The sequence below is a fragment of the Blautia wexlerae DSM 19850 genome, from assembly GCF_025148125.1.
GTDB lineage: Bacteria > Bacillota > Clostridia > Lachnospirales > Lachnospiraceae > Blautia_A > Blautia_A wexlerae.
In genome coordinates this window covers 2,810,893-2,868,563 of the sequence record NZ_CP102267.1, presented here as the reverse complement: position 1 = coordinate 2,868,563, position 57,671 = coordinate 2,810,893, and the positions used below count along the sequence as shown (strand labels likewise).

Genomic DNA, 57,671 nt, shown 5'->3' with positions numbered 1-57,671 from the left:
CTGAAAGCAGACAGGAATTTGTTCCCATTCCAGCAGAAACTCGCAGATGCGGAGGCAGTGCAGGAATATTTAAAAGCAGCTAAGCAGAGGGAAGTGTTCGAAACCGGGGATGATTACCTGAAGTGTATATACGATAAGGTTTTGACGCTCGTCACGTGTTCATATGAATGGAGCGGTGCCAGGAACATCGTCCTGGCGGTGCCGGTTTCCGGGGCAGTGTGGAGTCAGAAGTGTTCGTAAGTACCCGAAAAGTGCAGAAAATGAGACAAATAATGACCGCACGGGCAGGGATGTGTTCAAAACAGGGGGATTATGAAGGGTGTGCATTGGTAGTATTTAGGTTGAAAAAAGTGTCTGAAAGTACCAGAAAAGTGCAGAATGTGAGACAACTTATAACCCAGATCCGGCAGAAAGTGTTCCAGAAAGGAGCGTTTCCTGCCGTTATTATTTACTTGGAAAGGATGGTAACGATTATGAAACGATTTTATACAGCAGAATCCGTAACAGAAGGACATCCGGATAAGCTCTGCGACCTGATCGCAGACAGCATTCTGGACGCGTGTCTGAAAGAGGACGAAAATTCCAGAGTGGCCTGCGAGGTGCTGGCGACCAAAAGGAACATCATTGTAGCAGGAGAGATCACCAGCCGATTTGAGCCACAGGTGTTTGAAATCATCAAAAAGGTGCTGGAGAGTGCAGGCTATGAAGCAGAGGAAATCCACATGGATGCCCTCATCCACAAACAGAGTCCGGATATCGCCGGGGCAGTGGAGAGATCCAGAGAACGAAGGGCAGGGACTGTTTTTGTTCAGAGCGGACTTGCCAGCGGTACCGGGGATCAGGGCATCATGATTGGCTACGCCTGCGATGAGACACCGCAGCTTATGCCGATGCCAGTGGTTCTGGCGAACCGCATTGTAAGGGAACTGTCTGCAAGCCGTAGAAGCGGATATATCACGGGAATCTTGCCAGATGGAAAGGCGCAGGTGACCGTGGAGTATGAAGATGACAGACCTGCCCGGCTGGATACCGTCATTGTGTCCTGCCAGCATGAAAAGGAAAAATCCCTTCGGAAGCTGGAGCATGAGATCCGGGAGAAAGTGTTACGCCCGGCACTCCGTATGCTGCCACCGGATGAGGATACCAAGATCCTGATTAACCCATCGGGCAGATTTGTGTGCGGAGGTCTGGATGCAGACACCGGACTGACCGGAAGGAAACTAATGGTGGATACCTACGGCAGCCTGGTACCGCATGGCGGCGGTGCATTCTCCGGGAAGGATTGTTCCAAAGTTGACCGTTCCGGGGCATACATGGCCCGTTACATCGCCAAAAACATGGTAGCTGCCGGACTTGCCAGCCGATGCCAGGTGTCCCTTGCCTATGCCATTGGGGTTGCCCAGCCAGTCATGGTGCAGGTGGATACCTTTGGAACGGGAAAGATCTGTGCGGATGACTGCCTCGCCGCAGCGATCCCTCTGGTGTTCGGGCTTACCCCAAGCCAGATCTGTGACACCCTGCACCTGAAGCGGCCAATCTACCGACAGAGTGCGGTGTTCGGGCATTTTGGAAGAAAGGAATTCCCGTGGGAGAAAACGGATAAGGCAGAGCAGCTCCGGGATACCGTGATGTAATGCCGTGGATTCCGGAAGAAGAAATCAAACGTGCAAGGGAGATCACCGCCATTGAATACCTGAAGAAATATCAGCCAAACCGTCTGAAAAAATCTTCAGCCAGAAATGAATGGGAGCTGACAGACCACGACAGCTTTAAGATTAACGAGCAGACCAGCCAGTGGCACTGGAAATCCAGAGATATCGGGGGCACCAGTGCTTTAAATTTCCTGATTCATGTAGACGGGTGTTCTTTTCTGGAGGCAGTGCAAATGCTGAAAGATGAGTATCCCACCTATATCCCTCCTCCAGTGGAAGCAAAGCCAAAGAAGCCATTTGTCCTGCCTACGGCCAGCCCAGACTGCCGCAGGGTGTTCCGCTATCTGAAAGAGCGGGGCATCAGTGGCGAGGTCTTACAGCGGTGTGTTCATTTGGGAATCTTATATGAGAGTCTGCCCTACCACAATGCCGTGTTCATAGGACGGGATGAAAACCAGGTGGCAAGATATGCTTTCCTGCGTGGGATTTACGATGCCAGCGGAAAGTCTTTTAAGATGGAACAGGCCGGAAGTGAAAAGGCATACGCTTTTTGTGTTCCGGCGAAATCGGGATGCAGACGGGTTGCTGTTTATGAAGCCTGTGTGGATGTGCTTGCCCACATGACATTGGAACAGAGACAAGGAAGCCGGGATAAGTACCGTCTGGAGCTTGGCGGGATCAGCGCACCAAAAGAAGGGCAGAGCCAGCGGAGCATGAAAAAGCCGCAGGCATTGGAACATTTTCTGTCCCAGCACCCGGAGATCACCGAGATCGAAGTGTGTACCGACAATGACTTTGCCGGACGGTGGGCGTGTGAACATATCCGAAAAGCCTACGAGGGAAGCTATCGGATTATCGAGAACCTGCCGGAAATCGAAGGGGCAGACTGGGCAGACATGGCAAAAATGGCTGCCCGTACACCGGAGAAACGGCAGAATAGGGAAGCGAGGTGATGCTTTGAAAGATAAAATAGAAGTGGGAATGCTGTCACCTCTGATGGCAGAGTTTATTCCGGACTATTCAGACATTGTGGATCTGGATGATGCGGAGCCATTGGAAGGACCTGACCTGGTGCAGTATCAGACATCCATCGCAGAAAAGGTTGACGAGATCAATCGGCTCGGTATGCCTGACAACCAGCCATGCAACCTGATCGATTATTTTGACCAAAACAAGGACATTAAGGAAAAAGTGGAACGCATTACAATGGCGGTAAAGGAACAGGAGGGCGTTTTATATGGCTGTGCAAACCTGACACTCCGGGAGAATCTGACACCAGAGGAATACCGTGTGGTGGGGCAGTATCTGAGAGGGCAGTACAGCGATGGCTGGGGAGAAAGTCTGGAACAGCGGGAGATCAAGGTAGACGGTGGTGAATTATACTTACATTTCTATGTTGGTGCCGGCTCGGATTTCCAGATACAGGTGAAAGCACCGGAAAACGGTGTGCAGGAAAAGCAGCCGGAACAAAAGCCGTCCCGTCCAGAACTTAAGCTCTTAGGGCATGACGGAAATATTTTCTCAATCCTTGGGGATGCTGCAAGACTGCTTAGACGTGCTGGGATGTCCGAACAGGCCAACGAAATGGCGGATCGTGTCCACAAGAGCAGCAATTACTATGAAGCGCTGGGAATCATCAGCGAATACGTGGAAACCGAGCTGTCGGACCACCGTGAACAGCCCAGAACGCCAAGAAAAGAAACACTGAAAAAAGAGGATACCTGCCGATGAGCAGTTCCATAAAGAAAAGCACTTCCAGAGAAATCTGGAAAATAAGCGACCGAAAGGATGATGCCTATGGGAAATACCCTGAAACTTGAAGATCTTTTAAAACCGGACTGTGTGCCGGATGAGTCTGCCGGAGGGGAGAACTGGCGTATCCTGCATGGAGATACCTTAAAACTGGTCAAAGGATTCCAGCCGGGGATCTTTGATGCAGTTATAACCGATCCGCCCTATGCGTCCGGGGGAACCAAGCAGAACGAACGCAACCGAACTACCAACCAGAAGTACAGCAGCATGAAAGCAGAAAATGCCCTGCCGGATTTTGATGGGGATAATAAAGACCAGCGTTCCTGGACCCACTGGATGGCAGAATGGCTGTACGATGTGCGGAAAGCCTGCAAGAGAGGGGCTCCGATCTGCCTCTTTATTGACTGGAGACAGTACCCGTCCATCACCGATGCCCTCCAGTGGGCAGGGTGGATCTGGAGAGGGACTGCCGTCTGGGACAAGGGGAACTCCCGTCCGCAGAAAGGCAGATTCCGCCAGCAGGCAGAATATATTGTATGGGGAAGCAACGGACCGATGCCGATCAACCGCCCGGTGTCCTGCCTTCCGGGTGTGTTCCGTTATGGGAATCCCCAGAACCGCATCCATGTGACAGAAAAGCCGCTCCAGCTGATGAAGGATGTCATCCAGATCTGTGAGCCGGGCGGCCTGATCTTAGACCCGTTTGCCGGAGCTGGTACTACCATCCTTGCGGCGGCAGAGTCGGGGTTTCAGGCAGTCGGCATTGAAGTGACCGATGCGTATTATAAGCTGGGAAGCGACCGTGTCCGCATTGCACTGGAAGCTGGGGAAGAAGCGGAAAACAAAGAACCACAGTAGCCGGATGTCTGGCAGACATCTGAAAAAGAGAAGAAAAGAATCCAGATGTCCACAAGACATCCACAGAGCGGAATGCTTTGTGGGTGTTTCTTTTTGGAAAAACGCCGGGCAGAGGAAACCTGTCCGGCCAGGAAAGGAGATGGTCGTATTGGAACAGGCACTTGCTTATGTCTGCTGTTCTGCAGAAGAAGGAAAGACCAAAGTACAGCGGTACTGCCGGAAGATCTACGAACTGGGATATGTGCCGATCTGCCCGCAGTACAGCTTTTCCCCATTCCTTGATGACGGGGATGCAGAGGATATGCAGGCCATGCGGAGAATGTCCCACCAGATATTAAGGCGGTGCAGGATGGTGGTTGTCTGCGGAAAAGAGACCACCGGGACGATGAACACGGAGATCAGCATGGCTGACAGACTCCATATCATCTGTACCACACTGGATGGGTTGAGCAAAATCAAGGAAAATGAATGATTCAGAAAAACGACTGGTTCAGAGGGGACGAAACCGGATGCGACTGGTTTTGCAAGCATAGCGTTTGGATATCCAAACGCACTTTGGGGAGAACCCCAATCCCCCATACCGAGCCGTAAACAGACGAAAGGAGAACGAAAAAATGTTGGGATTTATACTTGGCACAATGACCGGAGGAGTAATGGGCGTTTTTGCAATGTGTCTTTTCATAGCTGGAAAACGTGAGGATGAGGCACTGGAGCGGTGCCGGATGAAACCAAAGGAGATCATTGACCACGGCGTGTGCATCTGTTTTGTAAACAGCCAGGGAGAGGAACTGTTCCGTCTGGCAGACGGGGAAAGCCTTGTGCAGAATGCCCCAAATGGAGAGCGGAACGTATCCACCTGCCACTATCTGGATGCCGATTCTGCTATGATTGATGGGAAAAAATGGAACCTCCTGGAATTCGCAAAAGAGATGGAAAAGAGAGGGATCATGTTCGCCCCGATGGAGCTGTGCCAGGTATCGGAAAGGGGGTGAGGCCCATATGAAGAAAAAGATCATTGCTGCAGCGGTAGCCATCGGCGTTCTGGCAGGTTTCCTGATCTGGAAAAATCGTGAAATGTAATGACGCAACCAATAACCCGTTGGAAAGCAGGTGAAGAGATGAGAAAAAGGAACCATGTGATACCAGTCCGCCTCAATGCAAAAGAGCTGCGTTTTCTGGAAGAGCAGGTAGAAAAAAGCGGCCTGTCCCGTGAGGAATACATCCGTTCCATTGTCATGGGTGGCGAAGTCCGGGCAAGACCCTGTGAGCATCATACGGAGCTTTTGCGGAAAATATCCGGTCTGTGCAACAACGCCAATCAGCTTGCCCATGTAGCCAACGGCTGTGGGATGGCCGGGGAAGAGAGTATCCGGGAAATGCTCCGCATGACGAAAGAGACATGGAGGCTGGTCAAAGAGGAATGGTAGCCGATGGCATACACCAGTATCATCCCGGTCAGCCGTCTGGACAATTCCATCACGTACATCCGAAACAAGGATAAGACCACCAAGAAAGGGCAGAGTGCCGGCTCTCTGGAAGAAGCCATCGATTACGCCATGAATCGGGACAAGACGGAGCGTTCCGTTTTTGAGGATGCCATCGGCTGCGTCTGTGAGACTGCCTATCAAGATATGGTAGCTACGAAGAAACGATACCACAAGATGGACGGAGTACAGGGGTACCATCTGGTGCAGAGCTTTGTCAAAGGGGAAGTCACCCCGGAGCTTGCTCACCAGATCGGCATGGAAATGGCAGAAAGGCTCCTTCAGGGAAAATACGAAGCAGTCATCACCACCCATCTGAATACGGAGCATTACCACAACCACATCGTGTTTAATTCCGTGAGCATGGAAGATGGGAAAAAGTACCACAGCAACAGCAGGAGTTACTATGAGGATGTGCGGAAAGCTTCGGATGCCTTATGCCTGAAATACGGCTTATCTGTCATCGAACCGAAAAACGGCAAAGGGAAATCCTATGCACAGTGGATGGCAGAACAGGACGGAAAGCCGACCTGGAGAACCTCGATCCGTCTGGACATCCGGGATGCTGTGGCAGAGAGCTTCACATGGAAACAGTTTCTGGAACAGATGAAGCAGAGGGGATACCAGTGGAAGCTGAACCGGAAGTACATTGCATTAAAAGCACCGGGGATGGAACGGTATATCCGTCTGCGGAGCCTTGGGAAGCATTACTCGGAAGAGAGCATCCGGCAGTGGATCTTGCAGCCCAAGAGCAGGATACCTGCTGGAAAAGAAGGAGATTCCAGATTCCCGAAAAAGAAGTTAAAAGGGATACAGGCCCTGTACTATTCCTATCTGTACCAGATGGGTGCACTAAAGCAGAAGCCGAAAAGGATTTCCCCGGTGCTCCGGGCAGACATCCGAAAACTGGATGCCAGGATCGAGCAGATGGAATTTCTACAGAAGCATCAGATTACTAGCCGTGAAGAGCTACTCGCCTACCGCACATCGTTGGAAGAGAGGGTACAGGCACTCACGAAAGAGCGGAAGCGGCTCTACCGGAGCGAACCGGACAGTGTCAGGATCGGTCAGATCACCGAAGAACTGAAGCCGCTTCGAAAGGATATCCGCATTTGTATCCGGATCGAACAGCAGTCCCAGGAGATGGAAGAAAAGATGCGTCTGGCAGAGCAGATCCAGAGACAGGAAGAAGAACAGACGGAGAAAAACAGAAAACCGAGAACAGAAAGCAGGTGAACAACATGAATTATGGAGGCGATGCGGCGGACCAGATCGTCCGGTATTCCCTAGACGGCGTGGACCACGGGCTCAGGCTTTCGGGTACGCTGGCAAAGCATCTGGCGGTATTTGTTGCCGCCGTATTAAAAGACCAGAAGAAAACGAGGGGCAAGACCAGAATGGTGCGGATGTTAAAGGAGAACAAGCCATTGAAGTTCTTCACTGTGCCATCTGACCGCCTGCGTGAATTCTGCAGTGAGGGCAGGAAACGAGGACTGCTCTATGTGATCATCCGGGATAAAAAGAACCCGGAGATGAGCGAGGTCATGGTCTTTGCCGATGATGCAGCCAAAGTCAACCGTGTCATGGATAAGATGAACCTTGATTTTGTAAGGAGCGAAGTCGGGGAAGCTGTCCATGAGGTAACCGCCGGAATGGAAGCACCGGAAACCGAAGCAGTACAGGAAACTGTGCAGATGCCGGAGGGCGAGGTGCAGTTTGAAATCAGCGATCTGGACGAAGCATTCCAGGTCGGTGACATGGACTTTTCTGAAGAGGAAAAGAACCAGAATCATCCCGAAAAGGAGTTTTCCGAACCGGAAAATTTTATCCCGGTGCAGGAAGAGGGGGAAGAGAATCTGTCCGGCTCTTCCTTGCACAGCAGAAATATTTCTACCGGGCAGGAAAAAGGGACTGATGCAGGGCAGAGGGAACAGGAGCGTCCCAGTGTCCGCCGGGAGCTGGAGAACATCAAACGGGAGAAAGCAGAGGAATCCCAGAAGCGGAGCCGGGAAAAGAACCGTGGACCAAGGAAAACGCAGAAGAAAGCAAGAAAGAAACGAAAGGTGAAAGCGAGGTAGGAGATGGACCTGACAAAATTTTTAGGGCAGGACTCGCAGGAGCAGTCCGCCCAGCGGTTATCGAAAGAAGAATATGCCGCACAGAAAAAGCAGGAGAGGGAAGAAATCTGGGGTATGATCGATGGAAAGGCACAGGAGGTCTTCCAGAATGGGGACTCCTTAAAAGGATTCCTTGATTTTATGGGACAGTGCAAGCCGCAGAGGACAGACAACCTGTTCCTGCTTTATGCACAGAATCCGGAGATCCGGCAGGTCAAGACCTTTGAAAAATGGAAGGAAGAAGGCAAGGTAGTCAAGACCGGAAGCAAGGGATACAACTTCATTGTCGGACAGGAATATGAAAAGGACGGTGTCATCCAGCAGGGGTACTCCATCCAGAAAGCCTATGACATCAGCCAGATCCGTACCAAGCAGCCAGAAGAGGCAGAGCCAAAGCCGATGGACCAGCTGATGGAAGCACTGCTGACCGACAGCGAGGTACGGATTCAGATCGCAGACAATCTGCCGGATAAGGTACAGGCACAGTACATCCCGAATAAGCGGACGATCTATGTCCGAAATGGCATGAGCGAAAATGCAACGTTCCATTCCATCAGCCGGGAGCTGGCCTGTGCATCCCTTGACCATCACGATGGAAGCTACAGCCGGGCAGGGGTATCGGCACAGGCCTATTGTGCGGCGTATGTGACAGCACAGAAATACGGCGTGGATGTCTCCGGTTTTTCCTTTGACAAGGTATGCCAGATGCAGGCATTCGGACAGAAAGATCCGAAAGAACTCCGCTCCTTTATCCAGGATGTAAAGAGTGCAGCCTATTCCATTGGCAAGCAGGTAGACCGCAACCTTGGCAAAAGCGAGCAGGAATTTATGACCGATGAATTTGCCATCCCGGAGGAAAAAACGGAGAAACCTGCCAAGAGTAAAAAGTCTCCGGAACGCTGATAAAAAGGGGCTTTTCCGGCTCTTTTGCAGTAGCTTTCCGGGAGGAAGTGTGGTATGTTGTGGTTGAGAAAAAAGAGGAAAAAAGGAGGCTCGCCTATGACAAGAATGCGATATGTAAAGATGGACCGGATCATGAACCACATGCTGATCCATGCACTCCGGGAAGTGTTCCGGCAGGAAAAAGAACAGGGGCTTCCGGTGGATACCACACGGGATCTGGTTCTGAAGCTGGCAGAGCAGGAAGAGGGAAAGCTCTACCTGACAGAAGCCGAACACAGCAAATCCGTGGAAGCCTTAAACCAGCTCCGGGACACATACCTGAAAAACGGACGCTATTCCGATGGGATCGACAGCGTCCTGTTAAAGATCATGAAATCCAGATACCGCCCATACCGTGGAAGGGGAAGATGAAGAAAGGATGTGGTACAAATATACAGAAATATGACACAAGAAAGAATAGAAGCCATGCGGAGAAGATATCCGCCGGGAACCGAGGTCATGCTTAACAGCATGGAGGGGGAGAGCCACATGCCACCCGGCTTAAAAGGTAAGGTGGATATGGTAGACGATGCAGGGCAGATCCACGTAAACTGGGAGAATGGAAGCAGCCTTGCCCTCGTTCCGGGAGTGGACAGCTTCCACATTACGGACCTGCCAAGAGCAGAGAGGCCCAAACAGCAGCCATCCCGGTAACAAACAGCCGGAAGTCAGACTGGGTGATTTGGCTTGCCGGACTGCCTGTCATCTGGTGGGTAGCAATCCTGCTTGCGGATGCCATCCAGCCGGGCAGGAATCTTTTCGAGCTGATGGAGGTTCTCACAGAAAAGCTGAACCATCCCTTCCAGTTTCATTATACGGAATACACCATCAAGTCGATGCTGGTCTGCACGTTACTTTACGCAGCCGGGATCGGCATTTTTTATTCCAGTCAGAAGAACTACCGCAGAGGGGAAGAACATGGCTCTGCCAGATGGGGCGATGCCCGGCAGATCTGTAAGAAATATAGCAAGAAGCCGTACTCCCAGAACATCCTGCTGACACAGAACTTCCGCATTAGCCTTGACACCCACAAGCACCGCAGATGTCTCAACATTCTCGTAGTGGGAGGCTCCGGTGCAGGAAAATCCAGAGGCTTTGCCCTGCCAAACATCATGCAGTGCTGCTGTTCGATGGTCATCACCGATCCGAAAGCCGAGCTGCTCCGAAAGACAGGCGGTCTGCTGGAAAAGAAAGGATATGAGGTGCGTGTCTTTGACCTCATCAATCCCGACACATCTTTTTGCTACAATCCATTCGAGTATGTCCACGATGACAAAGACGTGCTCCGTCTTATTTCCAATCTGATACAAAACACCACACCCAAAGGTTCCCAGTCCTCCGATCCCTTCTGGGAGAAGAGCGAAACCGCACTGCTTCAGGCACTGATGCTGTATCTGCTCCACGAAGCTCCGCCGGAAGAACAGAACTTCGCCATGATTATGGAGATGTTAGGCTCGGCACAGGTAAAAGAAGAGGACGAGGACTACGAGTCCCCTCTGGACATTTTGTTTGACCGTCTGGAGATGCGGGACCCGGACAGCATTGCCGTCAAGCAGTATCACATTTACAAGCAGGCGGCAGGAAAGACCGCCAAGTCCATCCTGATCAGTGTAGGTGTCCGGCTGGCAGCCTTCAATCTGCCGCAGATTGCCAAGCTGACCAATACTGATGAACTGGATCTTTCCAACATGGGAGAAAGAAAAGTTGCCCTTTTCTGCTGTATCCCGGATGCAGACACCTCTTTGAATTATCTGGTAGGCATGATCTACAGCCAGCTTTTCCAGACGCTTTATTACATGGCAGACCGTGTGCATGGCGGTGCCCTCCCGGTTCCGGTCAACTGCATCATGGATGAGTTTCCAAACGTATCCCTGCCAAATGAGTTTGAGAAGATCCTGGCAACCTGCCGTTCCCGTTCCATTTACTGCAGCATCATCATCCAGAACATGAGCCAGCTAAAGGCTCTGTTCAAGGACTCCTGGGAAAGTCTGGTGGGCAACTGCGATGAGTTTTTGTACCTGGGCGGCAATGAAAAAGAGACACACAAATATGTATCAGAATTACTGGGGAAAGAAACCATAGACACCAACACCTACGGGCAAACCAAAGGAAAATCCGGCAGCTACTCCACCAACTTCCAGCAGAGCGGAAGGGAGCTGTTACAGCCGGATGAAGTCCGTATGCTGGATAACTAGAATGCACTTCTGTTTATCCGCGGGGAGCGGCCCATACTGGATGCCAAGTATGACCTGATGAAGCATCCCAACATCCGGTATACCGAGGACGGAGGTGCCGGCCCGTTCAATTATGCGAAAGCACCGCTGGCGCATGACGATTTTACATTTGACGAAACAAGATATGACGATTACGAACTGCTTCTGGATGAGGACATCATCGGGGAGCTTTTTTGATGGGAGGAATGCCAATGAATTTACTGAAAAATAAGAAACACACAGAAATCAGGAAAGAGACCGCACCGCTAAAGATGAAGAGAGGGCAGAAGAAACTGTTTGCTCTGTATGCAGTCATGGTACTGTCGATCTGCATTGGGGCGACCTGCGTTTATGCCGCAGGCGATCCGCTGACCGTAGTCAATAACCTATCCACGTTTATCTTTTCCCTGATCCGCGCCATTGGCCTGATTCTGCTGGGATTTGGTATCGTGCAGGTCGGTCTGTCCTTAAAGAGCCACGATCCAAGCCAGAGGGCAAACGGATTTTTGACACTGGCAGGCGGTATCATCATTACCTTTGCAAAAGAGATCCTGGACCTAATCATGGGATAGGAGAAGAGTCCAGAAGGGGAGCCATGCGAAATGCCGGCTCCCTGCTCACTTTTGAGGATGGGAGGTGAAACTGTTTGAGTGATAACTGGATCGTACAGAATCTAAATTCTGCCTTGCAGACCTGGAGCGACAAGCTGGCTGAAATCTGGACACTGCTGACGCAAAGCCCGGAGAATTTCAAGGGCGGGGCAATCTGGAGCGTGATGACGAACATCAACGGTGGACTGAAAGCCATCGGGTACGGCCTGCTGGTTCTGTTCTTTGCGGCAGGGCTGGTAAAAACCTGTGGGAGTTTCACGGATATGAAAAAGCCGGAACACGTAGTGAAAGCCTTTATCCGTTTTGCACTGGCACAGGGAGCCGTTATGTCCGGCATGGAGCTTCTGACAGCGATCTTTTCCATTGTGCAGGGCATCGTGACCAACATCATGTCCCACTCCGGGATGGCAGGGGGAACCGTAACGGAACTGCCCTCGGAGATCGTGGACAAGATCGAAGCGGTCGGGATGCTGGAATCTATCCCTTTGTGGATCGTAACTTTATTAGGAAGCCTGCTGATTACGGTATTGTCATTTGTCATGATTCTGACTGTATACGGGAGAATGTTTAAGCTGTATATGTACACAGCCATCGCACCGATTCCATTGGCAACCTTTGCCGGGGAGCCAACCCAGTCTGTAGGAAAGAACTTTATCCGTTCCTACGCCGGGGTATGTCTGGAAGGAGCCATCATCGCACTGGCCTGCATCATCTTTTCGGTGTTTGCATCAAGTCCGCCGGCCATCGGGGACACCAGCCTGTCCGCCGTGACCATTGTCTGGAATTACGTCGGGGAACTGGTATTTAACCTGCTGGTACTGGTCGGGGCAGTCAAGGCATCCGACCGTATCGTAAAAGAAATCATGGGATTATAGGAGGCGAAAAAAATGGAAGAACCAAAGACACTGAGCTACGACTGGCAGTATGGCCGGGAGGAATTATTTCTCAGGGTAGACAGTTACATGAGCGATGACAATCTCTATATCGGGCTTTACCATATGGAAGATGGATACCCGGAAAGCTTTGCAGACCTTACGGTAAACCTGCCTTTTGCTCCGCTGGGCGGTATCAATGAAGCCTATATCGACCACAATTTCAGCAAAGAAAAGCTTCGTTTTATAAAGCAGCATAAGCTGGGAACGATACAGCCGGATACCGCATCCTCCGGTTACTGCATCTTCCAGAGGGTTGCATTCGACCTGAAAAAACTGGCAGAGCTTGATCCGGAAGGAACAAAAAGATTTATGGAAAGAAATGGCATCCGGCAAAGGGATGTACCAAAACAGAAACAAAAGAAAAAACAGAGATTACAAAGAGAAAGGTAGGAAACAACATGGAAGTGAAAATGAATAAAGAAATCCGAGACTATCAGGAGTCAATGTTCTGGGGCTTAAGCTTCCGGCAGTGCTTATTTTCGGTACTGGCGATCCTGGCAGCCCTTGGAATCTATTTTGTCACCCGGAAATATGCCGGGGAACAGGTAACCGGATGGCTGTGCGTGCTTGGGGCGGCTCCCTTTGCAGCCTGCGGCTTTTTCCGTTACCACGGCATGACGGCAGAACAGTTCGCATGGGCAGTCATCAAATCCGAACTGCTGTACCCGAAACGGCTGGTATTCAAATCAGAGAACCTGTACTTTTCCTGCATGGAAGAGAGCCTGCGGCTGGGTGAAAAGATGATGGGAAACGGAGCGGAACTTCTGGAAAAGAAGCGGACGAAACAGAAGAAACCAAAGAAGCGAAGAGGAAGGGGTGATGCCTTTGATTAAAACCCTGAGTCAGACACTGAAACAGGACAAGGAAAAATTTAAAGTACCGAAGTCTGTCCAGCAGGCCATCCCGATTCGCAAGATCTGGCCAGATGGTATTTTTCAGGTGGAGAGCAAGTATTCCAGGACATTCCGGTTTACGGATATCAACTATTCCATTGCCAGTAAAGCGGATAAGACGGAAATGTTCCTGGACTACTCTGAACTTTTAAATGCACTGGATTCTGGCTGTACGGCGAAGATCACCCTGAACAATCGTAAGATCAACAAGGAAGAGTTTGAGCAGTCCCTGCTGATCCCGATGAAAGGGGACGGTCTGGACGAGTACCGGAAAGAGTACAATGACATGCTCCTTTCCAAGATCTCCGGTACCAACAACAGTATCTACCAGGAACGCTATCTGACCATCAGCGTCCACAAGAAAAACATCGATGAAGCCAGAACCTATTTCGCACGTGTGGGAACGGACATCATCACCCATCTGGCCAAGCTGTCCTCTATTGGGGAAGAGCTGGATGCAGAGCAGAGGCTACAGATCTTCCGGGACTTTTTCAAGGCAGACGTTCCACAGAGTTTTCCATTTGACATGAAAGCCTTTGCGAAAAAAGGACACAGCTTCAAAGACTGGATCTGCCCGGACACAATGGAATTCCATAACGACCATTTCAAGCTGGGCGAGCAGTACGGCAGAGTCCTTTTTATGGAAGATTACGCCAGCTATGTAAAGGATGAGATGATCTCCGAACTGTGCAGCCTTGGCAGGAACCTGATGCTGTCCATTGATATCATCCCCGTACCGACAGACGAAGCGGTGCGTGAGATCCAGAACCGACTGCTGGGCGTGGAGACAAACGTCACCAACTGGCAGAGACGCCAGAATGCCAACAATAACTTTTCAGCCGTAGTTCCCTATGACATGGAGCTGCAGAGAAAAGAGACCAAGGAAATGCTGGACGATCTGACCACCAGGGATCAGAGGATGATGTTCGGCATCCTGACAATGGTACATATGGCAGACAGCAAGAAACAACTGGACTCCGATACGGAAACCCTGTATTCCATTGCGAGAAAACACCTCTGCCAGATGGCAACTTTGAAGTGGCAACAGGTCGATGGACTGAATACCGTCCTGCCGTATGGCCTGCGGAAAATCGATGCAGTGCGTACCCTTACTACAGAATCCACCGCCGTCCTGATCCCGTTCCATACGCAGGAAATCATGCAGCCGGGAGGCATCTATTATGGGCAGAATGCCGTCAGCAAAAATATGCTGGTGGCAGACCGAAGGAAGCTGTTAAACGGCAACTCTTTCCGACTGGGTGTCAGCGGCTCCGGCAAGAGCTTCTCGGCAAAAGAGGAGATCGTAGACCTTGCCCTTTCCACGGAAGATGACATCCTCATCCTCGATCCGGAGTCGGAGTTTGCTTCTCTGGTGGAAGCCTTAAACGGAGAGGTCATCCGGATCTCGGCAACCTCGGATACCCATCTGAATGCACTGGATATGGATTCTGCCTATGGCAATGACCGAAATCCTCTGATTGAGAAGTCAGAATTTATCCTTTCCCTGTTTGAGCAGCTCGTAGGAGCCGGAAACCTTTCGGCAAAGGAGAAATCCATCCTTGACCGCTGCACCGCAGATGTGTACCGGGATTATATGAGGGGCGGTTACAAAGGGCAGGTGCCGACCTTAAAGGACCTGTACCGACAACTCATGCTCCAGCCGGAGGAAGAAGCCAGAGGGCTGGCTCTGTCTTCGGAACTGTTTATCAATGGCAGTCTGAACACCTTTGCCCAGGAAACCAATGTCAACACGAAGAGCCGTATCATCGACTATGACATCCGGGAGCTGGGCGAACAGCTGATGCCCCTTGGCATGCTGGTCACATTGGATTCGATTTTTAACCGTGTGATCCAGAACTGGAAGAAGGGAAAAACGACATGGATCTTTGCGGATGAGTTTTATCTGCTGTTCCGCTATGAATACAGTGCGGACTTTTTCTACCGCCTGTACAAGCGTATCCGTAAGTATTCCGGATTTGTAACCGGACTTACCCAGAACGTTGAGGAACTTCTGAAATCCGATACCGCCCGCCTGATGCTGGCGAACAGTGAGTTCCTGATCCTTTTGAATCAGGCTACCACCGACCGGGATGAGCTGGCGGCACTTCTGAATATTTCAGACAATCAGTTATCCTACATCACCAATGTGGGTGCCGGCCATGGTCTGATCCGCTGTTCCGGGAATCTGGTGCCGTTTGAAAATTCGTTTCCAAGAAATACAAAACTGTACCGCCTGATGACAACCAAGCCGGGCGAAGCGTAAGAGCGGGACAAGCCGGGACTGGAGGTGAGAGATGAAGGATATCAAAACCAAAGAAGTTACAACAAAACCAAAGACCAAAAATCCTGCCTCCAGAATCCCCAAGGAGCTGATGCGGACGGCCATACTGGAGAGCAAGGAAAAATCCCAGACCATCGCAAATGCCAGGGACAATGACATGGGAGAACAGTCCCCATCCGAATATGCCAGTGGGAAAGTCACATCCGCAGAGGAATGGGCTGCAAGAAAGACAGGCAGAACTGTAACCAGAGCCGGAAAGACAGCCGCACAGACTTCCTACGAGAAGATCAAACAGAGAGCCGCTGGCAAAAAAGAAGCGGAGAAAGAAACCGCCAGAGGAACAGGGGACACACAGACCGCCAATCCTGCCAGCCGGGAAGCTCAGGAAGCACAGATCCGGGAAGTACAGATCCAGGAAGCCCAGCGGCAAAAGGTGGTTTCAGATGCCGTCAAAACGAAAGAGCAGAAGATCCGGGCTGCCAGGGAGACACCAAGAATCCAGAACAGACAGGAAATAGCAGAAATGAAGCAGCTCTCCATCCGAGAACAGAGCCGGAAGAAGGAAGCAAAAGATACAGTAAGGCAGACCGCCATCCGACAGAAACAGCCGGAAACCATTCGGATTAAAGAAAAACCAAGGAAACAGCCGGAGCCGAAAACCATACAGAAGCGTATCATCAAGACGGCTCCCCAGTCTGCGAAGATCAGCGTCCAGCCAGAGCAGAAGCTCCGTGCGGCCAGCTCCAACGCCCTGACAGCCCGGATGCAGAAGCAGATGGAACGAAGGGCAGCGAAACAGGCGGCGAAGAAAGCAGCCTTGCAGACTTCTGATGGAATCCGTCGGATACAGAAAACGGCAAGGGCAGGGGAGAATACATTCAAGGCAGCTAGGGCCGCCGTGGAAGTGGCAGCGAAAACCGTGCAGTCCATGATGGCTGCACTGGGAGCCGCCGGAGCAGTTATCGTTCTTTTATTGGTTATCATGGTTGGAATCATTGGCGGTGCGGCATTTTCAGGAAGCTCAGAGAGCAACGAAGCATTGAGTCAGGAAGTCCTTTCCTATACAACAGCTATCCAGAAATATGCCAACCAGTACGGAATCCCCGAATACGTTTCCGTGATACAGGCAATCATGATGCAGGAATCCGGCGGCCGGGGAACCGATCCCATGCAGAGCAGTGAGTGCCCATACAACACTAGGTACTCCAACAGTCCCAATGCCATCCAGGACGCAGATTACTCCATACAGGTAGGAATCCAGTATTATGCAGACTGCCTGAAGGAAGCCGGATGCACCAGTCCACAGGATATGGATAAGCTGAAACTGTCCCTGCAAGGATATAACTACGGCAACGGATACATAACGTGGGCGATACGGAAGTATGGCGGTTACAGTGCCGAAAATGCCCTGCAGTTCTCCAACGAGCAGGCGGCTTCGCATGGATGGAGTGCCTATGGCGACCCAGAGTACGTCCCACATGTCCTGCGGTATTATTCCAGCGGCGGATTGTTTGCCGGCCTGTTTGGAGGCAGCGGCCAGATCGTATCGGTGGCACTTACCCAGCTTGGAAATGAGGGAGGCCAGAAGTTCTGGTCGTGGTATGGCTTTGACAGCCATGTGGCATGGTGTGCCTGCTTTGCCAGCTGGTGTGGGGATCAGGCAGGACTCATCGAGAGCGGCAAGATGCCAAAATTCTCCCTGTGCGATGATGGAATCGCATGGTTCCAGAGCAAGGGAAAGTGGAAAAGCCGGGGATATTCCCCAGCACCCGGAACCCTGATCTTTTTTGACTGGAACGGGGACGGAACCTCAGACCATGTGGGAATCGTGGAGAAAACCGAAGGCAGTACCGTATACACCGTAGAAGGAAACTCCAGCAATGCCGTGAACCAGAGAAGCTATAATATTAATAACGGAACAATCATGGGATATGGTATACTTTGAAAATAAAAATATAAGTTATAACCTATGAAGAGAAATTTGATATGTACAAGTTGACTTTTTTATTTGATTGAAATTTTAATTTTATATGAAATGAAAAGAACCAGTGAGAGAATCGTTAAATTTCACTCACTGGCTCAATTCGTTTCAAATTTTTCGGACAACTCTGTCAGTTCTTTCACCGTTTCCTGGGTGTGATGCAGCAGGGTGTCACGCATTTCTGGCGGACAGCTGGAATAAAGCATTTTCATCTGATTGACACCCGCATCCTCCAGAGAAACATCTGGATTTATAAGTGTATCTAAAGAGATGTGCAGGACCTTTGCCAATGCTCTCAAAATCAAATAGGAAGGATTCATTTTCCCTTTTTCGATATTGGCGATTTGCTTTACAGAAACATGGCTCAGATCAGAAAGTTCCTGTTGTGTCAGTTCTTTATTCTTTCGGGCTTCCCGCATTTTTTGCCCTAAAGCAGTTAAATCATCAATCGGCATAATCGTTCACCTCAATAATATCGTATCGTTCCGGTTTATGTGATGGAATGACCTTATTATGCCGGTTAATGGGCTTGATTATACCGATTATAAAACTGAGAATACAAATTCCATTAAAGAGTAATGAAGGATGCAAACTTACCTGTATCCGTGACAGCATCCGGCGTGGTCTGAAGCAGCTGGCAAAGTATTTTTAGGGTAGAATAACAGAGGGCGCAAGGTCTCAAAGTGCTTCTGCATAAGACCTTGCGCCCTACCTATTGTAGTAGCCTTAGAGGTGTATTTTGTAAAGCTATCTTTGAGTGAAGAAACATGATCTTTATCAAGAAAATTTGTTTCTTTCGGATATGTTTATATAGTTCCACTTGATAGCCAAAATAATTCATAACTATTACCTTGAAGCGGGCAAGCACATCGGATAGAATAAATATAAAGAAAAGCAGCGGCGATCTGGCACAAACGTCACATCGCCGCCCTTTAGCATTTAGCATAGAAACCTTACATCAACTGTAAGTGGTTTATCTTCCTGCCATGCAGTAAAATATAATCAACAACTAATCAAAAAGCGAAAAGGCAAAAGGTGATAATATGAATTGCAAAGAAAAACTTTTGGAAGTCCGAGATATACACAAGGTATATACGAAAGAGGGTGTTCCTACAAAAGCTCTTAATGGCATTACCTTTGATGTTCTTGATGGCGAATTTTTGGGGATCATGGGCGCAAGCGGATCAGGAAAAACGACCCTGCTAAATTGCATTGCTACGGTTATTAAACCGACCTCCGGGCAAGTCCTGCTTTCCGGCGCAAATGTGAGTTCCTTTGATAGCGAAAAACTGGCTGAGTATCGGGGCAATAAAATAGGCTATCTGTTTCAGGATTTTGCTTTGCTTGACAACTTGACTGGCAGAGAAAATATCCTGCTGCCGCTTTCTATCCATAATGTAGATATATCTGCTGCGGAGAAGAAGTTGAATGACATTGCAGGACTTTTTGGAATCACGGATGTGCTCTCCAAATTTCCGGCGCAGATGTCAGGTGGTCAAAAACAGCGCGTCGCTGCCGCCCGCAGTTTGATTTCCGACCCCGATATTATTTTGGCAGATGAGCCAACTGGGGCATTGGATACAAAGGCAGCGCGGTTGCTTATGGAAAAACTGTGCGAGATCAATCACGGTCGCGGACGCACAATTTTGATGGTAACACACGACCCGAACGCTGCAAGTTTTTGTTCCAGAATCCTATTCATACAGGACGGTGTGATTTTCCATGAGCTGCGCCGGAAAATTCCGACTGAAACACGGGAGGAATTTTATGCGCGTATCTTACAGGTAATGGCACAGATGGGAGGAGGGAGTGCAAATGTTCTTTAACCTTGCGTGGCGAAACTCCAAACGAAACCGTAGTGAGAACCTGATTTATTTTCTTACTATGGTTACAGCTGTAGCCACATTTTATATCGTCCTCTCCCTTGGAAGCCAGGACGTGATGCGCTTCTTGGAGGAAATCGAAAGTGACGCTGTTAATCGACTTCTGACAATGCTAATGCCGACGGTTTATCTTTTTTCGCTGCTGTTTGTATTTTTCCTTGTCATTTTTGCGAACAAATATCAGCTTGAATGTAGGAGCCGGGAATTAGGGCTTTACCTGATGTTTGGAATGACAAAGCGACACTTGTTTATTCAAATCATGGCAGAGGGGCTAATCACATCACTGCTGGCTCTTTTGGGCGGACTGATCTGCGGCGGCTTTTTATCAGAGGTAATCAGCCTTGCTACGGCACGGCTTGTAGGTCGCGGCATAATTGCACATCAGTCAAGTTTTTCTGTGAGCGCTGTTCTCTTGACAACGCTTGGATTTCTAATGATTCAAGTTGTCGCGTTGTTCATCCTTTGTGGAAAACTATTCAACAAAGAAATCCACCAACTCCTTTATGGAGAAATGGCGAAGAAACAGCAAGTTGGAAAAATGAGTGGGAACTTATTTTCCCTCATTCTCGGAGCGGTAGTTTTGACGCTTGCATATTGGGTAATCCTAAAGTATTTCATGGTTGCTGGCGGTATGATGATAATTGTTGCCGTGATATTAGGTATTGTGGGAACAATGCTTTTTATCCGTGGGCTTGCAGGCTTGCTGAGCGCAGCGGCGGCTTCTGTGAAACGCAACACAACACACGGTCTATATATTTTCACTCTGCGGCAGTTACACGAAAATATAGTCCACAAGTATATTTCAATCGGTGTTGCATCTATTTTGATTATGCTCACTATCATGCTCATTGCGGACGGATCAACCCGCATTATGTCGTATGGGAACCAAATGACGCGGGGATCTTCTGTTTACGATTTTACCGTCACGGGCAATGAAGCGACTGTTGAAAAATACCTTTCGGGTAAGCAAATGCAGCCCTATGTGGCTGATTTGAGCCGCATGGAAACAGGAACAATGAAACGCCCAGCTTCCGTGAAAGCGAACTCTTTTATAGATTGGTCCGGGCTGCGTGAACAGGTTGTTTTGAATCTGCCGCCAGAAGTAGAAGATCCCGTCACACAAGGAGCTACAAGCTATGAGTTCAGTCCCAATCAACCAGCCGCGCTTAACCTTTTAGGGTGTATTGATACTACGGGAGCTTCGCCATTTTTAATTCCCGTATCTTCATATAACGAATTGCTGGAAGCAGCTGGAGAAAAAACTATCGTTCTTGGAATCGACGAAGCTGTATTCTATCTTAACCCGGATTTTCAGGGGAGTACAAAAGAAGAAACCACCACCATGTTGAACCAGATTGCGGAGGACGCACGGGCTAATGGTAAAGTCTTGATTTCTATTGACGGACTGCCAATTACGCTTATCCCGTTTGTGCCGATGAAAGGCTTGACTGCGGATGAAAACGTAAAAATCATAACCGCATTGATTGTTTCCGATGAAGTATATTCTGAATATGTAAATCCAGACACCGTTACCGTTTATCACAATTTCTGTATTCCGAGCGAAACTGTGGAAGCTGATGGCCTGATGGTGTCGATTATGGAAGCCCGTGACCTGTTAAAGCCCTCTGGCCTGTACTGCGAAAGCTATTTGGACAATTTCGGACGGCAACTATTTTATGTCATTTCCGGCAGCTACACGACCTTATACATGGGTTTTATGCTTCTAATTATCGCTTGCGCCCTACTTGCCCTGCAATTCCTAACCCAAATGCGAGAAACAAAGGCAAGGTATGCGACACTTTCTATTCTGGGCGCACGACGCGAACAAATGAAGCGTTCCATAAACCAACAGGTGCTATGGTATTTTCTGCTCCCGCTGTTTCCTGCGTGTATCAGCGGTACAGTCGGAATTTGCGCAATGCAGCATTACCTATACTCTAATATGGCAAAACTGCAACAGTCTTATCCTATGCTGCTCGTTATGGCGCTTGTCGTTGTTTGTATGCTTGCATTGTACGGTGTGGCTATTGCGCGGACAGCAAACCGTGAAATCAGCAAATTAAATTGGAAGCCAAATGCTTAATGGGCTTATTCGGGAAGGAGGTGTTCATATTGGCGCAAATTATTGTGGTTGAAGATGATGTATATATGCGGGAAGAATTGATTGATGTGTTGGAAAAAGCGGGATATGACGCTGTTCCTTTGCTTGACTTTGAAAATGCCGTATCACAGATAATGTCTCTTTCCCCGGACTTGATTTTGCTCGACATCAATCTTCCTTTTCACTCCGGCTTTGAAATCTGCAAAGAGGTAAAGGCCAAACAGCTTGGGACTGTGCTGATATTAACTGCAAGAGATAAATTACAGGACGAGCTTCACGCTTTGGGATTAGGGGCGGACGATTACCTAACAAAGCCATGCAACACGGAACGGCTTCTTGCCCGCATTAAAAACCTCTTGCGCCGCAAAGAAGAACAGATGCAGCAGGGATTGCTTAACGGGGGCGGCTTCCTGCTTGATCCAAACACTTTTACGCTCTATGCAGGAAAGAAATCTTATGTTCTTCCGCAGAATGAGGGGAAAATACTTCTCACCCTTTTGAAAAGCAGCCCGAACCTTGTATCAAAGAGCGACCTGTTTCATGTGCTTTGGGGAACAGCGGAGTTTATAGACGAAAATGCGCTGCAAGTCAATTTTACACGACTGCGGAAAACGCTGCGTGAAGTTGGACTTGATGATCGCATTGAAACGGTGCGCGGGCAAGGCTACCGTTTGAAAGAGCAGGTGGAAGTATGAAGAAATTTAATACTCTCTTGACCTATGTATCGTCCAATCGTATTTGGTTGATTACTCTTGGCTGCTTGGATTTGTTCTTTGCGTTTCTGGCATGGGTGGCTTATCCGGGGGATTTTTTGAGCCTTGTGGGGCTAATGATATTTGTATCACTTGCCGCGTTTGTCATCCCCTTTGTCATCTCAATTCATAAACGCAGTAAAATTGATGCCGCTTTTCGGCGCTTTCTGTTAGAGCCGGACGACACAAACGAATACCTGTTGTGTGAAAGTGCCCCCGCGTCAATGCGCCCATATATCCATGAATTAGCCCATCATCTGAGAATGCAAGAGGGGTATGTGAACGAACAGCAGTTAAAGGTTGCCAACTACGAAAGTTATATTGAAAATTGGGTGCATGAAATCAAGAAACCTCTGTCCCTTATGACGCTTCTTTTAGATAATCGAAAGGTTGAGATGTCACCGTTGGTGCATACTCGTATGCTATATGTACGCGACCATGTGCGGCAGAACGTAGAACAGATTTTGTACTTTTCACGTCTTGGGGCGGCTCACAAAGATTGCTATTTTGAACCAATTCTGATCTTAGAGACTTGTCGGGAAGCGGTTGAGGACAATTTATCCTTGCTTGAAGAAGCCCAATTTTCTGTCACATATTCCGGGAACGACTGTAACGTAATTTCTAACAAAAAAGGCTTTATGTTCATTTTGGGACAGATTATTAGCAACAGTGTAAAGTATGCTGTGAAGGACACCGCCCCCGCTATTCAATTTTCAGTAACGGATAATCCAGAAAGCGGGCAGATTACTCTATCCGTCAGCGATAACGGAACAGGTATACCCGCGTCTGATCTGCCGTTTGTTTTTGATAAGGGCTTCACTGGGGACGCAGGAAGCTTTTTAAGCCGCTCCACAGGTATGGGATTATATTTAGTGCAGAAAATGGCAAAAGATTTAGCGATAGATTTACAAATCACATCACAGTTGTCATGCGGAACAACCATTATTCTGATGTTCCCCAAGGTGCAATATCCAGTCAGGAGGTTTGATGATGCAACAGCAGATTCGTACGCAAACACCAAAGAAAAATAAGCCTGCGGCTTCTCTGATTATAAGTTGGCTGATTATCTTGGGCGTATATTTACTTTTGCGCCTTGTCTTTGTTATCTTCGGATTTCATTTGGCACCAGTTGTTTTAGGTGGATGTTTAGCTGTTCTACCTTACATTGCGGGAGCGTTTTATCTTTTTAAGACACCAGCGGCACATCGGGTGGGAGGTTGTGTGTTAGGAATTTTACTGCCGTCCATTGTAGAAAAACTCGTTCTTTATTTTTTGGGTGCGTCCCTTTACGGAATACCTCTGGCAGATGTCAGCGGAGTAATGAGCAGAATTGCAGCGAATGAGCCGTTCACACACATTTTTTCTAATCCGGCAGCACGCTATATTCTTAATCTATCATTTTTTGGATGGCAGTACATTGTCGGCAGTATTGTCGTATGTGCAATTCTGATTTTAGGCATGATGGGTATTCAAAAAAGAAAATCATGTTCTCGAACGTAAGGAAAACTGAGGGGATTTGTAAATGAGCAGAAAAATAGTGATGACACTCGTGTGCATCCTTGTATTGGGTCTATCTGGGTGTGGAGATACACTCACTCTTAATCAATACAATACGAGTGAAATTTGGTATATAGCATATACAGACATTGATACAGTTTGTGAGAGCAATGAATTAACCGCAGATGGCTCCAGCATTTTACATTCTGAGGAAGATTATCTTCTGCTTTCATATGTAGTTGACAGCAATATTGAAATTACAAAAGAGCTAAAGGATGGGGGATGGGACCATTTGATCCTGACAAACCCTCAATGGATAGATCGCTTTGGTGATCCCAGCAAGTTAAAACCTGTGGAATATGGCAGTTTGGCAAATAGCATGCAGGAATTTTTAGATGTTCAAATGCCTATATTGACTGCTGATGGAAATGTATTGCCTGATGGAGTGGGACTATATCAATATGATGGAGAGACATTATTGGCATTTCCGGTGCATGTGGCGTTGGGCGCAGCAGAGCCGATAGAAGCAAAAAATCCATTGATTATCCTTGTGGATAAACCGGCACAAAGTCTTAAAGCGAGTAGCTGTATGTTGCCGCTGACTTCAAGCGGAAATGTCCTGTTTGCAGAAGGAGAGAAACTTCAAGAGTCATTTGACGAGAGCAAACTAATTGACTATGGATCGATTGAAGAGTTTCAGATGAATCATTAAAGTGAATCTGAAATGTGGAAAACAGTAGCTTAGTATAACAGAAATAGCTGCCGCACGACGGCAAAAGAAAAAAAGCCGTCGTACAGCAGCTAGAATCCGTGCTTATACTTCAAAAGAAACTCGGTATGGTGCGTTCCGTGGATGTTGCCCGGTACATGGAAGTTTCAAAACCCAGCGTATGTTACGCAGTAGGAACTTTACGAGAGGGCGGTTTTTTGACAACAGACGAAAACCATTATATACACCTGACCGACCTTGGCCGGGATGTGGCCGAAAAAATTTACGAACGCCATTGCTTTTTTACTTATCAACTTATAGCCGTTGGAGTTAATCCACAAACTGCAGAAGTGGATGCTTGTCGCATGGAACATGCAGTCAGTGATGAAAGTTTTCAAAAACTGAAAGAGCATGCGATGAGAGGGATTGCTGCACAAAAAATTGACAATACATTTGATAATTTTCCTGTGAAGAAATAGAAAATGTTGCTTTGCTAAAATAGATTAAATATGAAAGACACAAAATACAAGATATTAGCATATTTTGACAATCAATCATATCGAAAACTATTCAATGAGGTAAACTCAGATTATGCAGAAAATCTACAAATTTTACTGCATAATTTGAGTTTATTTTCTTATGATGTGCTTATAATAGGAGTGATCCTTTATAAAGAGAACATAAGTAATATTATATCTGCTATTAGAAAAATAACGCAGATACCAATTATTATTTTGACGGATGCTTCCTCTTTATTGTGTATGTCATGGAAAAAAGAATTAATATACGCTGGTGCAGATTGTGTAATGGATATAAATAGCACTATAGAAGAAGTAGATCTGCAGATTTTTTCATTGGCACGACGAAATAATAAACAAAAAATAACTCAAAAGCAATCCGAAACGATGATTGATAAGGGAAAACTTGTAATGGATCATAAGAAACATAAAGTATTTTGGAATAATGTAGCGTTACATTTAACACGACAAGAATATAATTTTTTATACTTATTAGCGGTGACACCGATGAGAGTATACACATTTGAACAGATTTACCAGCTCGTATGGAAAGATTATTCTGTTGGTGATATTAAAAATATCATCTGGTGTCTGGTAAAGCGATTGAGAAAAAAGTTGAATGTCGTTGAAGACGGTGCCGGGAATTGCATTGTCAGTGTCAGGGATATAGGTTACAAATTTGAATTGAATAATGAAAACGAACAGCAGTAAGGCGAATAATCCGTAAAAAGATTGTTCGTCTTATTTTATTTGTGCTGGAAAGAAGGTGATAAAAATTGACCGTCAATTGACAGGTTTCTGACCGTTAACTGACAGGTGCATCCGATACACTGTGCCTTTGTAAAGATATGATTACAAAGGAGATCCGTGTTTGCAGGGAAACAGCAGAGATGCCGGACATTCCTGTGGACAGGAAGAACGAGCCAGATCACCGCCACACTCCGATTTGATTTCACAAAAATTCAGATCGGAGGAAAAGATAAGTGGCTTATAACAAAGCAAAAGAAGAATATAGATGGAACCAGTGGAAAGCAGAGGAAGAGAAGATCCTGCGTGAACAGGGCGTGGATGAAGAGACGATCCAGAAGCTTCGGGAGTATGACTGGGACGATTTCAATGCAGAGCGGAGATTCCGGGAACACCAGACCTCGCTTCTGGACTGTATGGAACTGCTCCTGGAAGAAAAAGAAACCAAAGAGTCCCAGCCGGAGAGCGTAGAAGCCCTGCTGGATACCGTGGAGAACGAAGAACTGCTTCAGATCCTGTTATCAACTGATAAGAAAACTCTTCAGATGATTGTCCTGAAGATGATGGGATATGCACCAAAAGAGATCAGTCATCACATGGAACTGCCGGAGCAGACTGTTTATACAAGACTGCGGAGGTTACGGGAGAAAATCAAAAAGTCCATGAAATTTGAATAAAACAAAAGGCTCTCATCGGCTGATTATCAGAACGAATAGACAGGAGGATTGATACGATGGATGAGAAAGAAGTGTCCGAAATGCAGGAAGAAATGATGACGGTACTGGTAGTCGAGCCGATGAAAGCACCCTATGTCAAAAGCATCCCCAATGAGCTGGAAGATCTGCAGCAGGCAGTAGGCGGTGACATTGAGATGACTTATCCGTTTGAGGATGAGGTTGGAATTCTTTTAAACGGCAATGGAAAATTTGAGGGGTTGCCGTTAAATCGGGCATTGTACGATGACCGAGGACAGGTCTATGATGCCATTGCCGGAACATTCCTTGTGGTAGGACTGACAGAAGATGATTTTACTTCGCTGACACCGGAGCAGATTGAAAAGTTTAAAGAAAAATATCAGTCACCGGAAGTTTTCACCCTGTTTAACGGGGAACTTCATGTGATGAAGATGCCACCGCAGGAACAAAAAGAGCAGAAGGAAAGTCGGAAGAAGGATGCACAGCAGAAGAATCCGGCAAAAGGAAAAAAGAAAAACAGATCCGGGGAAGCACGATAAAAAATTTTTCTGTGAAGTGAATAAAAAAATACACTGCCATCGGCTAGTAAGCAGAGGGACATCCCTCGGCTGTTCTTTGGCAAGTGAATATCGGCACTACAGGTACGTTCCCAACCGTAGAAGCGTGACAGTATGAGCGCCATGATTAAGTATAGGGTAAAGATTCTTAGACTTGGAGCGAGAAAGCATAGCTGTGAATAAGGCGGTGGCAGCCTTTCGCCAGGATCACGGACGGGGGATAATGATACACGTTACCAGCCAGAGAGCGGAAGATGGACTCCGGGTTGTAATCAGAAAGACCCCTAGGACATCTGTGAGCGGCGGCAGGCCAGCCGCCCGCCTGTAGTGTCCCCTTTCCCAGAAGAAATACAGGGATAGTTCCGGGGGTGCGAGGTCAAATGCGGAACAGCAAGATAAAAAAGAAATCAATGAAGAAGTGTGTCGTTGATATCAGATACCATGCGGCTGTGGGAGACTACAGCCGTATTCTTGTGGTATTAACGTCACATCAAGGGGAGAGAACAGATGGAAGAAACAAAAAGAAGTGGAATGAGCAAGGATCAATTCTGGAATCTGATTGAAAAAGCAAAGGAAGTGTGCGGCACCGATCTGGATGCTTCGGCAGTGTGGATCAAGCAGCAGCTCTTCTATATGACACCGGAGGATGTCCTCCAATTCCACAATCTTGTTTACAGTTACCGGGATGCGGCTTATAAGTACGGCTTATGGACAGCGGCAGGTATTATGATGGAAGCAGGGTGCAGTGATGACAGTTTTTCCGATTTTCGGATGTGGCTGATCGCCCAGGGAAAAGAAGTTTATCTGAATGCCTTAAAAGATCCGGATTCCCTTTCCGGCGTGACTCCGTATGGGTACTGTAGTTTTGAAGCGTTGGGATACATCTCATCGCAGGTCTACAGTGCCATGAAAGGGAAAAATATCTATCAGGACAGTACGGCAAGAATGCAGATGGAATGTTATGAGCAGGTGATCCGGGATGTTGTGTACCATCCCATGATCGAGTATCCGCTGGAATTACCGGAAGCAATGGTGGTATATCCGAAACTCTGTGAATGCCATTTGTCCGAGCAGGTAAGGAAAGCTCCTCAGAAAGTAAGGACATGGAATGTTTCCCGGACGGATATCCGAAGGATGATGGCAAGAGGGAATGCTGCCATAAAGAAAATGCAGGAACAGGGACAGAATACACCGGAAGCGACCAGACCCGTCCGTAAGGGTACGGTAAGATAAGCTTTCTGGCAAGGAGAAGTAATGTGTTATAAAAATGAATATCAGAAAAGGGCACATGGCGAAGTGGAACAGATCTTTCGGGAGCTTCTCCCGAAAGCCGGGCTTCATGTAAGGGAAGAACAGATCCGTCTCTGCCATGAAATGCTGGATGCCCTTATGAAAAATGAAATCACGCTCTGTGATGCAGGAGTCGGCATCGGAAAGACCTATGCCTATCTGACAGCCTGCATCCTGATGCGGAAATATAGTGTACTGCATTCCGGTTATTCGGGATGTGACAGGCGGTCTGTAGTGGTATCCACTTCCAGTATCGCCTTACAGAAAGCCATCATAGAGGAATATGTTCCTTTCTTATCGGACGTACTGTTAAAAGCAGATCTGCTTCAGGGAGAGTTAAAAGCGGTCGTCCGCAAGGGAAAGGAACATTTTGTATGCGATTACAGGCTGGCCCAGAGATTAGAGGCAGTCCGGGACAAGAATAAAAATCAGGCACAGATGGAGGCATTGAAGTCCCTCCGGCATAACTTTGATTTAGATTCCGTACATAACCTGAGCGGTTTTGACCGCAGGCTGGTGTGCGTACCGAAATTCTGCCCCAGGGAATGTCCGGGGAAAGCAGGATGCCGTTATCAGAAGCATCTGGATATTTCCAGGAAAGAGGATATTTTTTTACAGATTTGCAATCACAATTATCTTCTGGCAGATGCCATGCACCGGGCAAATGGGTACCGTCCGCTTCTGGCAGATTACAGGGCTCTGGTCGTGGATGAGGCCCATAAACTCCCGGAAGCCGCCAGCCAGATGTATGGAAGAAGCATTGGAAGGGAAGATGTGCAGGAGATTGCTTACTTTTTAGTCAGAGAGCATAAAGGCACGGATGGAAAACGGCTGCTGGAAGGGGTTTCCGCTCTTCAGATGGAGATTCGAAAGCACCGGAAAGATGGCATCGAGGACATGGCTGGAAAAGAAAGTTTTTATTTTCCGCCGGGAGCTGGCACAGCCTTAGCCCAGATGCAGGAAAGACTTCAGCTTATGATCAAAAGGCTCGCCGGGAATATTCCTTACTGGACTTTCCGGCGGCTGGAAGAGATGGAAGAGCTGTTCGGCTGGTTTTTAAAGAACGACAAACGGTATATTTTGTTTTTACAGCAGGACAGCCGGGGACATTTAACCTTTATGGCAGTCAACCGGGAGATCCCGAAGTATCTGGACGCCACCTTATGGAGCCGGGGATTTCCGGCAATCTTAACCAGCGGCACCTTAAAAGCCGGGAACGGTTTTGCAAGGACCAGACAGATGACCGGGCTGGAAAAAGAAACAGGTGTCCGGGAGTGTGTGGCAGAATCCCCATTCTGCTACCAGGAGAACTGTCTGCTTTACATCCCGGAGCATTTAAAACCAAGAAAAAAGGGGAGCCGGGAAGAGGCCGAGCAGCTTGCCGGGCAGATCCGTGATCTGGTGTGTTCCACTTACGGGCATACGCTGGTACTGTTCACATCTTATACCCTGATGGGAAATGTGCAGCAGCTTTTGCGGGATCAGATCCCGTTTCCGATGGTGCAGGTATGGAGAAACTCCCAGGAAGAGATCGCCCGGTTTAAGAAGATGGAGAATGCCGTGTTGTTCGCAGCCGGCTCCTGCTGGGAGGGTGTGGACTTTCCGGGTGACATGGTATCGTCCCTGATTATCGTAAAACTACCGTTTTCTGTTCCGGACCCTATCCATGAAGCCCAGAGGGAGCAGTACCGATCGCTAAAATCCTACATCCAGACCATCGTGGTGCCAGATATGCAGAAGAAGTTGCGTCAGGGATTTGGCCGGGCAATTCGCACGGAGCAGGACACCTGCGTTGTGTCTATTTTAGATCACCGTGCCACGAAAAAAGGCAGGTATCGGAGTGATGTTCTGGAAGCACTGCCAAAGTGCCAGATGGCAGAACGGATCGAAGAAGTAGAAGATTTTATCCGAAGCCGGAAAGTGGAGCGTTACTACAGCTGAGAGCATCCGTGGCGTTGTTGGTTCTGCCCAGATCCGGGTAGCAGACAGGACAAAAAGTTTAGTGGTATTTCAGGGGCGGTTTGGAGCGAATTGGTAGTATTGGTGATAGCTTTATCGGCATGAGTTGGGTATACTGTGTATAGCGTTAGAGGAAAGGAAGTGAGCAGAAATGAGAAGATATGAGCTGGAAACAGAAAGAGAGGGTTCCACCGTTTATTTCTTTATCAGAGATGTGGAAACACTGGATATCGTCCTGCTTCCAACCAAATATCTGATGCACAAGATACGGAGGAAATGTTCACCGAATACGGTGCGGCGCTCCGCACTTGCAATCCTGTACTATCTGGAATACATCCATGAAAAGAAAAAGGAATTGACAGACGTATATCAAATGCCTTATGTTGAACAGACAAATCACTTTGTGGAATTTTTATACTGGCTGAAAGCCGGGAAGCATACCAGAGATAAAAATCACAGATCTCCAAACAATGGAACCTGCAACGCATACTTAAGAGATGTGTTCAGGTTCTATCTTTTTATAGAAGAAGAGTACCAGCAGTTCGGGGAGCTGAAAGTCCTGTCCTATAATTATTTTGTAGCCGTGGATGCAGTAGGCGTAAAGAAAAGCATACGATCAAAGAGTTTCAAAGGCTATTTAAAAGAGGAAGAGCATAAGGCGAGAGCAGCAAAGAAAGATGAAATTGTGGAAATCTTGAAAGCGTGTACCAATATAAGAGATCGGCTTCTCATGCTGCTTCTGGCAGAGACAGGCTACCGAATCGGTGAGATCTTAGGAATTGATTACAGTAAGGACATTGATTATCAGAACCACATAATCCGGGTATATTTCCGTGAGGACAATGAAAATGGAGCGAGAGCAAAGAATGCAGAATACCGAAGTGCGAAGATCAGCAAAGATACCTTCGGCTTTTTAAATCTGTATATCGCAGAGTACCGAAAACTACTTCAGCACCAGACAAGCCTGTTTGTGAATATTTCCGGGGATAATATCGGAAAACCAATGAACGTGGAAGCAGTATACTCCATGCTAAAAAGAATGGATAAGAAAACAGGGATTAAGATCACGCCTCATATGCTCCGGCATTACTTTGGAAATGAGCGGAGAAAAGCAGGATGGTCGCTGGAACTGATACAGCTGGCCTATGGACACCGCCACATCCAGACAACCATCAATTATCTGGACATTGTGGATGATGAACTGCTGGATGCCAGCCAGGAATTCTACGAGAAACACTCCTCCCTGTATGGGATTGAGGAATTGCTATAGGAGGTGGTTTTTATGCCTGCGTTTTTACAGTCTTTTATAGAGGCAGAACAAGAACGGAGCAGGCGGATTGAGCAGCTACGAAAAGAAATCCGGGAGTTTGCAAAAGAGGAAGCAGGAAGTTCCATTACAGAACAGATTCTGCTGTTTCTGGCAGATGAGATGGTAGAACATCTTTCGGAAATAGATTATGAACTGCGAATGAAATTTGAATTATACATAACACCGCTGATAAAGCGAAATTACATTTACCGATATACCGGAACGTTCGACCGGATACGGCAGGCGTACATCCGGGAACGGATGAAAACTCCGGCTGGACAGAGGGAATGTGAATGGAAATATAAAAATGAAATACTTTTTGTTCCATACCACTCAGATCCTGTAATCGTAAAGAGTGTGGAAACGGTACGGTGTCGGAGCAACATGGTCTGGAATTTTAAAGCGGCAGCCAGTGAGAAACTGAAACGTCAGATTTTTACCGTGCTGGAATATATTCTGGAGAATTATGAAATTTCCAGACTGAGGGAATATAAACTGACCGGGCTACAGCTTTTTTACGAATTTTGCATCCGGGAGCAGATTACAGATATCCAGCTTCTGGAGCTGGAACAGGAAACAGCATTTCAGGACTACCTGAAGCAGAAAGTCGAGAAAGAGCAACGGCGAAAACGACTGAAGAGCATTGTGGAAACTGCCCGTAAAGTGATTTTTATAGAAACTGATGAAACAAGATGGGATGCTACCATCTGGTATTTAGAGCGGTTTCGTATTGCCAAAGAAAGAATAAACCAGAGTGACAGTATAGAAAAAATATCATTTCAGGAAGTTCTACAGCCCAAGAATCGATTGCTGCTTCAGGAATATATGAAGTACGAAATTGGAATCGGAGAACTGGCGCTCAGTACAGTGTACGAAAGATTCCGAACCATTCGAAATTTTTTGCAGGAGATCAGCGAACTGGAAGTTACCAAGTGTAATGCCAGCCTGATTGATGTATATTTAAAGAATTTGCAGAATGGTGCTATGGGAGCAAAGACATTTAATACCAATGTTTCGGGAATACAGTTTTTTATGAAATTTCTGGAAGTAAAGGGGTATATAAAAAAGGTTCCGTTTTATGCATCGTATTACTTGGAAAAACAGATCCCAGTCCACCATGACAGAAGTGTGGAAGAGGATGTGTATATGGAAATTATCCAAAACCTCTCACAGTTTCCTGAACACCTGAGAATGATGTTTTTACATCTCTGGTGTGTGGGACTCCGGATCAGTGAGGTCTGCACCTTAAAAGGGGATGCGTATTATATCCAGAATGGTGACTGCTGGATGAAGGTCTACCAGGTGAAAATGAAAAATTATAAAAGGGTTCCCATTCCGGTAACATTGTATCGTCTGATGCAGGTTTATCTGAAAAAGCACCCTACCGAAAAAGAAGCATACATTTTTCGGAATCGGAAAGGTGGAGCATTTTCCAAAAGCACCTTCATGGGGCAGATGAAAAAATACTGCTCCCAGATAGGCATACAGAATGGAGAATATATTTTTAAGTCTCATGATTACCGACATACCGTAGCAACCAATTTTTATGAGCATGGCGTATCAATCCAAAGCATCCGGGACTATCTGGGACATACGTTTGAGGAAATGACCATGCAGTATATAGATTATATGCCAAGAAAAATTGCTAAAGAAAATGACGCATACTTTGAGGAAGAGGAAAACAGCCTGCTTGCCTGTATGCAGAAAGGAGAGAAGCATGGATAATAAACTGAAATTCCAACAACTGGAATGTTATAAGCTGGCTACCGATGAGCAAAAGGAAAAGCTGAATAAGGAACAATATTTTGATCTGGATAAACTGCCGGGAAACCAGCTTCAGACAGAATTTGTCGAATACATTTACTACCGTGGAACGCAGGTATCCATCCTGACCATAAAAAGGGAAAGGCATTATTTTAACAGCTTATGTGAATTTTTTCAGAAGTCATCCCATCAGGAAAACAGCCTGCTTGACAGAGAAAAAGACTTCTGGATAAAGCAGTTGAAAATGTGGATGATACAAAACGGTAGGGCTTTGACGAAGCATAAAGTGACGAACATTCAGACTGAATCGGTGGAAAAAGCTGCCCTGATCCGGTATTTTGAAAGCCTTCTGGAATTTACACTGGACCGATCAGAAACCAATGAGCTGGCAAAGGATATCTGGCATCTGGAAAGGCTTCCGCTTATCCTGCGGACAAATCCGATTGTCAACCATAAGACACTAAATTTCAGAGGAATCCGGCAACCAGATATTCGGGAAGAAGTAAAAAAAGCAATTTACCATCATCTGAAAACCGAAGCCCTTGGCAGTATAAAACGTGAACTGTCCGCAATGAATAAATTTTCAAAGTATTTGGATGAAAAGCATTCCAAGATCAGCACCTGCGAAGAGCTTGACCGGGAGATCATAGAGCAGTTTTTGATAAACATCAAAGTAGAAGCAAGCGGAGGAAAGGGTATCCGGGATGACCTGCTAAAGATCCGAAATGTGTTGGAAACAATTGGAAAGATTTATAATTTTCCACACCTGACAAAACTTTTCCTGAAATCTGATTTTCCACCAGAACGAAAAGCGGAATTCAAATCTTATTCAGACAGTGAGCTGAAAAGGCTGAATGCCCATCTGGTGAAAATGGAAGTGCAGATAGCAAGGGCGATGATTATACACCAGATGTTAGGAACCAGAATTTCCGACACGCTGACCTTGCGGAAAGACTGCCTTTATAAACATGACCGTCAGGATATGATTATCATATACCAGCCGAAAACAAGAAGATATGAAAAACCGATCAGCCGGGAGCTGGCACAGCTGATTGGAAAGGCAGTCAGTTATGCAAATGAGCATTATCCTGAAAGCATTTATATTTTTGCAGCCGAGAACAAACCGGAGAAACCAATCAGCTACCGAACCTTGCAGGATAAAGTGCTTCGGATGATCTATGAAAAAGATATCCGGGATGACAATGGGAACTTATTCGGATTTGGAACACATATGTTCCGGCACTGCTATGGGGTAAAGCTGACAGAACTCCATGTGGATGACTGGACCATAGCAAAGCTCCTCGGACATAAAGGAGTGAGAAGTGTCCAGTATTACCGGAAAATGAGTAATCAGAGGCTTGCAGATGAAACACGGGAAGTAAGAAATCTTATGTCACAGATTATCCTGGCGAATCTGGACGGATGGGGAGAAGAATATGAACAAATACGACAAGATGTTGGAATTGAATAAAAGAAAAAGCGAAGAGAAAGTGGAACGTGCAACCCTGGCAATCCGGACAATGGTATTGGAAAAAGAAAAAGTATCCGTGCCAGCACTGATGCAAAAGACAGGGCTGTCCAGAGGATTCTTTTATAAGAATCCGATTGTACGAAGTGAGATTGATGCAGCAATGGAACAGCAGGCTGGCATGGTAGATCCAAGGAGAAACATCATCAGCCAGGCAATGGAAACAGAAATGGATCTGCTCCAACAACAGATACAGAATCTGAAGAGCGAGAATGAGAATCTGAAAAAAGAGAATCAAAAGCTGAAAAAGGCACTGTCCAAAAGGGAATTAAATCTTATCAAACAGCTTTAAACTATACCACAATGCAAAGCGGATCTGCCAGGATGCGGCAGATCTGTTTTGCATTGTGGTATAGAAACAGATTATGCTTAAAAGGCATTAAGCAACCTACAATAATGGGTATTGGACATAGGAAGCAATATGGGTGTATGATAAAAACCGATAAGAAATAAAGTGAATCTGAAATGTAAACTGTCACAGGAAAAATGCGAACTTTATGTAAAAAGTTGCAAAATCTATTGACCTACAGCTTGCTTCAGGTTGTACCATAAAATAAAAACGCAAGGAGGAGATTTTCATGGATATCGAACAGATGAAAAAAGACTTAGGCGGTGGCAACGTATTTCCAATCGGTGAGGAAAATGTAGCATTTGCAAAGTATTTTACAGGTGAATGTTATCTGAATATGCTTACAACAGAGCGAGTACCTGTTGGTCTGGTTACTTTCGCTCCAAAAACAATCAATGCATACCACGTTCATCACAAGGGTGGCCAGATCCTTATGGTTACTGGTGGAAGAGGATGGTATCAGGAAGAAGGAAAACCGGCTCGTGAACTGAAAGCTGGAGATGTGGTAAACATTCCACCGGAAGTAAAACACTGGCATGGAGCAGCGAAAGACAGCTGGTTCCAGCATCTGGCAGTTGAGGTTCCGGCAGAAGGAGCTTCCAATGAGTGGCTGGAGTTCTTACCAGAAGAAGAGTACAACAAATTACCATAAATAAAAAGACGGAGGTTTGATGTCATGGCAAAGATTACACAGACAGCAGGAAGAAATGCTCTGGGAACATTTGCACCGGAGTTTGCACATTTCAACGATGATGTTCTGTTCGGAGAGAACTGGAACAATGAAGATATTGATTTGAAGACAAGAAGCATTATCACAGTCGTAGCACTGATGGCACAGGGAATTACAGATTCTTCTTTAAAATTCCATTTACAGAATGCAAAGGATCATGGGGTAACACAAAAAGAAATCGCAGCGATTATTACTCACGTAGCATTCTATGCAGGATGGCCAAAGGGCTGGGCAGTATTCAACCTTGCAAAAGAGGTTTGGAACGAGGAAGAAACAGAAAAATAACCTGGCAGAAACTGCTCGTCAGGACAGATTCGCACAAAGCACAGATGTGTATGCCGTTAAAGCCAGCAACTACAAGGGATTGCGGAGAGGTAGTCCAGTTTAATGCAGAAATAACTGGCATATCCATCATGCAAAAAGTGGGGGAGGACAGATCCTGGTATGTGTTGCCGGAAGAGGATATTATCAGGAAGAAGGGAAAGATGCTGTAGAAATGAAGCCAGGCGACTGCATCAATATTCCGGCAGAAGTGAAACACTGGCATGGCGCTGCACCGGATGAATGGTTTTCACATCTGGCAATAGAAGTTCCGGGCGAAAATAGTTCCAATGAATGGCTTGAACCGGTAAGTGATGAAGAATATAGAAAACTAAAATAGGAAGGTTGAAAAAACTATATTTATAAGACAATTTGAAAGTTGTAAAGTGGTGTAAAGATTAATGATCTTTGTATTGGCACCGAAAATATATTTATTTCTCCGCGGCTTTTCTTCCAGGATGGGAGAGTGCCGCGGAGAATTTTTTGCGAAGAAAGAATTGCTATAGCTTTTGTAATTCCGGGAAAACCTTTATCTAAGAAAAAAATACAATATTAACATGAATATCATGAATATAATATTGGAGGCTGTGAATATTCCCAAATACTTCCCTCTCAGATTCCTGTTTTCTTTTGCAATATATTTGAAACTTATCAGGCTTGCCATGGATGCAATCAGAGTGCCGAGACCTCCAATATTGGTTCCGACAATTAAAGCCCGGTAATTATCTGTAAAGCCGGATAAAAGAAGCGCAGCGGGAACATTGCTCATAATCTGACTGGCAAGAACAGCAGTAAGTGTTTCCCTTCCTGCCATGATTCTTTCCAGAAAACTGCTGAATTGCGAAATCCTTCCAAGGTTGCCGATAAAAATAAATAATGCGATAAAGGTGGCAAGCAGGGAGTAATCCACCCTGCTTATATTTTCCCTGTTTCTTAGCAGCATATATATAAGAACCAATACAAGAGGAATCTGGTATGGAATGATACGTGCAACAGTGAGCAGGCAGATTGTAAATAAGATCAGGTAAGTGGCCAGGTATTCCATGTTAAGTTCTTTTCTGTCAGAGAATCCCAAAAGAGTTTTATTTTTTTCGGAACCGCATACGTGAGGTGCTTTGGCAGCGGCTACCTGTATCCATATCAGAAGAAGGATAAGTGCTGTGGCGGAATAGGGAAGCATCAGGGTTATTAATTCTGCCGCGGACATCCCTGCTCTGGCATATAGATAAAGGTTCTGCGGATTTCCGATTGGTGTGAGCATGCTTCCGAGATTAGCAGCGATTGTCTGCATGGCTACTATTTTAAGAAGCCAGTAATTGCCCAGTTCCTTTGGCAGTTTATGCACAATGATCAGTGCAAGAGGAACAAAAGTAATCAATGCCACATCATTGGTGATCACCATTGACAGGAAGAAACATAAGAGTACCAACAGCCTGATCACACCCACAGTTCCCGATGTTCCCATCAGCAATTTTTTGGCAAGTATATCAAAAACACCAACAGCCTTCAAACCAGCTACAATTGCCATCAAACAGAAGAGGAGCCCGAGAGTCCTGAAATCGATATAAGTAAAATAAGCCTTATCCGGTCTGACCCAGAACATAGAAAGAAGCGCCAGGATCACTGCAATTGACAAAACGGTTTCTTTCCTGAAAAAAACATATAATTTTTGTAACATAATATTTCCTTTCCGGTCTGATACGACCGCGTAAAAGTATATCACAGAAACATCCAGAAAAAAAGAACATCATTTTGTATTGTGGATTGTGTTTGCGATTACCGCCTCATTCTTGTATAATGAAAGGAGAACTGAAAAAATCTGTATTGCAGTCGTTGAAAGAGTTTCAGGCAAGGGCAAAAGCACAGGAGCAGGAAAATAAAGAAGTAGAAAAATCTAAAGCACATAAGAAGGGGGATGTAGAATTATGATGAATCTGGCAATGAACTTTGATACAGACGAATGTTCAGTAACGGCAATGTTTGATAAAGGAAACAGAAATGACACAATGGAAGCAATCGACCATATCATTCCATTTCTAAAAGGGGATGCGGATATGATCGTGCTTGTCTGCAATACCCTAAGAAAGCTGTTCTGCATGAGTGATGAAGGCTATGAGACTTTTCTTATGGACTTGGAAGATTATAAATCGGAACTGGAAGAGGGGGAATGAATTCAAGCCAGAGTGCAGTATAGCAGGTGAAAGATGAGAAGCGAAGGAAAAAGTGTCAGCATTGAGAAGTGTTAACAGGTATATATTGGAAGAATTCAGCCAGGGAAACTCTGGCTGATATAAAAACACATCTGCAGAAACAGTGACTGAAGAAATTTTGAGTAGTGGAATTGGGAAGAAGTATTTAGATACTATAATAAAGAGATTAGCTGGCTTGTATACTGACAGAGAGGACATAGTAAACAGATTTGCGTTATTATCAGGGATTGTAGGAGATTCCGAAGAGCTTTTGTTCAGATGATGAAACAATAGGATTGGTACAGGAATTATATAGAACAAAAGTTAATAAAGGGATTTGTTGCGTTTTCCGCTATAATAATCTGCCAGCAAAGAATGTGTTGCCTGAATATGTTTGTGATTATAAGAAACGAGCAGGGTTATTTCAAAGATCAGCAGATTTAGAGTAGTTCTTTTTTTCTGAGAGAAAAATTAAAAATCGTTTTTGGTTCTTCTGGAGAGTGATTATAGCGTTTGGGAAACATCCGGAGAAACCATTACCTCAGGGTGTCGGTAAAGTTCTTTATCAAAGAGAGCTTTGAGATGCCCTTTCTTTTTTTATCCAAATCTTTCCTCTTGTTTACATATATAAACCTAAGAAAAAACTTGACGTTTAAATATTACAAGTGTAATATTTAAGAAAATACGAAAAAAGGAGAAATAAAACTATATGAGAAAAACGAAAAGAAAAAAACACACGAAGACTATCACAAAAATAGTTTTATTTAGCGGTATATTGATTGGTGGTGGAATCGGTATTGTAACAATAATGAATCGTAATGTTCCTGAAAAAAGACTAATGGAATATATGAAATATATTGAAAAAGGGGAATATGAGCAAATGTATGCCATGCTGGATCAGAAAAAAAGCAGCATGAACAGTAAGGAAGAATTTATAGAACGAAATTCTAAAATATATGAAGGCATTGAGATGTCTGATCTGTCCATAACCGATATTACAGCAAAAAGAAAAGAAAACGGAAATGCGGCAGTTTCCTATACAACAAATATGCAGACTGCTGCAGGAAATGTAGAATTTACCAACAATGCGGTATTTTCACATAACTGGACAGGATATCATTTAATCTGGCAGGATCAGTTGATTTTTCCAGAGTTATCTGCAACGGATAAAGTTCAGGTAACGTTAGAAGAGGCAAAAAGAGGAAATATTTTAGACAGAAATGGTCGCCAGCTGGCTGGAGAGGGAACTGCATCTTCGGTAGGAATTGTTCCGGGCAGAATGGAGAACAGGGAAGATACAATAAAAAAACTGGCAGAGTATCTTGGAATTGGAGCAGACGAAATTGAGGATAAGTTAAAAGCCGATTGGGTAAAAGCAGATTCTTTTGTACCAGTAGCAACAATTCCTAAAATACAAGAGGTCGATCTTCTGACAGTGAATCCGGATGAAACTGTTCTGGAAGAAAAAGAAAAGCAGGACACATTATTGAAGATTCCAGGTATTATGTTATCTGATGTAAAAGTACGAACTTATTATCTAAAAGAAGCTGCCTCTCATCTGGTAGGGTATGTACAGGCGGTTACAGCCGAGGATTTGCAGGAACATAAAGGGGAAGGGTATCGTACAAACAGTGTGATTGGAAAGACGGGACTGGAAACGCTTTATGAAAAAGAACTAAAAGGGACAGATGGGTGTGAGATCTGTATTGTAGATGCAAATGGAAATAAAAAAAGTGTCATTGCATATGAGCCTAAAAAAGATGGAGAAGATATCCATACTACGATTGATGGCGATCTTCAAAGTACTCTTTATGAACAATTTAAAGAAGACAGAGGATGTTCTGTAGCCTTGAATCCTTATACAGGGGAAGTACTGGCGTTGGTAAGTACGCCATCTTATGATAATAATGATTTTGTACGTGGAATGGACAATAGCCAGTGGAGTGCATTAAATGAAAATGAAGACAGGCCTTTATACAACCGCTTTCGCCAGACATGGTGTCCAGGCTCAACTTTTAAACCTGTAATTGCTGCAATTGGATTAAAAGTGGGGGCATTTACTGCAAATGACGATTTTGGAAATGAGGGTCTGGCATGGCAGAAAGATTCCTCGTGGGGAGATTATACAGTGACTACACTTCATGATTATGCACCTGTGATCTTGAAAAATGCGCTTATTTATTCAGATAATATTTATTTTGCAAAAGCAGCATTAAAAATCGGTGCGGATCAACTGATGCAATCTCTAAATCAAATAGGATTTAATCAGGAACTTCCATTTGATATTAAAATGTCAGAGTCTCAGTATTCTAATACGGACAAGATAGAAACAGAAATCCAGCTTGCTGACAGTGGGTATGGACAGGGACAGATTCTGGTAAATCCTTTGCATCTTGCAAGCATTTATACGGCTTTTCTAAATGATGGAAATATGATAAAGCCATATCTTCACGCGGATGGAAGCACTTCCAGTGAAATCTGGATAAAAGATGCTTTTTCACCACAGATTGTTTTGGAGGTTATGGCGGGGCTAGAGGGTGTAGTGAATAACCCGGAAGGAACTGGTTATGGAGCATGCCGGGAAGACATTAGATTAGCAGGAAAAACCGGAACAGCGGAACTGAAAGCTACAAAAGAAGATACATCTGGAACAGAAATTGGCTGGTTTACAGTTTTTACTACAGATAGAGATACAGAGAATCCTATTTTGCTCATCAGTATGGTAGAGAATGTGAAAGATATTGGAGGAAGCGGTTATGTGGTGGAAAAGGATAAGGCGATACTGGATGAATATCTCGGTAATGAATAATTTTTACCTTTAAATATTACAAATGTAAGAGGAAAATGATATGAAAAAAATTTGGAAAATATTTTGGGGAGTTATTTTTCTTGCTGTCTGTAGTGGATGTGGCATAAAGAAAGAGCAGAAAAAGACAATTGAAGATACGAAAGAAAAAATTTACAGAGAGTGTGAAATGCTGGCAGAAGACTATCAGAGCATATATGAGAATGCTGCGAAAGAAAATGCACTATATGAGCTGAGTACAATACAAAAAAGTATGGATTATTTTGGAAAATATGGATATGCAGTAATTGATTCCTACAATCAGCTGGATATGGTTCAAAGTATTAAAGTAGATGATTTTTTGAAAAAAGCAGAAAAAGAGAAAAATGGAAAAACTACTATATTTCAAGTTATAGCAGGAGATCATTTTATTCGGTATGATCTGAAAACCAAACAGGGGAAAATAGACGTTGAAGTAAGCTCTTTTAAATGGAAAGAGGATACTTGGCAGGAAACATATTATCATGAGTTTAGAGCTAATTCATGGAAATATACAGAAAACGGGTATTTCTTTATGGAAGAATATCATCCGGCTGGATATGATGGACCGTCTGGATATCGGGCCTTTCGGGTAGTGCCGTTAAATAAAAAATGCAGGGAGCTGAATCGAAAATATATACTTCCTTTTGGATATACACTTAATAAATTGTTTACTTCTAATTGGAGTGAAAAAAATTATGATGGAATAAATTTTTATGATGTTTTTGACCGTTTACTTTCAATGGAAGAAAAAACCGATGAATTTAAGGAAGGAAAGACTTATGAAATCCCAAAAGAATCATTTGAAGCGATATTTCAAAAATATTTTAATATAAGCGCAGAGATACTGCAGACAGGAACGGTATTTCACACGGAAACACAGACATATCGGTATCGAACCAGAGGAATCGTATATGATTTTGCTCCCACACCATATATTCCATATCCGGAAGTTGTTTCCTACATAGAAAATCAAGATGGAACAATAACACTGGAAGTAAATGCGGTATGGCCACAAAAAGAATTAGATCAGGCGTTTTGTCATAGCGTAACCATTCGGCTGTTAGATAAAGATAGATTTCAATATGTATCCAATTATGTATCAAGGTCAGAAATAGAGGTTACCTGGTATACGGAAAGATTATTAGACGAAAAGTGGGAGGAATGTTATGGAGATAATTGATATGAGTACAAAAAGAAAACTGAAAAAGATGGTGAGTGTTTTATTTATTTTGGGATGCTTTTTCATAGGAAATACAAAATGTAAAGGGGCTGATTTAGAATATATTTCACAGGAAACTGCGAATTATGCTGTACAAGAAAGAGGATATGATTTGCCAGTAGATGAAGTCGTGAAAGAAGAAGCTATTGAAGATTGTAAGAATGTTATGAATCAGATGAAAGCCATTTATCAAAAGGCGGATAAAGGAACTTCATCGAATGTAGTAGTTTCTGAGACAGTAATGGAAAAAATGCAGGAAGTATTAAAGGAAAAAAATGTCCCTGTTATTACATCAGCGCCGTATTCAAATATGGCTAATTATTCTAAAATGGAAGAATTTCTTTTCAGGGCAGAACAGGATCTGCCAGGAGATATCGTCTTATATAGGATTAACAGGGATGGTGGGATAGAAAGACTCAAATTCAATTATGATGGGACAGATATGTATTTGTTGGCTGCGAAAGTTGTTTGGGGTATGAACGACAATCCATCTATTGTATATGTTTCGTATACAAGGATAGAAGAATGGAAATATACAGAAAAAGGCTGGTTTGGTTATACGCTATGTGTTCCAAAATATCCGGAAGTATCAGAAGCGGTTGATGGCAGTTCTATGATAAGAATTAAACCTTTAAGTGATGAATGCAGGGAAGTTTCAAAGAGGTGTGTGTATTTGCTTGGATATCAGGGGAATAATCTTTTATGTTCTGATTGGGATAGATCTGATATGGAAGGGTTAGATTATAATGGTTTATATGAATATTTATATCGAATGAAATACGGGGAGAGATATGAGTTTTCAGGTAACTCAAGTGGAATTCCGGCAGAAGAGTTTGAAAATCTGATAATGGAGTTTTTGCCGATAACAGCGGAGCAAATTAAAAAATGGGCAGTATTTGATTCGGAACATCAAACTTATGACTGGGAACGATTAGGTTGTTTAAATTATAGCCCTACTACTGCATCCGGTTAGTTTCTAAACTATAACCGGATACAACCTGGCCAATTTAATTCGTGCATCCTGCGTCTTAAACTGCCAGTTGATTTTTGCACATTCTGCATTACGCCTGATAGTCCATGTACGAACCTGTTGTTTAAAGCTTTCCAAATCTGGCAGTGGCTTCCCCAGGGCCTGGCGGCTCATGATGCCGATTTCTATCTCTGCCATGTCCAGCCAGCTACCATGTTTTGGCGTGTAATGCCATTCAAAGCGTTCTGCAAGCCTGCGTGCTTCTTCCGGTGGGAAAGCCTTATATAATGAAGCTGGAGAATGGGTATTTAGATTGTCGGTAACAAGAACTATTTTTTCCGTCCGTGGGTACAGGGTGTCGGAAGTATACCGGAGAATTTCTGCAAAATCCAATGCTGTGCGGGTCTGTGTTACAACCGTTTCCCTCCTGCCTGCCAGGGGTTCAGAAATCATGAAGACATCTGCAACACCGTTGCGGACATACACGGAATCTACTTTTTCAGGTCAGCCTGGTTCACAGGGAATACGTGTTTTCTTTATGAGCTGTTTGTTCGTTTCATCTATGCAAACGACAGGACGGAGAGGGTCATACGGGCGCTGATATACCTCCAAAGACGTCCTCCATCTTCGCTACGAACTCGGCGTCTGCTTCCGGAATGCACCATTCCTTTACGAGCCACGGCTTGATTTCATTTTTTTCATAACCTCGCAGACGGTACTGTCCGTAATGTAATCGACCACTTCCAGGCGGATCAGTTCATCCGCGATTGCCTGCATAGTCCGGCGTGAGGCTCCTTCCGGCGGTTCCGAACAGGCTATGGCACATATCCGGGCCTCCACATCGCCCGTCACCTTGCGACGGCGGTTTTCTTGTACCTTCCGCCCAAGGGCTGCCTCCATCCCTCCCATGACAAACCGTTGCGCAATACCTGCAATGGTGGAACGGGCGGCTCCATACGCATCTTTGATGCGGTCATATGTCCATGCCTTGTTTTCAGGCTTTTGGTCCAACTTTAGCAGTATCTGTGCATGCTTTATGCGGTAGCCCTTTCCGCCTTTTTGTATTATTGCTTTCAGCTCCTGTATTTCATCGTTTGTCAGCGTGACAATGTAGCGTGGCATATCTGCGTCCTCCAATACCGTTTTTGATGGAGTATAGCAAATTTTTTCAGTACTGTAAAGTATTGTTACTAACCGGATACAGCACTACTTATTTTGGAACATCTTTACCGGAGGTCGTTGAAATAAGAGATATCGGAGAGGGAAACAATGTGCTGGTTGTTGATGCTGTATGTGATACATTTATATGTAATGATACCGTTATTACAAGTGAGCTGACTGTTAAGTTCAACGATGATAAGAGTTTTAAATATATGGGGAATAAAATTCTGAATAATGGTACGAAAGAAGTTCCCAAATATCAATATAGAATAAAAAGAAAGAACTGATAACAACTATCAGCCCTTTCATATTTGTTAATTCCATATATGTAATTTTTTTAAGATATCAGAAGTGATTTCAAATGCTTTTTTGCCAGTTGCATTAGAATCACTTTGGATATTGGTTGCAAAATAATAGCTGTTATCGGAAGTTTCTACATATCCGATAAACCAGCCGTTGATATCCTGTCCGTTGACACGACCGGTTCCAGTTTTTCCGTAGAAATTACCATTAGGTGTACTGGCAATTTTTATAGCATTTTTAACAGAAAATACATTTTGGGAATTTAGATGGAATTCATTTGTGTTAAATTTTTTCAATAATGTTACTTGCTCTAAAGGCGAGATTTTTAATGAAAAATCGGACCAGTATAAATCCAGATTTGAACTGGTTGTCTGGTTTCCATATTCTATTTTATTCAAAAATTCCTGGACTCTGTTAATTCCGAGCTGCGAATCAATTGCCTGGAAATACCAGTTAACGGAATTTTGCATAGCAGAGTTTAAATCCTGATCAGCTTCCCAGGATGGAAAAGGAAAGGCATCACCATTCCATGTCATGGAAGAGTGTTCTGGTGTGATGATTCCGGATTCCAACCCTAATAATGCATCGTATATTTTGTAGGTAGACTCTGGCGGAATACGTTTGGTGGCTTCTTCAAGATCGTATATTTTCCAGGAATCCAAATTATTGTCATACAAAACAAATGATCCATCATATGTTCCAAATGTTTCGGATATATCTAACAGGGAGATATTTTTGTCTGTATTACTAAAATGATATACGCTTTGAGTAGAGGCATCAATGGATAAAATGGGTGTACATCCAATAAAAACAGCACTAATGACCAGATAAATTATCAATGCTCTCATTTTTTGATAAAGAGTTTCTTTCCTAAAAACGGCGATGTTGAGAATACGTCGTTTCATCTGCCTGAAATTTCCGGACATTCCAACTGACAGTGGAGAGGAAAAAGAGGATATTTTTTCTGCAAAATTAATCAGTGTAGTTCCATAAGCTTGGTATTCATCAGCAGAAATCATCTGCAATACAGCAGAATCACAGGCTATTTCACGGTCACAGAGAATTTCTTTTAAAGTGTACCAAACAAAAGGGTTAAACCAGTAGAGTATATTACTTATGACCATGAGGAAGCCAATAAATGTATCTTTGTGACGGTAATGCTGTAATTCGTGTAGCAGCATAAAACGCATATCATCAGGATTCAGTTCGGAAATTAAATGGATGGGAATGTAAATTCTGGGATGTATTATTCCGATTAAAACTGGTGATTTTAAAAATGCAGTACTGTAGACTGATACTGGGTGAGAGATTTTAAGTTCCTTTAAACAATTGTAATAAATAGTTTTTACCTGCTGATTTTGAAGCGGGAGAGCAGATCTTTTTATGGAACGTACATAGTTTAATGAATGAAGGGTGAGGACTGACATAATCATAACACCCGTTATCCATATTAGAAAGAGTATGGTATTCAAGCCTCCAGAAAATTGACTACTGATGGAAACTGAAAAATCATTCACCTGGTTTAACAAAATATTTTGTGTATTACTGGTAAGTTCGGATAGCGTGTCGGTACCAGAGTTAAGTCCTGAGTCAGTTTGAAAAAAATGTAACCATGAAAAAAGTTGTGAGCCATGAATCTGTACAGGAAAAAATGGCACGGCAAGTAGTAAAAATAAAAGAAAACAGAGATGGTACTGTGTAGCCGCAGATAAATATTTTTTCAGAAGTTTTTTTGTTCCGATTATTACAAGTGTAAAAATACATATGAAGATATTACTGATTAAAAAGTGGATAATCCAGTTGCTCATTCAAAACCTCCTATTTCTGATGTTTTGATAATAAATGGCGTAAGTTATCAATTTCTGTTGAAGAGAGCTTATCGTCTTCAAGGTAAGAAGCCAGCATAGAAGAAAGATTTCCATTATAATATCGCTTAAAAAAAGAATTGCTTTCCTGGCGTATATATTCATCTTCTTGGACTAATGGAGTATAGACAAATACCCGGCTTTGTTTTTCGTAGGAAAGAGCTTTTTTGGAAACAAGTCTCTTGATAAGAGTTTGAATTGTTTTTGGACTCCAGCTGGTAGTTAGAGTAAGTTTTTCTGTAATTTCATTTGTATTGATGGGAGCATATTTCCATACAATTTTCATAACTTCAAATTCGGCTTCTGAAATTTGGGGTAGTGACATAATAAAATCCTCCTGCTAAATCCTACATATGTAATAAATATATTATATTACTTGTAGAAGAAAAAAGTCAAATGGCAGATGATATATAGAATATAAAATTAATAATGTAGAGGCAATAAAGGTGAAAAAGATAGAAATTATTGAGAGAATCACAGATGCTAATGGAAGCATAAGTGAAAACATATTGACTAGTCGGGAACATAAAAACCAATTCATACCGGAAATTATAAGGTTTGGAGAATTAAAAATATATCTACAGGAACGAATTGTTAAAAAGAATGATAGTGATGTTCATCTTTCAAAATATGAATATGATATTTTACTTCTTTTAGCGAAAAGTCCAGGTAGAATATTTGGAAAAGAAATGGTTTATGATCTGGTATGGAATGAACCTTATTCCGGTGATTATAATGTGGTTATGCGACATATCTGCAATATCAGAGAAAAAATAGAAGATGATCCTGGACAACCATTATATATACAAACAGTACGAGGTGTAGGATATCGGTTTAACGGGAATTTAGGCAGCGAGTGAAATCGCTGCCTATTATTATGGTTTTACAAAGAAGGGAGTTGGTTATGAGAAGATCTTTGTATTTCAGGAGCATCCTGTTTGAGATATTTGGACAGGTTTTGATGTATCAATTCCAACTCTTTTATTTCTTGCTTAAAAGAAACGTATTGAGTATTTAGTGATTCCTTTCTGGAAATAAGATCTGCAATTTGCTCTTGTAACTTATTGGAATTAAGATGCTTCAGATCCATGCCATTTTCCTGTAAAATATGTTCAGCACCCGCGAAAAGAATAATTTGAGATTCATATTTACGGAAATAACGATCTGGATCTTTGGAGCTTTTATAATGGTCGTCGTAAATTTTATTTTTCTGATATTGTTCGGCATATTTTAGCATTTCTCGAAGATGGCGTATCTGAGACTCGAGAGAAACAACAGAGGTATTTACCTCTTTTTGCTGCATATGTAACAAGGCTATGCGGTCTTCAAGTCCTGAAAAATTATGTAGATTATGTGTGAACATCTTGTTATATTCAGCAGAGACAATTTTTAAATTTTCCTTATTTGCCCATTTCTGAAGTCCAATGTTTCCTGCTATATTGGGAGTGTTGGTGTCTATTAACTTATTACGAACAGAAGGAACAGTATCTCTTTAGTGATTTTGGGATTTTTATACACATTTGCCTTAATTGCTTATGCAGGCGGTGAAGTGGACGCTATCGAATTTTCAACATATGAAAATATTTGGACTTTAATAAATGCTTTGCAAACCGTAGCTTACGCTGTTTTAATTTCTGTTATGTTTTCAACATTTATCATCAAAGAGTATGCTGGAAAACTTAATTTACTTTTGTTTACTTATCCTGTTGATAAATCTACCCTTTTGAAAGCGAAAGTATTATTAGTAGCTTTTAGTGGAATTGGTGGTATGCTTCTCGGAAGTGCTTTGATTTTTTTAATTTTCTTTATTACTGAACGCATATTCCCTCTAGTTCCCGATACTTTTTCTTTTGGAAATATCATTAAAATATGGAGTGAGTTATTATTATGTTCTGTGTACGCTTTATGCGTTGGCATAGTAGCTACAAAAATAGGATTTATAAAAATGTCTGTGCAGACAACGATTGTCAGTGCAATTATTATAGCTAGTTGTTCAGCAAATGTTATTTCTACTATGAGTTATACTAATTTTCCTTTTCTCTTTTTGTGGGGGATTATGGCTATAATTTCCATAATAAGTTATTGTAATATTGTACACAAAACAATTCGTATGGATATTTAATAAAAACAAAGTTTATTATGTCTTGAATAATGATTTTAGTAGCGTATTTGAATTTCAGTTTTAATACTGATGAATTTATAAATTTGCAATTATGATAAGAAAGGTTAAATATGATAAGTCTAAGAAAACGAGATATAAAAAAGGCATTAAAAGCTGGTGCAAAGGCTGGCGGTGTATCATTGGCTGATGTTCGGGCTGATATTGAAGCAACGATTGATGAAGCTATGGATAGTGCCGACCCAGAGGTGCAGACAAATTTCAAAAAGTATTTTGGAAATAAACGCCCTACACCAGAAGAATATATTTACAAGACAATGAGCGACGAAGTGTATCAAGCCTTTCAAAACATACTGAAACACCGCAGGAAACAGAAGAACCTTGTGATTGACGGATATAGTGTTTTTTTATTCATCAACCGCAATGGCAATCCACAAGTGGCAGTAAATTATGAAGCTGTATTCCGAAAACTTGTAGACAAGTACAACAGCAAGCATGAAGAACCGTTACCGAAGATTACACCTCATGGTCGAGTTATAATAAGGACAAGTTAGAAAACTCCAGTAAATACAAGGGGTTGCACTAATTTAGTCCTTATTTTTAATTTCCTGAAAAGGGAAAAATAAAGCAGCGCTGTCATTCCAGAATATGAATTATTACAGATTCAGACTGGAAATGGATTTGTGTAAGACAAGAGTAAAAACAACAGAATTATTGTAATTATAGGACTGAATTAGCTCGCACGGAATATAGATTCCGGATGTCTAATTCAGTCCTCTTTTTGATTGATGACGATGAAAGGTGATGAAAAATGGCTAGAATTATTTCTATTGTAAACCAAAAAGGGGGAACGGGAAAATCCGCATGTACAGCTAATTTAGCAGTAGGATTAGCACAAAAGAATATGAAAGTGTTGATTGTAGATGCCGATCCACAGTCTGATGTATCCGCAGGATTTGGATATCGTGATTGTGATGACAGTAATGAAACACTTACTGCTCTTATGGATGCTGTAATGAAAGATGAAGATATTCCTTCCGAATGTTTTATCAGACATCAGGCAGAGGGGATAGACATTATCTGTTCTAACATTGGACTGGCAGGTACGGAAGTACAGTTGGTAAATGCAATGAGTAGAGAATATGTATTGAAACAGATTTTATATGGTATCAAAGATCAATATGATGTAGTCATCATTGATTGTATGCCATCATTGGGAATGATTACGATTAATGCGCTGGCTGCATCAGATGAAGTCCTCATTCCAGTTGAAGCATCCTACCTGCCAATCAAAGGATTGCAGCAGTTGTTAAAAACAATCGGTAAGGTCCGTAAGCAGATTAATCCGAAGCTGCAAGTCGGAGGTATTTTGTTTACGATGGTCGATGCTCATACGAATGATGCCAGAAATAACATGGAACTTCTCAGAAATGTATATGGAAGTCAAATTCATATCTTTGATAATTATATTCCATTTTCTGTAAGAATGAAGGAAGCAGTCAGAGAAGGACAGAGTATTTTCTCTTATGATCCGAAAGGCAAAGCTACAGAAGCTTATCGGAGAGTGACGGAGGAGGTGCTGAAAGATGCCATCTAAAAAAAGAGCAACTCCCATTTCCTTACAGCCACTTGATGGTATGCAGATAAAAAAAGAAGATTATAAGCTGGTCTATGTTGGGGAATTATCGGGAAATATGTCACTGGATGATATTTTTGAAAGGTTCAACATTGATAGACCGGAAGATTTCCGTGGGCATTCCCTGTCTGTCAGTGATATCATAGTTCTGAATGACGGGGAAAAAGTAACCGCTCATTTTGTAGACAGTATCAGTTTTGAACAGCTGGATTCTTTCCTGAATCTGGAAGAACAGGTTCTTAGTGAACTGGCATATGAGGTAGGAGAACGTTACTTTGCTATTCAGAGAACAGAAGAAGGATATGATTATTCGTTTTACGATGAAGATTTTCGTCTGATGGATGGTGGCGTCTATGAAAATGATCAAATTTCTATTGAAGAAGCGGCAGAGGAACTTCTGGAAGACGAAGGCTGGACTGGAGAACGCATCCGTGGAGATTATGATCAGTTGATGGAAAAAGTAGAAGAAATGGATGAAGTTGTAATGGCAGAGATTCAGAAAAGCCAGGGCGAATATAAGCCTTTGGCAAAGGTGGAGGAACTGGAAGAGGCGAATTATAACATGATTGATAACGTCCTTAATAATATGCCACCGAAGAAAGAGCCTTATCTGGAATATTTCGCCACAGAATGTGATGAGTTCCATGATATGGGAGCTTATGAAAAAAGTACCGATGTTAATCAGATTGCTGCGGTCTATGAAAAATATAGGGAGAATCCTAAAACTGCGTATCTGGGATGCTCAATGGGAATTATTTATCGTGATCCGGAAGACAGTTACTATGATGAAGCCGAATTTGCGATCGTTAAAGGGAATACCGTATTCGGAAATCTGATGGATGATGTTCGATTTTATGGAGAACTTGCACTGGTACGGGAAGGGATCGAGAAAATTCATGAAGCATTGCCGGACTACAAGTATGTACCGATGAGGGATGTTCGAGAAGCAATGTATCCTGAGAAAATGACCACAGAACAGCTGGCAGAGGCACTGGATGAGATTGCAGAAGCTTTTGATCCGTATGAGTATCGAGATAATGTGGAGAGGGGAGAAAATACGGTGCAGGAAGTAATGCTGGATTTGAGAAGTGGAAATATTCATTCCTATATTTCATATCTGAAGGATATTGTAGACGAAGAATGCGATCTGTCTGTTCGTGCAGGAGTATTGATTGAAAGACTGAAAGCCTATGAACCTGAACTTCTAAAGGATATGGAACCAATGGTGTATGTAAACTATTGTGAAGAAAGTGATCTCATGAATCCAAGATGTCAGAAGCTGTCTGAGCTGGATGCAAAAACAGCAGAAATGGATAAAGAATGGTATGCAAAACGTGATCCGAAGACAGAGGAACCTACAAAAATTGCAAAGATATATGTGACTGTATATTATGCGGAAAAAGGTGAACAGATGCTGCATCATTTTAAGAAGTCAATGGATATTGGAAATGGACATGGCGGTATTGTGAGTCAGTTGAAGTATGATAATGAAATGAAGCTTACAGATGAGTATTGGATCAATTACCAGAAAGGCAAAGGAAGTGAAGAGTTCCAAAAGTATATGGAAGATCTGACAGACATGCAGAATCATGTGCTTCCGTATCTGCAGAGTTTTTGCAATCTGGAGGAAAAAGGTGTGAAGGAGAGATGAGAACAGCAGATAGCAGAAAGATATGAAGGAAGAGCAGATGAGAGGGTAACAAGTACCGAAGCGAATGAAGTTGTTAAGGATGTAGGAAAAACAGATAGAAAACCGGCACAGCAGAAGCAGGCGGTAGATGGAAAAGATAAGAAATTATCCATTCATGAACGGCTTGAGATCAATAAGAGGATTATTCAAGAAAAGCAGGGAAAAGATAAAACGGAGAGAGGAGTTGATTTGGGTGTAAGGACAGTGTAGAATAAGCAGAACGAGTCGGAGGTCGTGGATGATAACGTGGCTTCCGGCTTTATTGCGTATTGTCGGAAGAATTATAAATGGTATAATGAATGTAAATGCGATAAAAGAATGTCGCCTGTTATGCGACTTCCAAATGAGAAAAGTGTGTTATTCTGAGATCAAACAAGAGGCTAATAGAGTCAGGAGGGTGACATTATGAGTAAAAAAGGATATAGCAGACCAGGATTCTTTGGATCCATAAACCATTATGATGCAAACGGAAAAAAGTAGGCGAGAGCAGACCAGGATTCTTTGGTGGTATGAACGACTATGATGCAAATGGAAAGAAAATCGGACATAGTTCGCCTTCCTTTTTTGGTGGTATGAATCATTATGACAATAACGGGCATAAAGTAGGTGAGAGTCGACCAGGATTCTTTGGCGGTTTAAACCATTATGATGACAAGGGGCATAAGCGGGGGCATAGCAATCCAGGATTTTTAGGTGGATTCAATCATTACGGTTAAAACTGCACAGAGAGCAGCACAAGCGGCAAGGGCTGCGGCAAAAGCCGCCGTGGTTACGGTAAAGGCGATTGCCAAAGCGACCGCACTTGCCATTAAAGCGATTATTGCCGGAACGAAAGCCTTGATTGCCGCTATCGCCGCAGGCGGCTGGGTGGCGGTTTTGGTTATTATCGTGATTTGCCTGATTGGTATGATCCTCGGCTCAGTATTTGGCATTTTCTTCTCAGACGAAGATTCCGGCACTGGAATGAGTATGCAGACCGTTGTGCAGGAAATCAATACCGAATACGATACCAAGCTGCAAGAGGAAAAGAACTCGGTATCCTATGATGTTCTTGAAATGAGTGGCAGCAGAGCCGTTTGGAAAGAGGTGCTTGCCGTTTACTCTGTAAAAACGAATACGGATCAAGATAACCCCCAAGAGGTTGCCACAATGGACGATGGCAAAAAGCAACTCTTAAAAGACATCTTTTGGGAGATGAATCAAATATCTTCCCGAACAGAGAGCAAGACCGAAACAGTTATTACCGAAACCGATGACGGACACGGTAATATCGTGGAAACTGAAAGCACGGTCACACAAACCTATCTGTATATTACCGTCAGCCACAAGACTGCCGAGGAAATGGCGGCGCAATATGGTTTTAACGAAGAACAGAAAGGCTACCTCGCTGAACTGCTTGCAGATGAAAACAATTACCTTTGGTCACAGGTGCTTTACGGCATTACAGGCGGCGACGGACAGATCGTGACCGTTGCACTCTCTCTGGTTGGCAATGTGGGCGGTCAGCCGTATTGGTCGTGGTACGGTTTTAACTCCCGTGTAGAATGGTGTGCTTGCTTTGTATCTTGGTGTGCCAACGAGTGCGGCTATATCGACGCTGGAGTTATCCCAAAATATGCAGGCTGTGTCAACGGAGTACAATGGTTTAAGGATCGTGGACAATGGCTGGATGGCAGCGCCGAGCCTGCCCCCGGAATGATTATTTTCTTCGATTGGGCAGACGAAAGTGGTCAGGATGGATTATCCGACCATACGGGTATTGTTCAAAAGGTCGAAGACGGCAAGGTTTATACGGTCGAGGGCAACTCCGGCGACAGTTGCCGAGTCAATGAGTATTCTATCGGTTATTACGAGATTCTTGGCTACGGCGCACCTGCCTATTAAAATACACAAGCCGCCTGCATTTTGCAGGCGGTTGGATTACATATCAGAAAGATATTGTGCCGGTTTGAAAACTAAAAGTCTCAAAATACAGACTTAATAATTGCGATTTCACTCTCAAAGTGCTATAATACAAACTATATTTGGGTGGAGGTGCGGAAATGAAAGTACGGTACAACAAACTTTGGAAACTTCTGATTGACAAGGGAATGAAAAAGAGTCAATTACGAGAAGCGGTCGGGGCAAGCAAAAGTACATTTGCGAAACTCGGAAAAAATGAAAATGTTACCCTTCCCGTGCTGTTGAATATATGCGAATACTTAGAGTGTGATTTTGGCGACATAATGGAAGCCGTACCCGAAAATGAGGTGTAGGATCAATGAACAAGAAGATTTTAATTGTGGATGACGAAAAAGAAATCGTTGATCTGCTTGAAGTGTATTTGAGTAACGATGGTTATTCAGTATATAAATGTTATAATGGGTTAGAGGCGATGAAATGTATCAAACAGTCGCAGATTGATTTAGCGATACTTGATATTATGCTGCCGGATATTGATGGTTTTCGACTTTGCCAAAAAATTCGGGAAAAGTTTTACTTCCCTATTATTATGCTTACCGCCAAAATTGAGGATAGCGACAAGATTATGGGGCTTACGATTGGTGCGGATGATTATATAACGAAACCGTTTAATCCTTTAGAGGTTGTGGCAAGAGTAAAGACGCAATTAAGGCGTTATCAGAGCTATAACAGTCCTAATTTGAGCCAATCCGAAGAAAAAGACGAGTATGACATCAGAGGTCTACTGATAAACAGAGTCAGCCACAAGTGCTACTTGTATGGCAAAGAAATAGCCTTGACTCCGTTGGAGTTTTCTATTCTGTGGTATCTGTGCGAACATCAGGGTAAAGTTGTCGCCTCGGAGGAATTATTTGAAGCCGTGTGGAAAGAAAAGTATCTTCGCAACAGTAACAATACGGTAATGGCGCACATTGGGCGGCTTCGGGAAAAATTGAATGAACCTTCAAAAAATCCGAAGTTCATTAAAACTGTTTGGGGGGTAGGGTATGAAATTGAATAAAAAAGAAAAAAACTATCTGCTCTCTACCTTGTTCAAAGGGTATGTAATTCAATGTGCGATTTGCTCTGTGCTTATTTTTGGCGGTACTTTTCTTTTAGGAATTATGGCAGAGGAAATTCTCCGCAAGTATGTTTTGTATTATTACTTATATTACAGAACAGTATATCTTTATATAGTGGCTGTAATCGTGTGGGGTGGCTGTATTATATACTTGACATACCTACTTTTGAAAAAAGTAGTCGCCTATGTGTACGAGGTACAGGCTGCGACAGGAAAAATGTTCGATCAGAATGTCAGTTACATTGAAATGTCCCCGGAGTTGAGTGAAATCGCCGCTAACATCAATCAGTTAAAACAAGAGGCTGAAAGTAATGCAAGGCTTGCAAAAGAAAATGAGCAGCGAAAAAATGACCTGATTATGTATCTTGCACACGATTTGAAAACACCGCTTTCTTCTGTAATCGGGTATCTTACTTTACTGCGTGATGAGTCGCAAATCTCAAAGGAACTTCGAGAAAAGTACCTTTCAATCACTCTTGGTAAGGCAGAACGGTTAGAGGATCTGATTAACGAGTTTTTCGAGATAACACGATTCAATATATACGATATTACATTACAATACACGAAAATCAATTTAACTCGCCTGCTGGAGCAACTTGTATATGAATTTAAGCCTATGCTCAAATCAAAGAATTTGCAATGTAATCTTTGTGTTGATGATGATATAATGCTTCGATGTGACGCAGACAAAATTCAGCGTGTTTTTGATAACCTTTTGAGAAATGCGGTTATCTACAGTTTTGAAAATACGGATATCACGATCAGCGCACAATGTCAGGAAGATACGGTCAGCATTATTTTTTGTAACCACGGCGATACTCTGCCGGAAGAAAAGTTAAACAGGATTTTCGAGCAGTTTTATCGGCTTGACGCAGCGAGAAGTACAAGCAGTGGAGGAGCTGGATTAGGTTTGGCGATTGCAAAGCAGATTGTTGAACTACACAATGGTACAATCGTTGCAGAGAGCCAAGAGGATCAAAACAAGTTTTCAATTACTTTGCCGTTGGCGTAGGAAAATTGTAAGAATTTGCATAGAAAAAAAGAGGAATATCTTACGAGCAATCAAGAAAATACGGGCTTTTGTTTTGGTACAATAAAAGTATCAAGATAGAGGCTCGTATTTTTTGTGATACAGCATAAGGAGGAATGATGAAGTTGCTAAGAAAACAAATGCTGCTATGTTCTATTTTGTTTCTTGTATTTACGCTATCTGCCTGCTCTGCAATTGGGCAGACAGACGAAAACAATCTTACAGATAGCGCAACATCCGCAGAAAAAACGGTATCAGTTGTACGAGGGACAATTACTCCAACCGTTTCAACGCAAACGACTATTGTTCCGGCAGTACCGTTTATTATTTCCTCACCCGAAAATGGCATATTTAATACAGCGGTAGAATTAGAAGAAAAAATCACTGCCGGGCAAATTATTGGAACTGTGAACGGCAAAGAATTGAAATCTCCGGTGGATGGTACAATTACCTCTATTGCCCCATCCAATGAAAGCGTACCGAGTAATTATCCCGTAGCGATAGTGCATTATACAGGATTTGCCCTCAATGTAGAGGCAGATAATTTTTTGAGTACCTTACCGGAGTATGCAGAGTTGAAAGCAAAATTTCAAGTATATGATGGTGTAGGACCAACCGATATGATTGCCGTGGTGTCGCCTGCCGCAGATGAAAATGCGTTTACGGGAATCGTGCCGCAAGAGGGCATTCTGCAATGCTTGATCAGTCAAACAGTCGATGTGAAATCGGGGCAAAGTGCAACGGTAGTCATAACGGCGACAACGAGAAATGATGTCCTTATATTGCCGCTGTCGGTAATAGCGGGTAGACAAGGGACGGGATTGGTTACTGTAATTACTCCGAATGGAGAAAGAGTGGAAACAAAAGTGACATTGGGTGTGACAGACGGAGCCAATATAGAAATACTGTCCGGCTTAGAGGAGGGCGATGTAGTTTCTGCTACTCCGCCAAACCTTGATCCGAGGGGGATTTGATAAAATGAAAGGAATTTCCGAAAAGACTTTAATCAAAATAAAGGATTTGAAAGCAAGCGTCAAATTGAATAATGGCGATATGCTGACAACAGTAACCAACGCTAATATGGAATTGCAACGAGGGCGCAGTTATGCCATTGTCGGAAAGTCCGGCTCAGGCAAAACAAGCCTTATATCCATTATTGGCTTGTTAAATCGGGAATATGAGGGCGAGTACCTTTATGATGGTATATCTATT

61 protein-coding genes and 5 pseudogenes (2 of these 66 only partly in view) are annotated in these 57,671 nt (G+C 44.0%); 59 read left to right on the top strand and 7 right to left on the bottom strand.

Annotated elements, in window-relative coordinates; translation table 11 throughout:
- The 20 genes and pseudogenes from NQ550_RS13350 to NQ550_RS13255 all read left to right on the top strand — a co-directional run.
- Positions 1 to 240 carry the 3' portion of a class B sortase gene (locus NQ550_RS13350; protein WP_008400054.1) on the top strand. It extends 576 nt beyond the left edge of the window, so 240 of the gene's 816 nt are visible here — the last part of the coding sequence; the start codon falls outside the window, past its left edge; it ends in the stop codon at positions 238 to 240.
- Positions 241 to 473: 233 nt separating this feature from the next.
- On the top strand, positions 474 to 1,634 hold the full coding sequence (gene metK / locus NQ550_RS13345) for a methionine adenosyltransferase (RefSeq protein ID WP_025577044.1): 1,161 nt from the start codon (positions 474 to 476) through the stop codon (positions 1,632 to 1,634).
- Entirely contained in the window at positions 1,634 to 2,605 is a 972-nt protein-coding gene (locus NQ550_RS13340) for a DUF3991 domain-containing protein (RefSeq protein WP_008400051.1), read from the top strand. Before metK ends, NQ550_RS13340 begins: the two co-directional genes overlap by 1 nt.
- A 4-nt stretch (positions 2,606 to 2,609) precedes the next feature.
- A complete protein-coding gene (locus NQ550_RS13335; RefSeq protein WP_008400050.1) occupies positions 2,610 to 3,383 on the top strand; it encodes a hypothetical protein in 774 nt (257 codons plus the stop codon).
- Between the two features lie 66 nt (positions 3,384 to 3,449).
- Positions 3,450 to 4,262 (top strand): DNA-methyltransferase, encoded by an 813-nt coding sequence (locus NQ550_RS13330; RefSeq protein ID WP_015513369.1) that lies wholly within the window; start codon positions 3,450 to 3,452, stop codon positions 4,260 to 4,262.
- Between the two features lie 4 nt (positions 4,263 to 4,266).
- Positions 4,267 to 4,734 (top strand): DUF7768 domain-containing protein, encoded by a 468-nt coding sequence (locus tag NQ550_RS13325; RefSeq protein ID WP_006428286.1) that lies wholly within the window; start codon positions 4,267 to 4,269, stop codon positions 4,732 to 4,734.
- A gap of 142 nt (positions 4,735 to 4,876) precedes the next feature.
- Positions 4,877 to 5,254: a DUF3789 domain-containing protein gene (locus tag NQ550_RS13320; RefSeq protein ID WP_025577043.1), complete on the top strand. Its 378-nt coding sequence runs from the start codon at positions 4,877 to 4,879 to the stop codon at positions 5,252 to 5,254.
- Between the two features lie 126 nt (positions 5,255 to 5,380).
- Complete coding sequence (locus NQ550_RS13315) at positions 5,381 to 5,689, top strand: plasmid mobilization protein (protein ID WP_019162193.1); 309 nt, start codon at positions 5,381 to 5,383, stop codon at positions 5,687 to 5,689.
- A 3-nt stretch (positions 5,690 to 5,692) separates the two neighbouring features.
- Positions 5,693 to 6,982 (top strand): relaxase/mobilization nuclease domain-containing protein, encoded by a 1,290-nt coding sequence (locus NQ550_RS13310; protein ID WP_008400045.1) that lies wholly within the window; start codon positions 5,693 to 5,695, stop codon positions 6,980 to 6,982.
- Between the two features lie 5 nt (positions 6,983 to 6,987).
- On the top strand, positions 6,988 to 7,824 hold the full coding sequence (locus tag NQ550_RS13305; protein WP_008400044.1) for a PcfB family protein: 837 nt from the start codon (positions 6,988 to 6,990) through the stop codon (positions 7,822 to 7,824).
- Between the two features lie 3 nt (positions 7,825 to 7,827).
- Positions 7,828 to 8,766 carry an ArdC-like ssDNA-binding domain-containing protein gene (locus tag NQ550_RS13300; protein WP_008400043.1) on the top strand — a complete coding sequence of 313 codons (939 nt, stop codon included), beginning with the start codon at positions 7,828 to 7,830 and terminating at the stop codon, positions 8,764 to 8,766.
- A 96-nt stretch (positions 8,767 to 8,862) separates the two neighbouring features.
- Positions 8,863 to 9,177: a hypothetical protein gene (locus tag NQ550_RS13295; protein ID WP_015513376.1), complete on the top strand. Its 315-nt coding sequence runs from the start codon at positions 8,863 to 8,865 to the stop codon at positions 9,175 to 9,177.
- Positions 9,178 to 9,207: 30 nt separating this feature from the next.
- Complete coding sequence (locus NQ550_RS13290; RefSeq protein WP_008400041.1) at positions 9,208 to 9,459, top strand: DUF4314 domain-containing protein; 252 nt, start codon at positions 9,208 to 9,210, stop codon at positions 9,457 to 9,459.
- A pseudogene (locus NQ550_RS13285) lies at positions 9,450 to 11,216 on the top strand (VirD4-like conjugal transfer protein, CD1115 family). The gene NQ550_RS13290 and the pseudogene NQ550_RS13285 overlap by 10 nt, the downstream one beginning before the upstream one ends.
- Positions 11,216 to 11,590 (top strand): hypothetical protein, encoded by a 375-nt coding sequence (locus tag NQ550_RS13280; protein WP_008400039.1) that lies wholly within the window; start codon positions 11,216 to 11,218, stop codon positions 11,588 to 11,590. Before NQ550_RS13285 ends, NQ550_RS13280 begins: the two are co-directional and overlap by 1 nt.
- A 74-nt stretch (positions 11,591 to 11,664) precedes the next feature.
- Positions 11,665 to 12,504, top strand: coding sequence for a VirB6/TrbL-like conjugal transfer protein, CD1112 family (locus tag NQ550_RS13275; protein ID WP_008400038.1), 840 nt, complete (start codon positions 11,665 to 11,667; stop codon positions 12,502 to 12,504).
- 12 nt (positions 12,505 to 12,516) lie between these two features.
- Positions 12,517 to 12,954, top strand: coding sequence for a DUF4313 domain-containing protein (locus NQ550_RS13270; RefSeq protein ID WP_015513380.1), 438 nt, complete (start codon positions 12,517 to 12,519; stop codon positions 12,952 to 12,954).
- 8 nt (positions 12,955 to 12,962) lie between these two features.
- Positions 12,963 to 13,397 (top strand): PrgI family protein, encoded by a 435-nt coding sequence (locus NQ550_RS13265; RefSeq protein WP_008400036.1) that lies wholly within the window; start codon positions 12,963 to 12,965, stop codon positions 13,395 to 13,397.
- Positions 13,390 to 15,720: a VirB4-like conjugal transfer ATPase, CD1110 family gene (locus NQ550_RS13260; protein WP_330366308.1), complete on the top strand. Its 2,331-nt coding sequence runs from the start codon at positions 13,390 to 13,392 to the stop codon at positions 15,718 to 15,720. Before NQ550_RS13265 ends, NQ550_RS13260 begins: the two co-directional genes overlap by 8 nt.
- 31 nt (positions 15,721 to 15,751) lie before the next feature.
- The gene (locus NQ550_RS13255) at positions 15,752 to 17,683 is read left to right on the top strand and encodes a lysozyme family protein (RefSeq protein ID WP_008400034.1); all 1,932 of its coding nucleotides are present in this window, start codon (positions 15,752 to 15,754) and stop codon (positions 17,681 to 17,683) included.
- A gap of 134 nt (positions 17,684 to 17,817) precedes the next feature.
- Here the strand turns inward: NQ550_RS13255 and NQ550_RS13250 are convergent, their stop codons facing one another.
- Positions 17,818 to 18,174, bottom strand: coding sequence for a helix-turn-helix domain-containing protein (locus NQ550_RS13250; RefSeq protein WP_008400033.1), 357 nt, complete (start codon positions 18,172 to 18,174; stop codon positions 17,818 to 17,820).
- A gap of 588 nt (positions 18,175 to 18,762) precedes the next feature.
- Here NQ550_RS13250 and NQ550_RS13245 point away from each other — a divergent pair.
- The 20 genes and pseudogenes from NQ550_RS13245 to NQ550_RS13150 form a co-directional block, all read left to right on the top strand.
- Positions 18,763 to 19,545, top strand: a complete 783-nt coding sequence (locus tag NQ550_RS13245; RefSeq protein ID WP_008400030.1) for an ABC transporter ATP-binding protein — start codon at positions 18,763 to 18,765, stop codon at positions 19,543 to 19,545.
- Complete coding sequence (locus NQ550_RS13240) at positions 19,535 to 21,685, top strand: ABC transporter permease (RefSeq protein WP_008400029.1); 2,151 nt, start codon at positions 19,535 to 19,537, stop codon at positions 21,683 to 21,685. The genes NQ550_RS13245 and NQ550_RS13240 overlap by 11 nt, the downstream gene beginning before the upstream one ends.
- Positions 21,686 to 21,714: 29 nt before the next feature.
- On the top strand, positions 21,715 to 22,398 hold the full coding sequence (locus tag NQ550_RS13235; protein ID WP_025577041.1) for a response regulator transcription factor: 684 nt from the start codon (positions 21,715 to 21,717) through the stop codon (positions 22,396 to 22,398).
- Positions 22,395 to 23,486 (top strand): sensor histidine kinase, encoded by a 1,092-nt coding sequence (locus NQ550_RS13230; RefSeq protein WP_008400027.1) that lies wholly within the window; start codon positions 22,395 to 22,397, stop codon positions 23,484 to 23,486. Before NQ550_RS13235 ends, NQ550_RS13230 begins: the two co-directional genes overlap by 4 nt.
- A complete protein-coding gene (locus NQ550_RS13225; protein ID WP_008400026.1) occupies positions 23,443 to 23,955 on the top strand; it encodes a hypothetical protein in 513 nt (170 codons plus the stop codon). The genes NQ550_RS13230 and NQ550_RS13225 overlap by 44 nt, the downstream gene beginning before the upstream one ends.
- Positions 23,956 to 23,977: 22 nt before the next feature.
- On the top strand, positions 23,978 to 24,664 hold the full coding sequence (locus NQ550_RS13220; protein WP_015533393.1) for a DUF6619 domain-containing protein: 687 nt from the start codon (positions 23,978 to 23,980) through the stop codon (positions 24,662 to 24,664).
- A 47-nt stretch (positions 24,665 to 24,711) separates the two neighbouring features.
- Complete coding sequence (locus NQ550_RS13215) at positions 24,712 to 25,140, top strand: metal-dependent transcriptional regulator (protein WP_044944563.1); 429 nt, start codon at positions 24,712 to 24,714, stop codon at positions 25,138 to 25,140.
- A 30-nt stretch (positions 25,141 to 25,170) separates the two neighbouring features.
- Positions 25,171 to 25,890, top strand: coding sequence for a winged helix-turn-helix transcriptional regulator (locus tag NQ550_RS13210; RefSeq protein ID WP_008400022.1), 720 nt, complete (start codon positions 25,171 to 25,173; stop codon positions 25,888 to 25,890).
- Positions 25,891 to 26,162: 272 nt separating this feature from the next.
- On the top strand, positions 26,163 to 26,603 hold the full coding sequence (locus NQ550_RS13205; RefSeq protein ID WP_008400020.1) for an ECF-type sigma factor: 441 nt from the start codon (positions 26,163 to 26,165) through the stop codon (positions 26,601 to 26,603).
- A gap of 56 nt (positions 26,604 to 26,659) precedes the next feature.
- Complete coding sequence (locus NQ550_RS13200; RefSeq protein ID WP_025577040.1) at positions 26,660 to 27,160, top strand: DUF3846 domain-containing protein; 501 nt, start codon at positions 26,660 to 26,662, stop codon at positions 27,158 to 27,160.
- Positions 27,161 to 27,685: 525 nt separating this feature from the next.
- On the top strand, positions 27,686 to 28,411 hold the full coding sequence (locus NQ550_RS13195; RefSeq protein ID WP_029676798.1) for a DUF4240 domain-containing protein: 726 nt from the start codon (positions 27,686 to 27,688) through the stop codon (positions 28,409 to 28,411).
- A 21-nt stretch (positions 28,412 to 28,432) separates the two neighbouring features.
- On the top strand, positions 28,433 to 30,409 hold the full coding sequence (locus tag NQ550_RS13190) for an ATP-dependent DNA helicase (protein WP_008400017.1): 1,977 nt from the start codon (positions 28,433 to 28,435) through the stop codon (positions 30,407 to 30,409).
- Between the two features lie 169 nt (positions 30,410 to 30,578).
- Positions 30,579 to 31,697: a tyrosine-type recombinase/integrase gene (locus NQ550_RS13185; protein WP_008400015.1), complete on the top strand. Its 1,119-nt coding sequence runs from the start codon at positions 30,579 to 30,581 to the stop codon at positions 31,695 to 31,697.
- Between the two features lie 12 nt (positions 31,698 to 31,709).
- Complete coding sequence (locus NQ550_RS13180) at positions 31,710 to 33,461, top strand: tyrosine-type recombinase/integrase (protein ID WP_025577038.1); 1,752 nt, start codon at positions 31,710 to 31,712, stop codon at positions 33,459 to 33,461.
- Positions 33,454 to 34,971: a tyrosine-type recombinase/integrase gene (locus NQ550_RS13175; RefSeq protein ID WP_025577037.1), complete on the top strand. Its 1,518-nt coding sequence runs from the start codon at positions 33,454 to 33,456 to the stop codon at positions 34,969 to 34,971. The genes NQ550_RS13180 and NQ550_RS13175 overlap by 8 nt, the downstream gene beginning before the upstream one ends.
- The gene (locus NQ550_RS13170; protein WP_025577036.1) at positions 34,937 to 35,320 is read left to right on the top strand and encodes a DUF6262 family protein; all 384 of its coding nucleotides are present in this window, start codon (positions 34,937 to 34,939) and stop codon (positions 35,318 to 35,320) included. Before NQ550_RS13175 ends, NQ550_RS13170 begins: the two co-directional genes overlap by 35 nt.
- A 286-nt stretch (positions 35,321 to 35,606) precedes the next feature.
- Entirely contained in the window at positions 35,607 to 36,029 is a 423-nt protein-coding gene (locus NQ550_RS13165) for a cupin domain-containing protein (RefSeq protein ID WP_015535738.1), read from the top strand.
- 24 nt (positions 36,030 to 36,053) lie between these two features.
- Positions 36,054 to 36,375, top strand: a pseudogene (locus NQ550_RS13160) (carboxymuconolactone decarboxylase family protein); the annotation flags it as partial.
- The gene (locus NQ550_RS13155) at positions 36,365 to 36,601 is read left to right on the top strand and encodes a hypothetical protein (protein WP_029676797.1); all 237 of its coding nucleotides are present in this window, start codon (positions 36,365 to 36,367) and stop codon (positions 36,599 to 36,601) included. The pseudogene NQ550_RS13160 and the gene NQ550_RS13155, both read left to right, overlap by 11 nt.
- Positions 36,496 to 36,768, top strand: a pseudogene (locus NQ550_RS13150) (cupin domain-containing protein); the annotation flags it as partial. The gene NQ550_RS13155 and the pseudogene NQ550_RS13150, both read left to right, overlap by 106 nt.
- A gap of 189 nt (positions 36,769 to 36,957) precedes the next feature.
- Here NQ550_RS13150 and NQ550_RS13145 read toward each other — a convergent pair.
- Positions 36,958 to 38,106 carry an SLC13 family permease gene (locus NQ550_RS13145; RefSeq protein ID WP_025577034.1) on the bottom strand — a complete coding sequence of 383 codons (1,149 nt, stop codon included), beginning with the start codon at positions 38,104 to 38,106 and terminating at the stop codon, positions 36,958 to 36,960.
- 119 nt (positions 38,107 to 38,225) lie between these two features.
- Here NQ550_RS13145 and NQ550_RS13140 point away from each other — a divergent pair, with 119 nt between their 5' ends.
- The 6 genes from NQ550_RS13140 to NQ550_RS13115 all read left to right on the top strand — a co-directional run bounded on the left by NQ550_RS13140 (position 38,226) and on the right by NQ550_RS13115 (position 43,636).
- On the top strand, positions 38,226 to 38,357 hold the full coding sequence (locus NQ550_RS13140; RefSeq protein WP_008703848.1) for a hypothetical protein: 132 nt from the start codon (positions 38,226 to 38,228) through the stop codon (positions 38,355 to 38,357).
- Entirely contained in the window at positions 38,354 to 38,599 is a 246-nt protein-coding gene (locus NQ550_RS13135) for a transposon-transfer assisting family protein (RefSeq protein WP_008703846.1), read from the top strand. The genes NQ550_RS13140 and NQ550_RS13135 overlap by 4 nt, the downstream gene beginning before the upstream one ends.
- 157 nt (positions 38,600 to 38,756) lie before the next feature.
- Positions 38,757 to 38,900, top strand: coding sequence for a hypothetical protein (locus tag NQ550_RS13130; protein ID WP_173704086.1), 144 nt, complete (start codon positions 38,757 to 38,759; stop codon positions 38,898 to 38,900).
- A 426-nt stretch (positions 38,901 to 39,326) separates the two neighbouring features.
- The gene (locus NQ550_RS13125) at positions 39,327 to 41,426 is read left to right on the top strand and encodes a penicillin-binding transpeptidase domain-containing protein (protein WP_025577033.1); all 2,100 of its coding nucleotides are present in this window, start codon (positions 39,327 to 39,329) and stop codon (positions 41,424 to 41,426) included.
- A 40-nt stretch (positions 41,427 to 41,466) separates the two neighbouring features.
- A complete protein-coding gene (locus NQ550_RS13120; protein WP_008703842.1) occupies positions 41,467 to 42,624 on the top strand; it encodes a DUF6070 family protein in 1,158 nt (385 codons plus the stop codon).
- On the top strand, positions 42,611 to 43,636 hold the full coding sequence (locus tag NQ550_RS13115; RefSeq protein ID WP_025577032.1) for a DUF6070 family protein: 1,026 nt from the start codon (positions 42,611 to 42,613) through the stop codon (positions 43,634 to 43,636). Before NQ550_RS13120 ends, NQ550_RS13115 begins: the two co-directional genes overlap by 14 nt.
- Positions 43,637 to 43,639: 3 nt before the next feature.
- On the opposite strand, the gene NQ550_RS13110 is transcribed toward NQ550_RS13115, so the two are convergent.
- A complete protein-coding gene (locus NQ550_RS13110; protein ID WP_259837566.1) occupies positions 43,640 to 44,086 on the bottom strand; it encodes a transposase in 447 nt (148 codons plus the stop codon).
- Between the two features lie 216 nt (positions 44,087 to 44,302).
- Positions 44,303 to 44,755 carry a helix-turn-helix domain-containing protein gene (locus NQ550_RS13105; protein WP_259837564.1) on the bottom strand — a complete coding sequence of 151 codons (453 nt, stop codon included), beginning with the start codon at positions 44,753 to 44,755 and terminating at the stop codon, positions 44,303 to 44,305.
- Between the two features lie 62 nt (positions 44,756 to 44,817).
- On the opposite strand from NQ550_RS13105, the gene NQ550_RS13100 reads away from it, so the two are divergent.
- Positions 44,818 to 45,081 carry a DUF6070 family protein gene (locus NQ550_RS13100; RefSeq protein WP_025580544.1) on the top strand — a complete coding sequence of 88 codons (264 nt, stop codon included), beginning with the start codon at positions 44,818 to 44,820 and terminating at the stop codon, positions 45,079 to 45,081.
- A 27-nt stretch (positions 45,082 to 45,108) separates the two neighbouring features.
- Here the strand turns inward: NQ550_RS13100 and NQ550_RS13095 are convergent, their stop codons facing one another.
- Positions 45,109 to 46,905 carry a BlaR1 family beta-lactam sensor/signal transducer gene (locus NQ550_RS13095; protein ID WP_025580542.1) on the bottom strand — a complete coding sequence of 599 codons (1,797 nt, stop codon included), beginning with the start codon at positions 46,903 to 46,905 and terminating at the stop codon, positions 45,109 to 45,111.
- Positions 46,906 to 46,915: 10 nt separating this feature from the next.
- Positions 46,916 to 47,290, bottom strand: coding sequence for a BlaI/MecI/CopY family transcriptional regulator (locus NQ550_RS13090; RefSeq protein ID WP_025580540.1), 375 nt, complete (start codon positions 47,288 to 47,290; stop codon positions 46,916 to 46,918).
- 118 nt (positions 47,291 to 47,408) lie between these two features.
- Between NQ550_RS13090 and NQ550_RS13085 the strand changes: the two genes are divergently transcribed.
- Entirely contained in the window at positions 47,409 to 47,822 is a 414-nt protein-coding gene (locus NQ550_RS13085) for a winged helix-turn-helix domain-containing protein (RefSeq protein WP_118516226.1), read from the top strand.
- Positions 47,823 to 47,845: 23 nt separating this feature from the next.
- Here NQ550_RS13085 and NQ550_RS13080 read toward each other — a convergent pair whose 3' ends face one another.
- Entirely contained in the window at positions 47,846 to 48,265 is a 420-nt protein-coding gene (locus NQ550_RS13080; RefSeq protein WP_243151995.1) for a hypothetical protein, read from the bottom strand.
- A 192-nt stretch (positions 48,266 to 48,457) separates the two neighbouring features.
- Here NQ550_RS13080 and NQ550_RS13075 point away from each other — a divergent pair, with 192 nt between their 5' ends.
- The 11 genes and pseudogenes from NQ550_RS13075 to NQ550_RS13025 all read left to right on the top strand — a co-directional run.
- Complete coding sequence (locus tag NQ550_RS13075) at positions 48,458 to 49,084, top strand: hypothetical protein (protein ID WP_008703836.1); 627 nt, start codon at positions 48,458 to 48,460, stop codon at positions 49,082 to 49,084.
- Positions 49,085 to 49,194: 110 nt separating this feature from the next.
- Positions 49,195 to 49,395 (top strand): annotated as a pseudogene (locus NQ550_RS13070) (hypothetical protein); the annotation flags it as partial.
- Between the two features lie 497 nt (positions 49,396 to 49,892).
- Entirely contained in the window at positions 49,893 to 50,678 is a 786-nt protein-coding gene (locus tag NQ550_RS13065; protein ID WP_008703831.1) for a ParA family protein, read from the top strand.
- Between the two features lie 37 nt (positions 50,679 to 50,715).
- Positions 50,716 to 52,617, top strand: a pseudogene (locus NQ550_RS13060) (YodL domain-containing protein); the annotation flags it as partial.
- Between the two features lie 299 nt (positions 52,618 to 52,916).
- Positions 52,917 to 53,123 carry a hypothetical protein gene (locus NQ550_RS13055; protein ID WP_012744284.1) on the top strand — a complete coding sequence of 69 codons (207 nt, stop codon included), beginning with the start codon at positions 52,917 to 52,919 and terminating at the stop codon, positions 53,121 to 53,123.
- Positions 53,101 to 54,291, top strand: coding sequence for a CHAP domain-containing protein (locus NQ550_RS23080; protein ID WP_025580550.1), 1,191 nt, complete (start codon positions 53,101 to 53,103; stop codon positions 54,289 to 54,291). The genes NQ550_RS13055 and NQ550_RS23080 overlap by 23 nt, the downstream gene beginning before the upstream one ends.
- 158 nt (positions 54,292 to 54,449) lie before the next feature.
- On the top strand, positions 54,450 to 54,662 hold the full coding sequence (locus tag NQ550_RS13045) for a helix-turn-helix domain-containing protein (RefSeq protein WP_008703822.1): 213 nt from the start codon (positions 54,450 to 54,452) through the stop codon (positions 54,660 to 54,662).
- Positions 54,663 to 54,667: 5 nt separating this feature from the next.
- On the top strand, positions 54,668 to 55,369 hold the full coding sequence (gene vanR, locus NQ550_RS13040) for a VanR-ABDEGLN family response regulator transcription factor (RefSeq protein WP_004853366.1): 702 nt from the start codon (positions 54,668 to 54,670) through the stop codon (positions 55,367 to 55,369).
- Complete coding sequence (locus NQ550_RS13035) at positions 55,356 to 56,441, top strand: sensor histidine kinase (RefSeq protein WP_025580549.1); 1,086 nt, start codon at positions 55,356 to 55,358, stop codon at positions 56,439 to 56,441. Before vanR ends, NQ550_RS13035 begins: the two co-directional genes overlap by 14 nt.
- 134 nt (positions 56,442 to 56,575) lie before the next feature.
- Positions 56,576 to 57,433 (top strand): hypothetical protein, encoded by an 858-nt coding sequence (locus NQ550_RS13030; protein ID WP_025580548.1) that lies wholly within the window; start codon positions 56,576 to 56,578, stop codon positions 57,431 to 57,433.
- 4 nt (positions 57,434 to 57,437) lie between these two features.
- A protein-coding gene (locus NQ550_RS13025) for an ABC transporter ATP-binding protein (RefSeq protein ID WP_004853372.1) crosses the window boundary here: on the top strand, positions 57,438 to 57,671 show its beginning. It continues 480 nt past the right edge of the window; only the first 234 of its 714 coding nucleotides appear in the window; the start codon lies at positions 57,438 to 57,440; its stop codon lies beyond the right edge, outside the window.

Bases quoted from the DNA above. Each gene is read 5' to 3' on its own strand.
- NQ550_RS13030 (WP_025580548.1), top strand. From the start codon at position 56,576: ATGATGAAGTTGCTAAGAAAACAAATGCTGCTATGTTCTATTTTGTTT.
- NQ550_RS13065 (WP_008703831.1), top strand. From the start codon at position 49,893: ATGGCTAGAATTATTTCTATTGTAAACCAAAAAGGGGGAACGGGAAAA.
- NQ550_RS13225 (WP_008400026.1), top strand. From the start codon at position 23,443: ATGATGCAACAGCAGATTCGTACGCAAACACCAAAGAAAAATAAGCCT.
- NQ550_RS13300 (WP_008400043.1), top strand. From the start codon at position 7,828: ATGGACCTGACAAAATTTTTAGGGCAGGACTCGCAGGAGCAGTCCGCC.
- NQ550_RS13310 (WP_008400045.1), top strand. From the start codon at position 5,693: ATGGCATACACCAGTATCATCCCGGTCAGCCGTCTGGACAATTCCATC.
- NQ550_RS13035 (WP_025580549.1), top strand. From the start codon at position 55,356: ATGAAATTGAATAAAAAAGAAAAAAACTATCTGCTCTCTACCTTGTTC.
- NQ550_RS13080 (WP_243151995.1), bottom strand. From the start codon at position 48,265: ATGCAGCAAAAAGAGGTAAATACCTCTGTTGTTTCTCTCGAGTCTCAG.
- NQ550_RS13140 (WP_008703848.1), top strand. From the start codon at position 38,226: ATGAAAGGAGAACTGAAAAAATCTGTATTGCAGTCGTTGAAAGAGTTT.
- NQ550_RS13200 (WP_025577040.1), top strand. From the start codon at position 26,660: ATGGATGAGAAAGAAGTGTCCGAAATGCAGGAAGAAATGATGACGGTA.
- NQ550_RS13165 (WP_015535738.1), top strand. From the start codon at position 35,607: ATGGATATCGAACAGATGAAAAAAGACTTAGGCGGTGGCAACGTATTT.
- NQ550_RS13105 (WP_259837564.1), bottom strand. From the start codon at position 44,755: ATGCCACGCTACATTGTCACGCTGACAAACGATGAAATACAGGAGCTG.
- NQ550_RS13125 (WP_025577033.1), top strand. From the start codon at position 39,327: ATGAGAAAAACGAAAAGAAAAAAACACACGAAGACTATCACAAAAATA.
- NQ550_RS13255 (WP_008400034.1), top strand. From the start codon at position 15,752: ATGAAGGATATCAAAACCAAAGAAGTTACAACAAAACCAAAGACCAAA.
- NQ550_RS13315 (WP_019162193.1), top strand. From the start codon at position 5,381: ATGAGAAAAAGGAACCATGTGATACCAGTCCGCCTCAATGCAAAAGAG.
- NQ550_RS13190 (WP_008400017.1), top strand. From the start codon at position 28,433: ATGTGTTATAAAAATGAATATCAGAAAAGGGCACATGGCGAAGTGGAA.
- NQ550_RS13330 (WP_015513369.1), top strand. From the start codon at position 3,450: ATGGGAAATACCCTGAAACTTGAAGATCTTTTAAAACCGGACTGTGTG.
- NQ550_RS13195 (WP_029676798.1), top strand. From the start codon at position 27,686: ATGGAAGAAACAAAAAGAAGTGGAATGAGCAAGGATCAATTCTGGAAT.
- NQ550_RS13115 (WP_025577032.1), top strand. From the start codon at position 42,611: ATGGAGATAATTGATATGAGTACAAAAAGAAAACTGAAAAAGATGGTG.
- metK (WP_025577044.1), top strand. From the start codon at position 474: ATGAAACGATTTTATACAGCAGAATCCGTAACAGAAGGACATCCGGAT.
- NQ550_RS13280 (WP_008400039.1), top strand. From the start codon at position 11,216: ATGGGAGGAATGCCAATGAATTTACTGAAAAATAAGAAACACACAGAA.
- NQ550_RS13110 (WP_259837566.1), bottom strand. From the start codon at position 44,086: ATGATTTCTGAACCCCTGGCAGGCAGGAGGGAAACGGTTGTAACACAG.
- NQ550_RS13270 (WP_015513380.1), top strand. From the start codon at position 12,517: ATGGAAGAACCAAAGACACTGAGCTACGACTGGCAGTATGGCCGGGAG.
- NQ550_RS13210 (WP_008400022.1), top strand. From the start codon at position 25,171: ATGAAAGACACAAAATACAAGATATTAGCATATTTTGACAATCAATCA.
- NQ550_RS13055 (WP_012744284.1), top strand. From the start codon at position 52,917: ATGAACGACTATGATGCAAATGGAAAGAAAATCGGACATAGTTCGCCT.
- NQ550_RS13175 (WP_025577037.1), top strand. From the start codon at position 33,454: ATGGATAATAAACTGAAATTCCAACAACTGGAATGTTATAAGCTGGCT.
- NQ550_RS13320 (WP_025577043.1), top strand. From the start codon at position 4,877: ATGTTGGGATTTATACTTGGCACAATGACCGGAGGAGTAATGGGCGTT.
- NQ550_RS13185 (WP_008400015.1), top strand. From the start codon at position 30,579: ATGAGAAGATATGAGCTGGAAACAGAAAGAGAGGGTTCCACCGTTTAT.
- NQ550_RS13240 (WP_008400029.1), top strand. From the start codon at position 19,535: ATGTTCTTTAACCTTGCGTGGCGAAACTCCAAACGAAACCGTAGTGAG.
- NQ550_RS13045 (WP_008703822.1), top strand. From the start codon at position 54,450: ATGAAAGTACGGTACAACAAACTTTGGAAACTTCTGATTGACAAGGGA.
- NQ550_RS13295 (WP_015513376.1), top strand. From the start codon at position 8,863: ATGACAAGAATGCGATATGTAAAGATGGACCGGATCATGAACCACATG.
- NQ550_RS13265 (WP_008400036.1), top strand. From the start codon at position 12,963: ATGGAAGTGAAAATGAATAAAGAAATCCGAGACTATCAGGAGTCAATG.
- NQ550_RS13245 (WP_008400030.1), top strand. From the start codon at position 18,763: ATGAATTGCAAAGAAAAACTTTTGGAAGTCCGAGATATACACAAGGTA.
- NQ550_RS13305 (WP_008400044.1), top strand. From the start codon at position 6,988: ATGAATTATGGAGGCGATGCGGCGGACCAGATCGTCCGGTATTCCCTA.
- NQ550_RS13120 (WP_008703842.1), top strand. From the start codon at position 41,467: ATGAAAAAAATTTGGAAAATATTTTGGGGAGTTATTTTTCTTGCTGTC.
- NQ550_RS13170 (WP_025577036.1), top strand. From the start codon at position 34,937: ATGAACAAATACGACAAGATGTTGGAATTGAATAAAAGAAAAAGCGAA.
- NQ550_RS13340 (WP_008400051.1), top strand. From the start codon at position 1,634: ATGCCGTGGATTCCGGAAGAAGAAATCAAACGTGCAAGGGAGATCACC.
- NQ550_RS13325 (WP_006428286.1), top strand. From the start codon at position 4,267: ATGTCTGGCAGACATCTGAAAAAGAGAAGAAAAGAATCCAGATGTCCA.
- NQ550_RS13135 (WP_008703846.1), top strand. From the start codon at position 38,354: ATGATGAATCTGGCAATGAACTTTGATACAGACGAATGTTCAGTAACG.
- NQ550_RS13180 (WP_025577038.1), top strand. From the start codon at position 31,710: ATGCCTGCGTTTTTACAGTCTTTTATAGAGGCAGAACAAGAACGGAGC.
- NQ550_RS13095 (WP_025580542.1), bottom strand. From the start codon at position 46,905: ATGAGCAACTGGATTATCCACTTTTTAATCAGTAATATCTTCATATGT.
- vanR (WP_004853366.1), top strand. From the start codon at position 54,668: ATGAACAAGAAGATTTTAATTGTGGATGACGAAAAAGAAATCGTTGAT.
- NQ550_RS13145 (WP_025577034.1), bottom strand. From the start codon at position 38,106: ATGTTACAAAAATTATATGTTTTTTTCAGGAAAGAAACCGTTTTGTCA.
- NQ550_RS13220 (WP_015533393.1), top strand. From the start codon at position 23,978: ATGAGCAGAAAAATAGTGATGACACTCGTGTGCATCCTTGTATTGGGT.
- NQ550_RS13250 (WP_008400033.1), bottom strand. From the start codon at position 18,174: ATGCCGATTGATGATTTAACTGCTTTAGGGCAAAAAATGCGGGAAGCC.
- NQ550_RS13290 (WP_008400041.1), top strand. From the start codon at position 9,208: ATGACACAAGAAAGAATAGAAGCCATGCGGAGAAGATATCCGCCGGGA.
- NQ550_RS13230 (WP_008400027.1), top strand. From the start codon at position 22,395: ATGAAGAAATTTAATACTCTCTTGACCTATGTATCGTCCAATCGTATT.